This window comes from Citrobacter sp. wls827, from assembly GCF_005280875.1.
GTDB classification, from domain to species: Bacteria; Pseudomonadota; Gammaproteobacteria; order Enterobacterales; family Enterobacteriaceae; genus Citrobacter; species Citrobacter youngae.
Window position 1 is genome coordinate 61,542 of sequence record NZ_SZWR01000024.1, and the last position, 45,221, is coordinate 106,762.

The 45,221-nt window shown below is 50.4% G+C and carries 46 protein-coding genes (1 of these 46 only partly in view); 25 read left to right on the forward strand and 21 right to left on the reverse strand.

Annotated elements, in window-relative coordinates; genetic code table 11:
- The 5 genes from lldP to trmL all read left to right on the forward strand — a co-directional run.
- Positions 1 to 143 carry the final stretch of an L-lactate permease gene (lldP, locus tag FDX03_RS20690; protein ID WP_003837651.1) on the forward strand. 1,513 nt of this gene lie to the left of the window's left edge, so only the last 143 of its 1,656 coding nucleotides appear in the window; its start codon lies beyond the left edge, outside the window; the stop codon is at positions 141 to 143.
- Positions 140 to 916, forward strand: a complete 777-nt coding sequence (gene lldR / locus FDX03_RS20695) for a transcriptional regulator LldR (RefSeq protein ID WP_048213701.1) — start codon at positions 140 to 142, stop codon at positions 914 to 916. The genes lldP and lldR overlap by 4 nt, the downstream gene beginning before the upstream one ends.
- Positions 913 to 2,103 carry an FMN-dependent L-lactate dehydrogenase LldD gene (lldD, locus tag FDX03_RS20700; protein WP_101742501.1) on the forward strand — a complete coding sequence of 397 codons (1,191 nt, stop codon included), beginning with the start codon at positions 913 to 915 and terminating at the stop codon, positions 2,101 to 2,103. The genes lldR and lldD overlap by 4 nt, the downstream gene beginning before the upstream one ends.
- A 196-nt stretch (positions 2,104 to 2,299) precedes the next feature.
- Entirely contained in the window at positions 2,300 to 3,640 is a 1,341-nt protein-coding gene (locus FDX03_RS20705) for an aromatic acid/H+ symport family MFS transporter (protein ID WP_003024165.1), read from the forward strand.
- A 46-nt stretch (positions 3,641 to 3,686) separates the two neighbouring features.
- On the forward strand, positions 3,687 to 4,160 hold the full coding sequence (gene trmL, locus FDX03_RS20710; protein ID WP_116360369.1) for a tRNA (uridine(34)/cytosine(34)/5-carboxymethylaminomethyluridine(34)-2'-O)-methyltransferase TrmL: 474 nt from the start codon (positions 3,687 to 3,689) through the stop codon (positions 4,158 to 4,160).
- 181 nt (positions 4,161 to 4,341) lie between these two features.
- Here trmL and cysE read toward each other — a convergent pair whose 3' ends face one another.
- From cysE to FDX03_RS20735, 5 genes are all read right to left on the reverse strand, one after another.
- Complete coding sequence (gene cysE, locus FDX03_RS20715; RefSeq protein ID WP_003024160.1) at positions 4,342 to 5,163, reverse strand: serine O-acetyltransferase; 822 nt, start codon at positions 5,161 to 5,163, stop codon at positions 4,342 to 4,344.
- Positions 5,164 to 5,241: 78 nt separating this feature from the next.
- Positions 5,242 to 6,261, reverse strand: coding sequence for an NAD(P)H-dependent glycerol-3-phosphate dehydrogenase (gene gpsA, locus FDX03_RS20720; protein WP_003024157.1), 1,020 nt, complete (start codon positions 6,259 to 6,261; stop codon positions 5,242 to 5,244).
- Positions 6,261 to 6,728 carry a protein-export chaperone SecB gene (gene secB, locus FDX03_RS20725; protein WP_003024155.1) on the reverse strand — a complete coding sequence of 156 codons (468 nt, stop codon included), beginning with the start codon at positions 6,726 to 6,728 and terminating at the stop codon, positions 6,261 to 6,263. Before secB ends, gpsA begins: the two co-directional genes overlap by 1 nt.
- Before the next feature lie 47 nt (positions 6,729 to 6,775).
- Complete coding sequence (grxC, locus tag FDX03_RS20730; protein ID WP_003024152.1) at positions 6,776 to 7,027, reverse strand: glutaredoxin 3; 252 nt, start codon at positions 7,025 to 7,027, stop codon at positions 6,776 to 6,778.
- Positions 7,028 to 7,078: 51 nt separating this feature from the next.
- The gene (locus FDX03_RS20735; RefSeq protein ID WP_003024148.1) at positions 7,079 to 7,510 is read right to left on the reverse strand and encodes a rhodanese-like domain-containing protein; all 432 of its coding nucleotides are present in this window, start codon (positions 7,508 to 7,510) and stop codon (positions 7,079 to 7,081) included.
- A gap of 249 nt (positions 7,511 to 7,759) precedes the next feature.
- Here FDX03_RS20735 and gpmM point away from each other — a divergent pair, with 249 nt between their 5' ends.
- Genes gpmM through FDX03_RS20750 form a run of 3 tightly spaced genes read left to right on the forward strand, consistent with a single transcriptional unit; the run spans position 7,760 to position 11,572 of the window.
- Positions 7,760 to 9,304 (forward strand): 2,3-bisphosphoglycerate-independent phosphoglycerate mutase, encoded by a 1,545-nt coding sequence (gpmM, locus tag FDX03_RS20740; protein ID WP_137346515.1) that lies wholly within the window; start codon positions 7,760 to 7,762, stop codon positions 9,302 to 9,304.
- A 33-nt stretch (positions 9,305 to 9,337) separates the two neighbouring features.
- Positions 9,338 to 10,597, forward strand: a complete 1,260-nt coding sequence (envC, locus tag FDX03_RS20745; protein ID WP_231591591.1) for a murein hydrolase activator EnvC — start codon at positions 9,338 to 9,340, stop codon at positions 10,595 to 10,597.
- 3 nt (positions 10,598 to 10,600) lie between these two features.
- Positions 10,601 to 11,572: a divergent polysaccharide deacetylase family protein gene (locus FDX03_RS20750; protein WP_137346516.1), complete on the forward strand. Its 972-nt coding sequence runs from the start codon at positions 10,601 to 10,603 to the stop codon at positions 11,570 to 11,572.
- Here the strand turns inward: FDX03_RS20750 and FDX03_RS20755 are convergent.
- Positions 11,559 to 12,593 carry a glycosyltransferase gene (locus FDX03_RS20755; protein WP_048213707.1) on the reverse strand — a complete coding sequence of 345 codons (1,035 nt, stop codon included), beginning with the start codon at positions 12,591 to 12,593 and terminating at the stop codon, positions 11,559 to 11,561. The genes FDX03_RS20750 and FDX03_RS20755 overlap by 14 nt on opposite strands.
- 251 nt (positions 12,594 to 12,844) lie before the next feature.
- On the opposite strand from FDX03_RS20755, the gene rfaY reads away from it, so the two are divergent.
- Positions 12,845 to 13,531, forward strand: a complete 687-nt coding sequence (rfaY, locus tag FDX03_RS20760) for a lipopolysaccharide core heptose(II) kinase RfaY (RefSeq protein WP_061066826.1) — start codon at positions 12,845 to 12,847, stop codon at positions 13,529 to 13,531.
- 67 nt (positions 13,532 to 13,598) lie between these two features.
- Here the strand turns inward: rfaY and tdh are convergent, their stop codons facing one another.
- The 3 genes from tdh to FDX03_RS20775 form a co-directional block, all read right to left on the reverse strand.
- Positions 13,599 to 14,624, reverse strand: a complete 1,026-nt coding sequence (gene tdh / locus FDX03_RS20765) for an L-threonine 3-dehydrogenase (protein ID WP_005120462.1) — start codon at positions 14,622 to 14,624, stop codon at positions 13,599 to 13,601.
- A 9-nt stretch (positions 14,625 to 14,633) separates the two neighbouring features.
- Positions 14,634 to 15,830 (reverse strand): glycine C-acetyltransferase, encoded by a 1,197-nt coding sequence (gene kbl / locus FDX03_RS20770; protein WP_048213709.1) that lies wholly within the window; start codon positions 15,828 to 15,830, stop codon positions 14,634 to 14,636.
- Between the two features lie 153 nt (positions 15,831 to 15,983).
- Positions 15,984 to 17,135: a glycosyltransferase gene (locus FDX03_RS20775; RefSeq protein ID WP_115601299.1), complete on the reverse strand. Its 1,152-nt coding sequence runs from the start codon at positions 17,133 to 17,135 to the stop codon at positions 15,984 to 15,986.
- A 297-nt stretch (positions 17,136 to 17,432) separates the two neighbouring features.
- On the opposite strand from FDX03_RS20775, the gene rfaD reads away from it, so the two are divergent.
- Genes rfaD through rfaC form a run of 3 tightly spaced genes read left to right on the forward strand, consistent with a single transcriptional unit; the run spans position 17,433 to position 20,387 of the window.
- Entirely contained in the window at positions 17,433 to 18,365 is a 933-nt protein-coding gene (gene rfaD, locus FDX03_RS20780) for an ADP-glyceromanno-heptose 6-epimerase (RefSeq protein ID WP_003827312.1), read from the forward strand.
- A gap of 12 nt (positions 18,366 to 18,377) precedes the next feature.
- Positions 18,378 to 19,424, forward strand: coding sequence for an ADP-heptose--LPS heptosyltransferase RfaF (rfaF, locus tag FDX03_RS20785; RefSeq protein WP_048213711.1), 1,047 nt, complete (start codon positions 18,378 to 18,380; stop codon positions 19,422 to 19,424).
- Positions 19,425 to 19,427: 3 nt separating this feature from the next.
- Positions 19,428 to 20,387, forward strand: a complete 960-nt coding sequence (gene rfaC, locus FDX03_RS20790) for a lipopolysaccharide heptosyltransferase RfaC (protein ID WP_137346517.1) — start codon at positions 19,428 to 19,430, stop codon at positions 20,385 to 20,387.
- A 128-nt stretch (positions 20,388 to 20,515) separates the two neighbouring features.
- On the opposite strand, the gene FDX03_RS20795 is transcribed toward rfaC, so the two are convergent.
- The 5 genes from FDX03_RS20795 to FDX03_RS20815 all read right to left on the reverse strand — a co-directional run bounded on the left by FDX03_RS20795 (position 20,516) and on the right by FDX03_RS20815 (position 25,885).
- The gene (locus FDX03_RS20795; protein ID WP_137346518.1) at positions 20,516 to 21,286 is read right to left on the reverse strand and encodes a glycosyltransferase family 25 protein; all 771 of its coding nucleotides are present in this window, start codon (positions 21,284 to 21,286) and stop codon (positions 20,516 to 20,518) included.
- A 127-nt stretch (positions 21,287 to 21,413) separates the two neighbouring features.
- A complete protein-coding gene (rfaP, locus tag FDX03_RS20800; RefSeq protein ID WP_048213714.1) occupies positions 21,414 to 22,211 on the reverse strand; it encodes a lipopolysaccharide core heptose(I) kinase RfaP in 798 nt (265 codons plus the stop codon).
- Entirely contained in the window at positions 22,204 to 23,328 is a 1,125-nt protein-coding gene (locus tag FDX03_RS20805; RefSeq protein ID WP_137346519.1) for a glycosyltransferase family 4 protein, read from the reverse strand. The genes rfaP and FDX03_RS20805 overlap by 8 nt, the downstream gene beginning before the upstream one ends.
- Positions 23,329 to 23,349: 21 nt before the next feature.
- Positions 23,350 to 24,378, reverse strand: a complete 1,029-nt coding sequence (rfaQ, locus tag FDX03_RS20810; RefSeq protein WP_137346520.1) for a lipopolysaccharide core heptosyltransferase RfaQ — start codon at positions 24,376 to 24,378, stop codon at positions 23,350 to 23,352.
- Positions 24,379 to 24,634: 256 nt separating this feature from the next.
- Entirely contained in the window at positions 24,635 to 25,885 is a 1,251-nt protein-coding gene (locus tag FDX03_RS20815) for an O-antigen ligase family protein (protein ID WP_137346521.1), read from the reverse strand.
- 310 nt (positions 25,886 to 26,195) lie between these two features.
- On the opposite strand from FDX03_RS20815, the gene FDX03_RS20820 reads away from it, so the two are divergent.
- From FDX03_RS20820 to coaD, 3 genes are all read left to right on the forward strand, one after another.
- On the forward strand, positions 26,196 to 27,185 hold the full coding sequence (locus FDX03_RS20820) for a glycosyltransferase (protein ID WP_137346522.1): 990 nt from the start codon (positions 26,196 to 26,198) through the stop codon (positions 27,183 to 27,185).
- Between the two features lie 245 nt (positions 27,186 to 27,430).
- On the forward strand, positions 27,431 to 28,708 hold the full coding sequence (waaA, locus tag FDX03_RS20825) for a lipid IV(A) 3-deoxy-D-manno-octulosonic acid transferase (protein ID WP_048213717.1): 1,278 nt from the start codon (positions 27,431 to 27,433) through the stop codon (positions 28,706 to 28,708).
- Positions 28,709 to 28,716: 8 nt separating this feature from the next.
- Complete coding sequence (gene coaD, locus FDX03_RS20830) at positions 28,717 to 29,196, forward strand: pantetheine-phosphate adenylyltransferase (protein ID WP_048213718.1); 480 nt, start codon at positions 28,717 to 28,719, stop codon at positions 29,194 to 29,196.
- Positions 29,197 to 29,245: 49 nt separating this feature from the next.
- Here coaD and mutM read toward each other — a convergent pair whose 3' ends face one another.
- From mutM to radC, 4 genes are all read right to left on the reverse strand, one after another.
- Entirely contained in the window at positions 29,246 to 30,055 is an 810-nt protein-coding gene (mutM, locus tag FDX03_RS20835) for a bifunctional DNA-formamidopyrimidine glycosylase/DNA-(apurinic or apyrimidinic site) lyase (protein WP_061066832.1), read from the reverse strand.
- Between the two features lie 98 nt (positions 30,056 to 30,153).
- Positions 30,154 to 30,321: a 50S ribosomal protein L33 gene (rpmG, locus tag FDX03_RS20840; protein WP_003024094.1), complete on the reverse strand. Its 168-nt coding sequence runs from the start codon at positions 30,319 to 30,321 to the stop codon at positions 30,154 to 30,156.
- 22 nt (positions 30,322 to 30,343) lie between these two features.
- Positions 30,344 to 30,580, reverse strand: coding sequence for a 50S ribosomal protein L28 (gene rpmB, locus FDX03_RS20845; RefSeq protein ID WP_002436699.1), 237 nt, complete (start codon positions 30,578 to 30,580; stop codon positions 30,344 to 30,346).
- Positions 30,581 to 30,798: 218 nt separating this feature from the next.
- The gene (radC, locus tag FDX03_RS20850; protein WP_061066833.1) at positions 30,799 to 31,464 is read right to left on the reverse strand and encodes a DNA repair protein RadC; all 666 of its coding nucleotides are present in this window, start codon (positions 31,462 to 31,464) and stop codon (positions 30,799 to 30,801) included.
- Positions 31,465 to 31,635: 171 nt separating this feature from the next.
- On the opposite strand from radC, the gene coaBC reads away from it, so the two are divergent.
- The 3 genes from coaBC (at position 31,636) to slmA (ending at position 34,005) form a co-directional block, all read left to right on the forward strand.
- Positions 31,636 to 32,856 carry a bifunctional phosphopantothenoylcysteine decarboxylase/phosphopantothenate--cysteine ligase CoaBC gene (coaBC, locus tag FDX03_RS20855; protein WP_101742527.1) on the forward strand — a complete coding sequence of 407 codons (1,221 nt, stop codon included), beginning with the start codon at positions 31,636 to 31,638 and terminating at the stop codon, positions 32,854 to 32,856.
- Positions 32,834 to 33,292: a dUTP diphosphatase gene (dut, locus tag FDX03_RS20860; protein WP_061066835.1), complete on the forward strand. Its 459-nt coding sequence runs from the start codon at positions 32,834 to 32,836 to the stop codon at positions 33,290 to 33,292. The genes coaBC and dut overlap by 23 nt, the downstream gene beginning before the upstream one ends.
- Positions 33,293 to 33,408: 116 nt before the next feature.
- The gene (gene slmA, locus FDX03_RS20865; protein ID WP_048213722.1) at positions 33,409 to 34,005 is read left to right on the forward strand and encodes a nucleoid occlusion factor SlmA; all 597 of its coding nucleotides are present in this window, start codon (positions 33,409 to 33,411) and stop codon (positions 34,003 to 34,005) included.
- An 82-nt stretch (positions 34,006 to 34,087) separates the two neighbouring features.
- On the opposite strand, the gene pyrE is transcribed toward slmA, so the two are convergent.
- Positions 34,088 to 34,729 carry an orotate phosphoribosyltransferase gene (gene pyrE / locus FDX03_RS20870; protein WP_061066836.1) on the reverse strand — a complete coding sequence of 214 codons (642 nt, stop codon included), beginning with the start codon at positions 34,727 to 34,729 and terminating at the stop codon, positions 34,088 to 34,090.
- A gap of 65 nt (positions 34,730 to 34,794) precedes the next feature.
- The gene (gene rph, locus FDX03_RS20875) at positions 34,795 to 35,511 is read right to left on the reverse strand and encodes a ribonuclease PH (RefSeq protein ID WP_003024054.1); all 717 of its coding nucleotides are present in this window, start codon (positions 35,509 to 35,511) and stop codon (positions 34,795 to 34,797) included.
- 125 nt (positions 35,512 to 35,636) lie between these two features.
- Between rph and FDX03_RS20880 the strand changes: the two genes are divergently transcribed.
- Both FDX03_RS20880 and FDX03_RS20885 read left to right on the forward strand, forming a co-directional pair.
- Positions 35,637 to 36,500: a YicC/YloC family endoribonuclease gene (locus FDX03_RS20880; RefSeq protein WP_003024052.1), complete on the forward strand. Its 864-nt coding sequence runs from the start codon at positions 35,637 to 35,639 to the stop codon at positions 36,498 to 36,500.
- Between the two features lie 259 nt (positions 36,501 to 36,759).
- Positions 36,760 to 37,377 carry a trimeric intracellular cation channel family protein gene (locus FDX03_RS20885; protein ID WP_003024049.1) on the forward strand — a complete coding sequence of 206 codons (618 nt, stop codon included), beginning with the start codon at positions 36,760 to 36,762 and terminating at the stop codon, positions 37,375 to 37,377.
- On the opposite strand, the gene ligB is transcribed toward FDX03_RS20885, so the two are convergent.
- Complete coding sequence (gene ligB / locus FDX03_RS20890) at positions 37,374 to 39,053, reverse strand: NAD-dependent DNA ligase LigB (protein ID WP_137346523.1); 1,680 nt, start codon at positions 39,051 to 39,053, stop codon at positions 37,374 to 37,376. The genes FDX03_RS20885 and ligB overlap by 4 nt on opposite strands.
- 261 nt (positions 39,054 to 39,314) lie before the next feature.
- Here ligB and gmk point away from each other — a divergent pair, with 261 nt between their 5' ends.
- Genes gmk through recG form a run of 5 tightly spaced genes read left to right on the forward strand, consistent with a single transcriptional unit; the run spans position 39,315 to position 45,188 of the window.
- Complete coding sequence (gene gmk / locus FDX03_RS20895; RefSeq protein WP_019078035.1) at positions 39,315 to 39,938, forward strand: guanylate kinase; 624 nt, start codon at positions 39,315 to 39,317, stop codon at positions 39,936 to 39,938.
- Positions 39,939 to 39,992: 54 nt separating this feature from the next.
- Entirely contained in the window at positions 39,993 to 40,268 is a 276-nt protein-coding gene (gene rpoZ / locus FDX03_RS20900; RefSeq protein WP_000135058.1) for a DNA-directed RNA polymerase subunit omega, read from the forward strand.
- Between the two features lie 18 nt (positions 40,269 to 40,286).
- Complete coding sequence (gene spoT, locus FDX03_RS20905; RefSeq protein WP_003024038.1) at positions 40,287 to 42,401, forward strand: bifunctional GTP diphosphokinase/guanosine-3',5'-bis pyrophosphate 3'-pyrophosphohydrolase; 2,115 nt, start codon at positions 40,287 to 40,289, stop codon at positions 42,399 to 42,401.
- A 10-nt stretch (positions 42,402 to 42,411) separates the two neighbouring features.
- Positions 42,412 to 43,101 carry a tRNA (guanosine(18)-2'-O)-methyltransferase TrmH gene (trmH, locus tag FDX03_RS20910; RefSeq protein ID WP_003837594.1) on the forward strand — a complete coding sequence of 230 codons (690 nt, stop codon included), beginning with the start codon at positions 42,412 to 42,414 and terminating at the stop codon, positions 43,099 to 43,101.
- 5 nt (positions 43,102 to 43,106) lie between these two features.
- The gene (gene recG / locus FDX03_RS20915) at positions 43,107 to 45,188 is read left to right on the forward strand and encodes an ATP-dependent DNA helicase RecG (protein ID WP_137346524.1); all 2,082 of its coding nucleotides are present in this window, start codon (positions 43,107 to 43,109) and stop codon (positions 45,186 to 45,188) included.
- Positions 45,189 to 45,221: the final 33 nt, after the last annotated feature.

The following is a 45,221-nucleotide window of genomic DNA, read 5'->3' on the forward strand; positions in this document are numbered from 1 at the left end:
CCATCGCCTGTGCGGCAGTGGGACTGGTTGGCAAAGAGTCTGATCTGTTCCGCTTCACCGTCAAACACAGCCTGATTTTCACCTGCATGGTGGGTGTGATTACCACGCTGCAGGCCTATGTCTTAACCTGGATGATTCCATGATTGTGATGCCCAGACGCCTGTCAGACGAGGTCGCATCTCGTGTGCGGGCGCTGATTGAAGAACAACAGCTGGAAGCGGGCATGAAGTTGCCCGCCGAGCGCCAGCTGGCCGTACAGCTCGGTGTGTCGCGCAATTCGCTGCGCGAGGCGCTGGCAAAGCTGGTAAGTGAAGGCGTGCTGATTAGCCGTCGTGGTGGTGGGACGTTTATCCGCTGGCAGCATGAAGCGTGGTCCGAACAAAACATCGTTCAGCCGCTGAAAAGCCTGATGGCGGACGACCCTGATTACAGCTTCGATATTCTCGAAGCCCGCCACGCCATTGAGGCCAGCACCGCCTGGCACGCCGCCATGCGCGCCACAGCCGCCGACAAAGAGAAAATCAGGCTCTGTTTCGAGGCCACACAAAGTGAAGATCCGGATCTCGCTTCACAAGCAGACGTTCGCTTTCACCTTGCCATCGCTGAAGCCTCGCACAACGTGGTGCTGTTACAGACCATGCGCGGTTTCTTCGACGTATTGCAGTCTTCGGTAAAACAGAGTCGCCAGCGTATGTACCTGGTGCCACCGGTATTTTCACAGCTCACAGAACAACACCTTGCTGTGCTGGACGCGATTGTCGCCGGGGATGCCGATGGCGCGCGTAAGGCGATGATGGCGCACCTCAGTTTTGTCCATACCACCATTAAACGCTTTGATGAAGACCAGGCCCGCCAGGCGCGTATCACTCGTCTGCCCGGTGACCATAATGAAATTAGCAGGGAGAACAACACATGATTATTTCAGCAGCCAGCGATTATCGCGCCGCAGCCCAGCGCATTCTGCCCCCTTTCCTGTTCCACTACATTGACGGTGGCGCGTACGCGGAGCATACCCTGCGCCGTAACGTGGAAGATTTATCAGAGGTGGCACTCCGCCAGCGCGTGCTGAAGAACATGTCAGATCTCAGTCTGGAAACCACCCTGTTTAACGAAAAACTGTCGATGCCGGTGGCCCTCGCGCCTGTCGGTTTATGCGGCATGTATGCACGCCGGGGCGAAGTTCAGGCCGCCGCCGCCGCTGATGCTAAAGGCATTCCGTTTACGCTTTCGACGGTATCCGTCTGCCCAATTGAAGAAGTCGCCCCGACCATCAAGCGTCCAATGTGGTTCCAGCTGTATGTCCTGCGCGATCGCGGCTTTATGCGTAACGCCCTGGAGCGAGCCAAAGCGGCGGGCTGCTCCACGCTGGTCTTTACCGTCGATATGCCCACGCCCGGCGCACGTTACCGTGACGCGCATTCCGGTATGAGCGGCCCAAATGCCGCACTGCGTCGCTACTGGCAGGCAGTCACCCATCCACAATGGGCATGGGACGTTGGCCTGAACGGTCGGCCGCATGATTTAGGCAATATTTCGACGTATCTTGGCAAACCCACCGGCCTTGAGGATTACATCGGTTGGCTGGCGAATAACTTCGATCCGTCCATCTCCTGGAAAGACCTCGAGTGGATCCGCGAATTCTGGGAGGGTCCGATGGTGATCAAAGGGATCCTCGATCCAGAAGATGCCCGCGACGCCGTACGCTTTGGCGCAGATGGCATTGTTGTTTCTAACCACGGTGGGCGCCAGTTAGATGGCGTGCTGTCTTCCGCCCGCGCACTGCCCGCCATTGCCGATGCGGTGAAGGGCGATATCACTATTCTGGCCGACAGCGGGATCCGTAACGGCCTGGACGTGGTACGCATGATTGCGCTGGGTGCCGATAGCGTGCTGCTGGGCCGTGCTTATCTGTACGCGCTGGCAACACACGGACAGGCTGGTGTGGCGAATCTGCTGAACCTGATCGAGAAAGAGATGAAGGTGGCAATGACCCTGACCGGTGCAAAAACCATTAGCGAAATCAGCCGCGATTCGCTGGTACAGGAACTGGGCAAGAGCCTGCCTGCTGCATTGGCTCCCCTGGCCCAGGGTAGCGCAGCGTAACAATCCCCCGTAACCCCCCTTTTTCTCAATGGTCGGCCTGTTTCCAGCCCGACCATTTTTTATTCGAAAAATAACGATTGGTTAACACTTACAACCAATATATTTGACAACTTTTTATCCACCTGCCAAATGTATATACAAGCTAATACAACAACAATTCACACGTATAACTTCGATCATAACGGGCGAGGGTGACATGGCTTATTCCGGCAAAGTGAATATCCAGCAGGCGATAGATGACAGTCCTTTTTCGCGCTTCCACTGGGTCATTATCGTCCTGGGCTTTCTGGTGTTAGCCATTGACGGCTTCGATACCGCGGCAATGGGCTATATTGCCCCCACGCTCTCTGCCGACTGGGGCATCAAGAAACAGGATCTCGGACCGGTGTTAAGCGCCGCGCTATTGGGCCTGTCATTTGGTGCTCTACTGGCGGGACCGATTTCCGATCGTATGGGCCGTAAGCGTGTTCTGGTCTTTTCCTGTCTGTTTTTTGGTCTCGCCAGTCTGGGAACTGCCTATGCCCAGACGCTGAATATGCTCACGTTTTGGCGCTTTCTCACCGGGCTGGGTCTTGGCGCGGCAATGCCCAATGCCATCACCCTGGTCTCAGAATTTGCCCCTAAACGCTGTCGTTCAATGGCGATTAACACCATGTACTGCGGATTTCCGTTAGGCGCTGCGGGCGGCGGCGTAATCTCCTCCTGGCTTATTCCCAATTACGGCTGGCACAGTGTACTGCTTGCCGGAGCGATCGCCCCGCTGGCCCTCACCGTATTGTTGGTGCTGTTCCTGCCGGAGTCGGTGAAGTATCTGGTTCACCGCGGTAAAGGAGTTGCACAGGTTAAACGCATTGCTCAACGCTTTATGTCGGGAAGTCTGGAGCAGGTTACCCAGTTTTATCTGGATGAAGACCGTGTCACGGTCAAAAAAGGCAGCGTGGCACAGCTATTCAGTATGCCCTGGCTGCCGGGCACGCTGATGCTGTGGATGACCTACTTTATGGGATTGGTTATCTATTACGTGCTGTTGAGCTGGATGCCAACGCTGATGCTGGGAATGGGCTATCCGCTGGCTGAATCCGCCTGGCTGACATCACTGTTTACCTTCGGCGGTACCGCAGGGATCCTGCTGGCCGGTTGGTTAATGGACCGTTGGGAAGCGCATAAAGTGGTGTCACTCGGCTTTATTCTGACGATGCTGTTTGCCCTCGCTCTCGGGTTTGAACATAACCATATCATCCTGTTCGGCGCACTAATCTTCCTGATGGGGATTACCATGAACGGTGCGCAGTCCGGGCTGCAGACGCTGGCCGCAACGTTTTATCCAACCCACTGCCGCGCAACGGGCATTGCCTGGATGCAGGGCGTGGGCCGCTTCGGTGGCGTAGCCGGAACGATGATGAGCGCCCAGCTGCTTTCCCTGCAATGGCAGGCAGACAGTATATTAATGTTCCTCAGCCTTCCGGCGCTGGTTGCGGCTGCCGCAACGATTTACAAACTGCAACGCTATAAACCGCACGCGCTGACCGTCGCATAGTACCCGCTCTTTCTGCTATTCTGCCCCCCGTTATCAAGGGGGCAGTATGCTTAACATCGTTTTGTTCGAACCAGAAATCCCGCCAAATACCGGCAATATTATCCGTCTTTGCGCCAACACCGGCTTTCGTCTGCATATTATTGAGCCAATGGGCTTTACCTGGGACGACAAGCGCCTGCGTCGCGCGGGGCTGGATTACCATGAATTTACCGCCGTGCTGCGCCACCCTGATTACGCCGCCTTTGCGGCCGCAGAAAACCCGCAACGTTTGTTTGCCCTGACTACCAAAGGTACGCCAGCGCATAGCGCGGTAAGCTATCAGGATGGGGATTATCTGATGTTTGGCCCGGAAACTCGCGGTCTGCCACCCAGCATCCTCGACGCGCTGCCAGCCGAACAAAAAATTCGTATTCCGATGATGCCGGACAGCCGCAGCATGAATCTGTCTAACGCGGTGTCAGTAGTGGTGTATGAGGCCTGGCGCCAGTTAGGTTATCCTGGCGCGGTATTACGCAGTTGATTTATGTCGGATGGCGGCTGACGCCTTATCCGACCTACGGCAGAATTTGCCGTTTATTTTCGAGCGTTATCGGCGCAGTCAGGTTGGACACGGACCGCGCTTGCCGACCTGTGCATACACGCAGTACGTGAGGATGGCGAGCACAGCCCGGGTTCAAGATGACAAATAAGATAGCTCGAAATCAGATGCCATCGCCGTATTCGAAAGTATGATGAATCCCGTTGAAATGCTGATCCATATCCATAGATGGCTTATCGCTGTCAGGCTTGCCGACGATGCGCGCCGGAACGCCTGCGGCGGTTGTATGCGGGGGTACCGGCTGTAAAACGACGGAACCTGCGCCAATCTTCGCGCCACGCCCGACTTCAATGTTGCCGAGGATTTTCGCGCCAGCGCCAATCATCACGCCTTCACGAATTTTCGGATGACGGTCGCCGCCTGCTTTACCGGTTCCGCCAAGCGTGACGGATTGCAAAATAGAGACGTCGTTTTCAATGACCGCCGTTTCGCCCACCACAATACCGGTGGCGTGATCGAGCATAATACCGCGACCAATTTTTGCCGCCGGGTGGATGTCCACCTGGAAGGTAACAGAGACCTGATTTTGCAGGAAGATCGCCAATGCCTGACGCCCCTGATGCCATAGCCAGTGGCCGATGCGGTAGGCCTGCAGCGCATGGAAGCCTTTCAGGTACAGAAGTGGGGTGGAATATTTATCGACTGCCGGGTCACGCGTACGTACCGCCTGGATATCGCAAGCCGCCGAGGCAATCATTTCAGGATCGGCCGCGTAGGCCTCTTCCACGACTTCGCGAATCGCAATGGCAGGCATGATTGGAGAAGCGAGTTTATTCGCCAGCATATAGCTTAGCGCACTGCCGAGATTTTCATGCTTGAGCAGCGTTGCGTGGTAAAAACTGGCCAGCATTGGCTCACATTCCGCCAGTGCCCGGGCTTCCGCTTTAATGTTTTTCCAGACGATATCCAGTTCTTCACACGGCATTGCGTACTCCAGAAGGTAGCAAAACGACCGACCCGTTCTTCGCGGGTCGGGTCGTTAGATTGAAACGGTTCCTTACGGCTAGTGGCTGCTTCGCTCGTCCTTGCGCGCACGACCTAATAACGTCAATGCTGCCTCGCGCGCATTTTTTCCGCAATACAATACTTGATAAATTTCCTCGGTTATTGGCATCTCGACACCAAAACGGTGCGCCAATTCACGAACTTCTTTCGTATTGCGGTAGCCTTCAACCACCTGACCAATCTTGTCCTGCGCGCCCTGCACGTCCATACCCTGGCCGAGCATCATGCCAAAACGACGGTTACGCGACTGGTTGTCGGTACAGGTCAGCACCAGATCGCCTAAACCCGCCATCCCCATAAAGGTGGCAGGATCGGCACCCAGCGCCGCGCCAAGGCGAGACATTTCGGTAAGCCCACGGGTGATCAATGCCGTTCGTGCGTTTGCACCAAATCCGATGCCGTCAGACATCCCTGCGCCAATCGCAATCACGTTTTTCACCGCGCCGCCAAGCTGCACGCCAATGAAATCCGGGTTGCTGTAGACGCGGAAGCTTTTGCCGCAGTGCAGCAACTGCTGGAGATCGTCAGCAAAGGCGTCGTCCGTCGAGGCCAGAGAAATCGCCGTCGGCATGCCCGCCGCCAGCTCTTTGGCGAACGTCGGACCGGAGATGACTGCCAGCGGGATAGAATCACCCAGCGCTTCGCGCGCGACGTCCTGCAGCAGACGCCCTGTTTCCGCTTCCAGACCTTTTGTCGCCCAGACCAGCCGCGCGTCAGGACGCATCAGCGGTTTGATATTACGCAGCACTTCGCCAAAGACATGGCTCGGCACCACCACCAGAATATTACGACTGGCGGCCAGCGCAGTGGCTAAATCACTTTCCAGGCGCAGCGTTTCGGGAAAAGGCACATCAGGGAGGAACGCGACGTTGCAGCGATCGTGCTCAAGGGTCGCGATATGTTTCGGATCATGGCCCCACAGGACAACCTGGTGGCCGTTTCTTGCCAGGGTGATAGCAAGAGCGGTGCCGTACGAGCCGGCACCAATCACAGTCATTGAAGCATTACTTTGGTTCATCAGGCATCCTGATGTTCTTCAGTACCTTCGCCAGCCTGCTGCTGTAAATAGTTCATGAACAGCGCATCAAAGTTGACCGGCGCAAGGTTCAGTTGCGGGAATGTACCGCGTGAAACCAGGCTGGTGATGCATTCGCGGGCATACGGGAACAGAATGTTCGGGCAGTATGCGCCAAGGCAATGCGCCATCTGAGTCCCTTCAATACCACTGATGGAGAAAATACCGCCCTGCTGAACTTCGCACAGAAACGCAGTTTCTTCACCCAAAGAAGCCGTTACGGTGACACGCAGCACTACTTCATACACATCATCTGCCAGTTGGGTAGATGCGGTATCTAGATCCAGTTTAACCTCTGGCTGCCAATCTTTCTGGAAAACATGCGGTGCATTTGGCGCTTCGAAAGACACATCCTTGGTATAAATACGTTGGATCTGGAAAGCCATTTCAGTGTTATTTTGTTCTGACATGTTGAGAAAACCCTTTAGTGTTGTCCTTTAAATACTATCCGTACGCCTTAACGCAGCAGGGGATCCAGTCCACCACGCGCATCCAACGCATACAAGTCGTCACAACCACCAATGTGCTGTGCATCAATAAAAATCTGCGGAACCGTTGTACGGCCACTGCGCTTGATCATCTCTTCACGCTTCACGGCATCGCCGTCAATCGGAAGTTCCTGGAAACTCACACCCTTACTGTTCAACAGCGCCTTTGCGCGATGGCAAAACGGGCAGGTTGCTTTGGTATAGATCTCAATATTGGCCATGACTTATCTCCAGTGTTCTTTTACCCAGCAGTACGAAAGAAGACGGGTAAATTACTTGCCGCGAACCAGTGGCAGATTCTCGCCACTCCAGCCCGCTACGCCGTCTTTCAGTACAGATACCTGCTCAAAACCGGCTTTAATCAGCGCAGTTGCTGAATCCTGGCACTGCATGCCTGAACCATCAACCACAATCACGGGTTTGTTTTTGTGTTTTTCCAGCTCGCCAAAATTGTTGGCTTTGATTTCGCTCGGCAGCAGGTTAGTGGAGCCTGCGATATGGCCTTTGCGGAAGTCGTCGCGCTGGCGTAAATCCACAACAACGGCGTCTTCTTTATTGATGAGACGTGTAGCTTCGCCGCGAGTAATCACCTTCACTTTTGAGGTCAGGCTCTTAAACGTGGTAAATAATACAGCCGCCAGTAACGCAATCCAGGCGATACTCAAGACAGGGTGGCGACTAACAAATTGCATAATTTCTTGCATGGGGGGTAACAACTCCCGACTCAGTGATTAAAAAAACCAGGAAAGGAGTATACCTGCGCGTTGGCGCAAATACAGCCAGAGCGTGCATTGGATTGCATTTTTGCGGGGCGCTACGGAAAAAAAAATGTAAATCGGTGTTCCCCCTGGCACGCGATCCCCCATTATTTGATCTTCGGGGGCTACTTTATCGATTCAGCTGTAGTAAAATTACGCAATTATTTTTTATCTCTTGAGTGTGAGGTTGTCGCAATGTCGGTTTCTAAAAAACCTATGGTACTGGTGATTCTGGATGGCTACGGCTATCGCGAAGACAGCCAGGATAACGCCATTTTTAGTGCTAAAACCCCGGTAATGGATGCGCTGTGGGCAAAACGTCCGCATACCCTGATTGATGCGTCTGGCCTGGAAGTTGGCCTGCCCGATCGCCAGATGGGCAACTCCGAAGTGGGTCACGTCAACCTGGGCGCGGGCCGTATCGTGTATCAGGATCTGACCCGTCTGGATGTGGAAATTAAAGAACGTACTTTCTTCGCTAACCCGGTGCTGACCGCCGCAGTTGATCAGGCAAAAAATAGCGGCAAAGCGGTACACATCATGGGTCTGCTGTCTGCCGGTGGCGTACACAGCCACGAAGATCACATCATGGCGATGGTAGAAATGGCAGCTGAACGCGGTGCTGAGAAAATCTATCTGCACGCTTTCCTTGATGGTCGTGATACCCCGCCGCGCAGCGCTGAACATTCACTGCAGAAATTCGAAGAGAAATTTGCCGCGCTGGGCAAAGGCCGCGTAGCGTCCATTATCGGTCGTTACTACGCTATGGACCGCGACAACCGTTGGGATCGCGTGGAACAGGCTTACGATCTGATGACGCTGGCGAAGGGCGAGTTCCAGTTCGCTACGGCGGTTGAAGGCCTGCAGGCTGCTTATGCCCGCGATGAAAACGACGAATTCGTCAAAGCGACCGTGATCCGTGCCGAAGGTCAGGCAGATGCCGCTATGGAAGATGGCGATACGCTGATTTTCATGAACTTCCGTGCTGACCGTGCGCGTGAAATTACCCGTGCGTTTGTTAACGCTGACTTCGACGGCTTCGCCCGTAAGAAAGTCGTTAACCTCAACTTTGTGATGCTGACCGAATACGCGGCAGACATCAAAACTGCGGTGGCTTACCCACCTGCGTCTCTGGCCAACACCCTTGGCGAGTGGATGGCGAAGAATGACAAAACGCAGTTGCGTATTTCCGAAACCGAAAAATACGCGCACGTAACCTTCTTCTTTAACGGCGGCGTAGAAGAGCCGTTCAAAGGCGAAGACCGTATTCTGATCAACTCGCCAAAAGTCGCCACCTACGATCTGCAGCCGGAAATGAGCTCCGCAGAGCTGACCGAAAAACTGGTTGCGGCGATTGAGAGCGGTAAATACGACACCATCATTTGTAACTACCCGAACGGCGACATGGTTGGTCACACTGGGGTGATGGAAGCAGCGGTTAAAGCGGTTGAAGCGCTGGATCACTGCGTTGAGCAGGTGACTAAAGCGGTTGAGTCCGTTGGCGGCCAGTTGCTGATCACCGCAGACCACGGTAACGCAGAGCAAATGCGCGATCCGTCCACCGGTCAGGCGCATACCGCGCACACCAACCTGCCGGTTCCACTGATTTATGTCGGTGGTAAAAACGTCAAAGCAGTTGAAGGTGGCAAACTTTCTGATATCGCCCCGACCATGCTGACGCTGATGGGTATGGAAATCCCGCAAGAGATGACTGGTAAGCCGCTGTTCATCGTGGAATAATCCCTCCCCATGAGGGGAAAGGCGATTAATACCATCACTCGGGCCGTGAAACTGCGTAAGTTTTCAGTCAGGCCCTTGTTCTACGCCAGCGCGCTTAGCGCTGGCGTATTGTTGTGCGCCTTTTCCGCCCATGCGGACGAGCGCGATCAGCTCAAATCCATTCAGGCCGATATCGCGGCAAAAGAACGCGCGGTACGCCAACAGCAACAACAACGCGCCACCCTCCTTGCTCAGCTTAAAGCTCAGGAACAGGCTATCGCCGTTGCCGCAAGGCAGCTGCGCGAAACGCAAAACTCCCTGGCACAGCTGAATGCGCAAATCGCTGAGATGAATGCCGCACTCGCGAAGCTGGAAAAGCAGCGGGCAGCGCAAGAACGCAGTCTGGCAGCCCAATTGGATGCTGCGTTTCGCCAGGGTGAACATACTGGTATTCAGCTCATCCTCAGCGGTGAAGAGACTCAGCGCGGGCAACGCCTGCAGGCCTATTTCGGCTATCTGAACCAGGCGCGCCAGGAGACTATCGCACAGCTGAAGCAAACCCGCGAAGAGGTCGACTCGCAGAAAGCCGAGCTGGAAGATAAGCAAAGCGAACAGCAGACGCTGTTGTACGAACAGCGTGCACAGCAGGCGAAACTGGAGCAGGCGCGTAATGAACGCCAGAAAACGCTCGCGGGTCTGGAGTCGTCGATTCAACAAGGTCAGCAGCAGTTAGGCGAGATGCGCGCCAACGAATCCCGCCTGCGCAACAGCATTGCTCGCGCCGAAGCCGCAGCCAAAGCACGCGCGGAACGTGAAGCCCGCGAGGCGCAGGCCGTACGCGATAAGCAACAGGAAGCATCACGCAAAGGCTCGACCTATAAGCCAACCGAAAGCGAGAAATCACTGATGTCTCGTACCGGCGGGTTAGGTTCACCACGCGGTCAGGCGTTCTGGCCCGTTCGTGGTCCAACGCTGCATCGCTATGGCGAACAGCTGCAAGGTGAGCTACGTTGGAAAGGGATGGTTATTGGCGCATCCGAAGGTACCGAAGTCAAAGCCATCGCCGATGGTCGCGTCATTCTGGCGGACTGGCTGCAGGGCTATGGCCTGGTGGTCGTCGTTGAGCACGGTAAAGGCGATATGAGCCTCTACGGTTATAACCAGAGCGCGCTGGTCAGCGTCGGTACGCAGGTTCGCGCCGGGCAGCCTATTGCACTTGTGGGTAGCAGCGGCGGTCAGGGCAGGCCGGCGCTCTATTTCGAAATTCGTCGCCAGGGTCAGGCGGTCAATCCACAGCCGTGGTTGGGAAGATAAGTTTTGCCTCAGTTTCGTCGTACTTTGCTCTCACTCGCCAGCCTGCTGGCATTCGCAACACCTGTTTTCGCCGGCAAACTTGCTATCGTTATTGATGATTTCGGCTACCGTCCGCACACAGAAAATCAGGTGCTGGCAATGCCTTCCACTGTCTCTGTTGCCGTTCTGCCAAACGCGCCACATGCGCGTGAAATGGCGACTAAAGCGCATAACAGTGGACATGAAGTGTTGATCCATCTGCCGATGGCCCCACTGAGCAAGCAACCGCTGGAAAAAGACACGTTACGCCCGGAGATGAGCAGCGAAGAAATTGAACGGATTATTCGCGACGCGGTAAGCAAAGTGCCGTATGCAGTGGGACTGAATAATCACATGGGGAGTGCGATGACGTCCAGCCTGTTCGGCATGCAGAAGGTGATGCAAGCTCTGGAACGCTACGACCTCTACTTCCTCGACAGTATGACCATCGGCAACAGCCAGGCCATGCGCGCGGCGGCAGGAACCGGAGTGAAGGTCATCAAACGCAAAGTCTTCCTCGACGATACACAAAACGAAGCCGATATTCGCCGTCAGTTTAATCGTGCAGTCGATCTTGCTCGCCGTAACGGGTCAGCGATTGCCATCGGGCACCCCCACCCTTCTACGGTACGAGTGTTGCAGCAGATGCTGTATAGCCTGCCAGCCGATATTACGCTGGTTCGTCCGAGCAGCCTGCTTAATGAGCCGCAGGTAGATACTTCCAGACCTAATCTCACTCCACCGAGAAACGGTACGCCAGATGCGCCGCGTAATCCTTTCCGCGGGGTGAAATTATGCAAGCCGAAGAAGCCGTTAGAGCCGGTTTACGCCAGCCGATTCTTTAGCGTGCTAGGAGAAAGCATCACACAAAGCACGCTGGTGCAGTATATGAGACTGCAGTGGCAAGGCTGGGGGAACACATCTTCACCCAGCACCATGAACGCTAACGTAGATTAAGCGCTTTTCGGGCAATACGCGAAGGCGTTGATTTTTTATCGCGCCATTTCCATAGACGGAATGACCATAGCAGTGCCTGGTACAATACTTTGGCACTGCGGACGTTAGTTATCATGCGCTTATACATACCAGAGACAAAAATCTCTGCGATCATACGCTGACGAATATGCACATCCTGTTCTTTACGGACTGCATGGCATACGCGCAATGCTTCATAGGTAACTTGCTGATGAAATTCCGGATAAATAGTAATCCGATCGGCATATTCACGATTCAACCTATCCAATAACCGCGTAATTTTAATATAGTGCCGCTGGTAGTTGAGATTTTTTAAACCTTGTCGTTTAAGACGGCTGATTGATTGATCATGTAAGAAGTATTTATATAAAGATTGCTCGGTATATCGCACTCGTACAGCGTTAAACATAAACTCCGTCGTCCAGACAATATCCTGATGATGTAACCCCGGAATAAATGTTATTTTATTTTTCTCAATAACATCCCGGCGATAAATTCCCATCCAGACCACATGTGTCCAGCGGCGTGAAGCCAACGCCATACGTAACCAGTCAGGGCCGGTCAACACCCCCGTAGACCGAAGACGATCCGTCGGTATTGATTGCCAGGTGTGCCCCGTTTCAAGAATGCACCAGTCGGAATTACACTGAGCTAAATCCAGGTCATCCTGAATTGCCATGGTCATCAGGGTTTCGTACATATTGGGATAAACCAGGTCATCGGCATCGACAAATGCAACATAATCCCCTTTGGCCGCTTCCAGGCCACGGTTACGCGCTACGGATGCCCCTGCGTTAGCCTGATGCAACAACCGTACATGGGGATAGTTATCCGCATAATGTTGTGCAATATCAACAGAGTTATCCGTTGAACCATCATTCACAATGATGATCTCTAGCGCAGTCCATGTCTGTGCGATCAAAGATTCCATGCAATCCCGAAAACTATCACCCACGTTATATAACGGAATAATAACACTCAACATATTTGTGCAGTTTCTCATCAGCTAACTAACCCAGGTTTGTCATTACGCTGATGACTTTTACTACAGTTTCATTAAGGAATTATTAAGGTTAGAACGTATTTATGGGCAGAAACGCTGCAGCGAAAGCGTCCGGTTTGAGAAAGATGCCCTGCTACACCTGCGTTCAGCAGGTTGATGATAGCTCAGATCGTCTACATATTGAGGTACACAACCTGTATACTCTATCCCTATGAATTAACGTACTCTATAGGCTGATATTGAGGGAAAAGATGGCCATCAGTAAGACACACGAAAAAGGTTTTACGGTCTATTGCAAAGAGACCAGAAAAGACCTTAAGTCACTGATGAATAAATACATCAAAAAAGAAATCAGTGGCAAACCGCTGAGCAGTGGTAACGCATTGCGCAGCGTGGAGTTGGTCGAGTACAACTCACAAAAATTTATCATCAAAAACGACCGTGAAGTTGATCCACGATTTGAGAAAAAATTACAGAACTTTACCTCCGGCCCTTTCTATTCCCGACTGATCAGGAAGCTGGACAGGCTCCCGCCGGAAATGCGCATCTGTACTGCCGATCTCTACTATGCTGCTGAGAAAACACGTTTTCGCCAGTGCCATGATGTTTATACTATTCATGAATATATTGAAGGGGTTCCTTTAAGGGAAATTAACCAGCAGAATGCTGACGAGGTAAAGCAATGCGTACTGCGTCTTCACAAGGCCGGACTGGCATCAAATGACATTCACCCAGGGAATTTCATTCGCACACCAACGGGTGAGTTAAGGATTATTGACCTGTCCTGTAAGGGAAATATGAAGGTCTGCCAGGCAAATGACATTCTGGCATTACAACGAAAATATAATATTAACGTTAAAGGCAGAGGGTTAATTTATAAACTCATCCTGCTTAAAGAAAATATAAGATCGTTATCCAGAAAGATCCGCGGAAAATAAAATCTATGGTTTATACGGCCAGATAGCGATATCTGGCCGTAATTAACATTGAATGCACCTTGCGCATTCAATCCCAGCTCAGGATCACTTTCCCTGACTGGCCTGAACGCATCGCGTCAAAACCCTGCTGGAATTCATCGATGGAGAATCGATGGGTGATGATCGGCGACAAATCCAGACCAGACTGGATCAGTGCAGCCATTTTGTACCATGTCTCAAACATCTCACGACCGTAGATACCTTTAATAAACAGTCCTTTAAAGATAACTTTCGTCCAGTCGATGGACATATCAGATGGCGGAATACCCAGCATAGCAATACGGCCACCGTGATTCATGGTGTCCAGCATGGTGCGGAACGCTGGCGGCGCCCCAGACATTTCCAGACCCACATCGAACCCTTCGGTCATCCCCAGCTCGGCCATCACGTCGGTCAGGTTCTCTTTCGAGACGTTGACTGCGCGGGTAATGCCCATTTTACGCGCCAGCTCCAGACGGTACTCATTAACATCTGTAATCACTACGTGGCGAGCACCAACGTGCTTCGCTACCGCTGCAGCCATAATGCCAATCGGACCCGCACCGGAAACCAGCACATCTTCGCCAACCAAATCAAACGACAGCGCCGTGTGTACCGCGTTACCGAATGGATCGAAGATGGAAGCTAAATCATCGGAGATATTGTCCGGGATTTTAAAGGCGTTAAACGCCGGGATCACCAGATATTGTGCAAAACAGCCTGGACGGTTTACGCCGACACCGGTGGTATTGCGGCACAGGTGAGTACGGCCACCGCGACAGTTACGGCAATGTCCGCAGGTAATGTGGCCTTCACCGGAAACGCGATCGCCGATTTTGAAGCCTTTAACTTCCTGGCCGATGCCAACAACTTCACCGACATATTCATGCCCTACAACCATTGGAACCGGGATGGTTTTTTGCGACCATTCATCCCAGTTATAAATGTGAACGTCAGTCCCGCAGATGGCTGTTTTACGGATTTTAATCAGCAAATCGTTATGGCCGACTTCCGGTTCAGGAACGTCGGTCATCCAAATGCCTTCTTCCGCTTTCAGTTTGGATAACGCTTTCATTTCACATCCTCAGGCAATAACGCCCAGTTGTTTACCAATGCGTGTGAACGCGTCGACTGCACGCGTAATCTGCTCAGGGGTATGTGCCGCAGACATCTGGGTACGAATACGCGCCTGGCCTTTTGGAACCACCGGATAGAAGAATCCGGTAACGTAAATCCCCTCTTTTTGCAGTTCGCGGGCAAACGCCTGCGCAACAACCGCATCACCCAGCATTACCGGAATAATCGCGTGATCGGCCCCTGCCAGCGTGAAGCCTGCTGCGGACATTTGCTCACGGAATTGACGCGCATTCGCCCACAGACGATCGCGCAGGTCGCTACCCGCCTCAACCATCTCCAGCACCTTAATGGAAGCAGCAACAATTGCCGGAGCCAGTGAGTTAGAGAACAAATACGGACGGGAACGTTGACGCAGCCACTCAACAACTTCTTTACGTGCCGCAGTGTAACCACCAGATGCGCCGCCGAGTGCTTTGCCCAGCGTGCCGGTGATGATGTCCACACGACCCATCACGTCACAGTATTCATGGGAGCCACGACCATTTTCACCGACAAAACCGACGGCATGGGAATCATCAACCATGACCAGCGCATCATATTGGTCTGCCAGATCGCATACGCCTTTCAGGTTAGCGATAACGCCGTCCATAGAGAACACACCATCGGTGGCGATCAATACGTGGCGGGCGCCTGCTTCACGCGCTTCTTTCAGACGCGCTTCCAGTTCCTGCATATCGTTGTTGGCGTAGCGGAAACGCTTCGCTTTACACAGACGAACGCCATCAATGATAGAAGCGTGGTTCAGAGCATCAGAGATAATGGCATCTTCTGCGCCCAGCAGCGTTTCGAACAGGCCGCCGTTGGCGTCAAAGCAAGAAGAGTAAAGAATGGCATCTTCCATACCGAGGAATGCCGCCAGTTTTTGCTCCAGTTGCTTATGGGTGTCCTGAGTGCCACAAATAAAGCGCACCGAGGCCATACCAAATCCGTGAGAATCCATACCCGCTTTTGCCGCTGCAATCAGTTCCGGGTGGTTAGCCAGCCCTAAGTAGTTGTTCGCACAAAAGTTAATAACATGGCTTCCGTCAGCCACGGTGATATCAGCCTGCTGAGCAGACGTAATAATGCGCTCTTCTTTAAACAACCCCTCCGCGCGTGCGGTTTCCAGATCGTTCGTTAACTGCTTATAAAAATTCCCACGCATTGCAATTCTCCAGACTGGGCAAATTTCAGCACATATTACCCAATGCTATTGGTTTGTACGAGATGACTCATCATGACTTGTCTAAAATGCAGCATAAATCACGTGTACCCACATAACCTTTCAGGAATGACAGACCTGGCATCACAACCTGACTTACGTTGTCGCGTCATCAATGGCCTGAGACGCTGATGACGGTGCCAGAGTAAATCCTGCCATAGCAAAGGCCTTATTAACCTTAATGATATAGTTATCTTCGTAGAATTCCTCAATCGCCTGCTGAATCTGTTCGCCGGCAGGCAACGTTTTTCCATCAACAATACCTTGTAGCAAGGAAACAAATTTTTCCGGTTCATCAGTAGGGTATAAATTACCGTTTATCCCTTCTTTGATAATGTCTGCAGGCCCCGTTTCGCAATCAGAGCTAATGGCATAAACACCGTGAGCACTGGCTTCAACCAGAACCATAACGAAACCTTCAAAATGAGAAGTTAGCAGCAGGCAGGTGATATTTTTTAGCGTATTTTGAATATATTCCCATGGTGATTTCTGCCAACCATGCCAGTGAATATTTCCACTAATCCCCAACGTTTCAGCTAATGCCGTTAAGGTATCAACATCCGGGCCGGTGCCGACAATATCTAAGGACCACTTCCCTTTTAGTTTGGCCAACCCGTTGAAAAGACTGCGTACATTTTTCTGTCCATCTGCCACAACCCTGCCTACATACACAAACCGGGCATGCTTCTCAGGGGTAGGGATACGGATATCGCATCGCGCAACGGGATTGTAAATCGTTGCAATAGTGCTTTTTTCTATTCCCATCTCAATGAGCTGCTGAGTTATCCCTGAGCTAATTGAAAGATGATAGTCAGCTTTATTAATATACTTGATTTTTTTCTTATAATTATTTTTGTAGAAGTTAAAAATAGAGAAGTGAAACCATGAAAATATTTTCACCTGCTTGCTTGTATATTTCCTTGCAACGTGACTGATGTAACATGAAAGCGTATCCAGGGAAACAATTATATCTGGACTTTCCTGAAGAATAATTTTTCGCAAACCATAAGCAAAACTTAGTCTTCTTAATTTAGTTATTTTTATATTAGAAGATAGATGACAATAGCGCTGCCCTGTGAGCCAGTCATTATTGACATTGCTATTATTATTTTTCTTAAAAAAAACAAAAGAGACATCAATATCAGGGTCTTGCGTTCGCAGCAGCTTCACCAAATTAATACATACCGTCTCCATACCTCCGAGGCCACTGGTTTCATAACCTGTAATAATTATCTTCTTAAGTTGCATATATTATTTTCATTCCAACGACTATTGTCAGTCCCAACACAGTGCTTTACCTTGCTTATTCATTCGTTGATGGCTCCGAAAAAGCCGGCACCGCGCGCCTGAACATCCATTTACGACGTGAATCATACACCACCAGACCCTAACTATTTCAATTAAGAATGACTGAAGCAATAATCAGTACACATGTCATACGCCACATGACGCGACGTACTGCTGAAGCCGAAGCCATGTAGTGATATGATTAGAGGTATTCGTGTCTGAGATTGTCTCTGACTCCATAATTCGAAGGTTACATTTATGATCATCGTTACCGGCGGCGCGGGCTTTATCGGCAGCAACATCGTTAAGTCCCTGAATGACAAAGGCATTACCGATATTCTGGTGGTGGACAACCTGAAAGACGGCACCAAGTTTGTGAATCTGGTGGATCTGAATATTGCTGACTATATGGATAAGGAAGACTTCCTGATCCAGATTATGGCCGGGGAAGATTTCGGCGATATCGAAGCGATTTTCCACGAAGGCGCATGCTCTTCCACCACCGAGTGGGATGGCAAGTATATGATGGACAACAACTATCAATACTCCAAAGAGCTGCTGCACTACTGTCTGGAGCGTGAAATTCCTTTCCTGTATGCCTCTTCTGCAGCAACGTACGGCGGTCGTACCTCTGACTTCATCGAATCTCGTGAATATGAGAAGCCGCTGAACGTCTATGGCTACTCAAAATTCCTGTTCGACGAATATGTACGCCAGATCCTGCCAGAAGCAAATTCTCAGATCGTTGGCTTCCGTTATTTCAACGTCTACGGACCGCGCGAAGGTCACAAAGGCAGCATGGCGAGCGTCGCTTTCCATCTCAATACTCAGCTCAATAACGGCGAAACACCCAAGCTGTTCGAAGGAAGTGAAAACTTCAAACGTGATTTCGTCTATGTCGGCGATGTTGCAGCAGTAAACCTGTGGTTCCTGGAAAACGGGGTTTCCGGCATCTTTAACCTCGGTACTGGTCGCGCAGAGTCTTTCCAGGCCGTCGCGGATGCCACGCTGGCATACCACAAAAAAGGCAGCATTGAGTACATTCCGTTCCCGGAAAAACTGAAGGGCCGCTATCAGGCATTTACTCAGGCGGATCTGACTAACCTGCGCGCTGCGGGCTATGACAAGCCGTTTAAGACCGTTGCTGAAGGCGTAACGGAATATATGGCCTGGCTGAACCGCGACGCTTAAGGCAGGCAATCTATGAGGATTCTGGTGGTTGGCCCGTCCTGGGTGGGCGACATGATGATGTCGCAAAGTCTCTATCGCACGCTCAAGGCGCGCTATCCCCAGGCAATAATCGACGTGATGGCACCCGCGTGGTGCCGTCCGCTGTTATCGCGTATGCCTGAAGTCAACGACGCCATCGCCATGCCGCTGGGACACGGCGCGCTGGAGATTGGCGAGCGCCGCAAACTGGGCCACAGTTTGCGTGATAAACGCTACGATCGCGCGTATGTCCTGCCGAACTCGTTTAAATCCGCACTGGTACCCTTCTTCGCGGGTATTCCTCATCGTACCGGTTGGCGTGGCGAAATGCGCTATGGTCTGCTGAACGATGCGCGTGTGCTGGATAAAGATGCATGGCCGCTGATGGTCGAACGCTATGTGGCCCTGGCCTACGATAAAGGCGTGATGCTGTCGGCTAAAGATTTGCCGCAGCCTCTGCTGTGGCCACAATTGCAGGTCAGTGAAGGTGAAAAGTCTCTGACCTGTAGTCAGTTCTCCCTTTCTGCCGAACGCCCCATCATCGGTTTTTGCCCTGGTGCGGAATTTGGTCCGGCGAAACGCTGGCCACACTACCATTATGCTGAACTGGCAAAACAGCTGATCGACGAAGGTCATCAGATTGTGCTGTTTGGCTCGGCAAAAGATCATGAAGCCGGAAATGAAATCCTGGCAACGTTAAGCGTTGAGCAGCAGGCCTGGTGTCGTAATCTGGCGGGCGAAACGCAGCTGGAGCAGGCCGTTATTCTGCTCGCCGCCTGCAAAGCCGTGGTCACCAATGACTCCGGTTTGATGCACGTGGCTGCCGCACTAAATCGTCCGCTGGTCGCTCTGTATGGCCCTAGTAGCCCGGATTTCACTCCACCACTCTCCCACAAAGCTCGCGTGATTCGCCTGATTACGGGCTATCATAAAGTGCGTAAGGGGGATGCTGCACAAGGGTATCACCAGAGCCTGATTGACATCACACCTCAGCGCGTACTGGAAGAACTGAATGACCTGTTGTTACAAGAGGAAGTCTGACGGATGCGGGTTCTGATCGTTAAAACATCGTCAATGGGCGATGTACTGCATACGTTGCCCGCATTAACAGATGCGCAGCAGGCCATTGCGGATATTCAGTTTGATTGGGTAGTGGAAGAAGGGTTTGCTCAAATCCCCTCCTGGCATCCGACCGTTGACCGTGTGATCCCGGTGGCGATTCGCCGCTGGCGTAAAGCCTGGTTTTCCGCCCCCATTAAAGCTGAGCGCAAAGCTTTTCGCGAGGCGGTGCGTTTACAGAACTATGACGTGGTTATCGATGCGCAGGGGCTGGTAAAAAGCGCCGCGCTGGTCACACGTCTGGCGCATGGCATTAAGCATGGTATGGACTGGAGTACCGCGCGCGAACCGCTGGCGAGTCTGTTTTATAACCGTAAGCATCATATCGCCAAACAACAGCATGCTGTTGAACGCACTCGTGAGCTGTTCGCGAAAAGTCTGGGATATACCAAATCCCAGTCGCAGGGGGATTACGCTATTGCGCAGCATTTTCTGAATGAACGCAATGCCGATGCAGGGCAGTATGCCGTCTTCCTGCACGCCACCACTCGTGATGACAAGCACTGGCCGGAAGCGAAGTGGCGGGAGCTCATTGGCTTATTAAATCACGCAGAAATACGTATTAAGCTCCCCTGGGGGGCTCCGCATGAAGAAGCGCGAGCCAGACGACTGGCAGAAGGATTTGATTACGTAGATGTTTTACCGCGAATGAGTCTTGGGGATGTAGCCCGGATATTAGCCGGCGCTAAATTTGTGGTATCCGTTGATACCGGATTAAGCCACTTGACCGCCGCACTGGATCGGCCGAATGTTACACTATATGGCCCTACGGACCCGGGGTTGATTGGGGGATACGGGAAGAATCAGGTCACATGTCGTGCCCCGGAAGGAAAGCTTGTTTTGCTTGAACCCACTCAAGTTTATTCTCACATAGCGCTGCTGTAGTTATTCAGGTATCGCAGATATGTTAAATTCGTTCTTATACAGTCGCTTTGCTATTTAACATATCTGCAGCTGACTAAAACTATGCACTATATCGTATTTCATCCACGATTAAGCATTATTGCGTTCATCTACTTCCACCAACATAACCCAAGAATAATTCGTCGGGCATGCCAGTATGAGGATGAAATTTTACGTCTGAAAAGTGATTTCTGCTTTTTCTTGTGACTCTTTATCTCTTTACGTTCTTTCTCTAACCAGCTCCCGGACAACTCTTCAGGATGATGGACAAAGTTTGCCAGGTATATATCAGAAAAATATCCCTGACGCATCAGATATGCCCATTCATCTATGATGAAAAAGTTATTTTCAAAACGGGAAACAAGTTTTTGAGCAGTTACCGAATTCATCAAATAACCGCAGGCTCGCAAAACATATCCATGACCAAATATGACTTTGCCGAAGGTCTGGCCACCAATTTTTTTGAGTTTAAGCAAATTTAAGACAACTTTATTCTTATACCTTAAACCATCTTGCCCACCAAGTAGGTATAACGCATCTTTATTGAGAACACTTTCATCAATTGTCGATATAAATTCCTTAAAATTCTGATCGATTATTGCGTCATCCTCAAGAATACAAACCCAATCTTGTCCACTCTGCCCAAACTGTTTAAATGCCTTCATATGGCTTAGTGAGCAACCCAGTTCACCATCAGTAGGCGTATGGTTTTCCCTGTGCTGAAAGTCAGCTAACGGTATCTTGCGCTTTTCTTCGGCAGACAAATTTTTCCCATAGATAGCATCAACGAACGAATACTCGATATTTAATTCATTCATTATATCTGATACGCGTTTTCGTCGGGCATCGTCAAAAGGAAGCGAAATGACCAGCACGTACATGAGTTCAAACCCTCTAATATAATTAAGCCAGCACAGTCATTGTGAAATAAAGGTTAACAATTGCTGGCCAGCTGAATAAACTTAATTAACTATTCTATGTAGCTATACAAAGTCTATTATTTCATATTTATAGTTTATTCTTTGATGTATGATTAATAATTTTATCAGTTTTTTTTGCATAGGTTGCAAAGAGATCAGACTCATCACGAATAATTTTATTAATGTCTTTTTCAAAGTATATCTTCAAAAATCTGAAGTAGTCTCTTTGCGTTAACCCGATGTTCAACGAGGAGAAGTACAAACCAATCAGATCTTTATTGCGCCAACGAACAGGAACCGCATTTCTTATCTGAGCTCGGTGCAGATCAATAACCGACAGTTTGAACGTATTATCCTCAAAATTGGCCGGTTGATGCAATAAGAAGTGGCAGAGATAGCAATCACGGTGATTAACGCCTCCCTGATGCATCCTTCTGACCATAATGGCAAGACGCTCAATTAATGCCATTTTAATTTTCCGCGAAGGTGGATTCACCAACCAATCTGCGCAATAGTCTTCCAGGCTAACCGCCGGGCTCAGATCTTCAGTTATAATAAATGAGATACGGTTGAGCGGATTTATACCTTGTTGCCCGAAACCAACACCGTGCATTGTATCAACATCCAGTTCCTGCAAACGGTGTATAGCATTCCATTCTCTATCAGCTCCGAGTACCGGCAAACGTAAAGAGAACAAGTTTTTGATAACTTCCTTCAGTTTAGTTCCCTGGTGCCATTTCAGGAAATAGCTTTTACCTGCAATCTCAAACCTTATCGTTCTACGCGTTTCGAGCTGTCTAAATGTTTCTCCCTGCAGCTTCTGCACTTCAGAAAAAGCATCTTTCCCTTTCCACAAGGATAAAAATGGTTCTTTTAATTCAACCATGGGCACCACCTATAATAATATCAGCTGCTTTCTCAGGTAGACTATAAAGGTCTTGAGTATCAGCAAAGTGTCGTGCATTCTCTTTCCATGCATTTCTCTGCTCTGAGTCAGTTAAAGAAAAATAAACAGCTTCATTTAATAATTTTTGTTCAAACGGTTCATCAATAACAATGCCGCACTCAGCATCTTTAACATAATGAGCATATCCGCAAACTGCCGTTGTTATGACAGGTAAACCTGCTACAATTGCTTCAACCAGCACGATCCCTGCGGCTTCCTGGTATGCCGGATGAATCAATAGATCGGCCGCTGCCATTAACTCTGAGACATCATTACGGCCAGGGAAGAACTTGATATTGTCAGCAACACCATACTCTGTTGCCAGCTTTATATAGCGATCAGGCTTATCCTGACCCACAACAAATAGAATCGTTTGTTTGCGGACAGCTTCCGGTAAGGAAGCAATCGCCTTGATAGTTCTGTCGACACCTTTACGGGTAAAATCAGAACCGATTTGTATAATTAAATACTGGGAATCACTGATATCATTTTCTTTCCTGAAGCTAGCTCTGCAATTTGCTGCCTGAGAGCTGTATTTTCTGTCAGGATAAATCCCCGGCGGAAGGATATGGAAACGCGTTGACTCAGTATGATAGTGCTTCTGAAAATCCGCAATTTGCTTATCTGTTAGCATCAACAGCTGTGTTGATTTTCCCTCAGCAAATGTTGCTTTCTCAAAGGCGGCATAATGTCGGTATCGTGGTGTCAGACGATAGAGCAAACCTTTTTCTTGCGCGACTTTTTCTGCGTAGCAGACATCAGCAGCATAATAAACATCTAATCCAGGCATTTTATTGAACCCAACAACCCGATCTGCTGGATTACTCTCAAGATGTTTACTTACCCACCGATGATACTCAGCATTTTTCCCGTTGTTGGAGCATGACCTCACAGGAACAATGATGATCTCCAGGCTGTCTGGAATATTTCCTTGCCATGATTGTGTGTAAACCCGAACATGATGTCCACGTGATGCGACTGTCGACGCTATACGCAAAAAATCACGCTGTAACCCACCAAAAGGGAAATATTTATACAAACAGAAAGCAATAACCATTTTATATATCCGGATGCTTTATTAGTCGAGTTTAGGTAACCGTGACGCTATGGCTGCAATCACGTCTTCCGCAGGTATAGCAGATAAATATTTCTTACTTCGATCAAGTTTTTCACGCACTGGCATTGGTTGGTAATCACCAGCCCAAAATTGAACCACATCATCAGACCATGGTCGCCAGGCGATATGATCGGTGGCGCCGAAAAGGCAAATGATGGGGGTTTTAACAGCTGCAGCAATATGCATCGGGGCAGAGTCGACACCAATAAAAAGTACAGCATGATCAATTAATGCAGCAAGCTCAGGGAATGTTGTCTTCCCGGCAATTTCAGTTAAAGGTTTGGTTTCACATGCCCTGGCAATCTCATCGACGCAGGCAATATCGCTGGCACCGGGTCCAGAAGTCAGTACAACCTGATACCCCAAATGATGTATCGCATCAATCACCAGGGAGAATCTATCATTCTCCCACGACTTGAATTCTTGTCTCGCTGTAGGCTGTATAACGACATACTTCTGGGTATCAACCTGAGGAAGTTTTTTCCGAACAGATTGCCAGACTTGCTCACCATAAACCATTTTCAGTACCGGGACTGATTCTTTTAAATTTAATGGCATCAACACAGACAAATTGCGTTCAACCCAATGCTCGCCACTTAGAGGAAGGTGATGAGTAAAACTGTCGCGCCAGAATTTTTTATTTCTGTGTGAGAAATCATGTGTCAACTTTATTGGGCAATCCAAACAACGACACAATAAAGCAACTATCCACTGATCGGTAAGATTGACCACTAAATCATAATGATTGCCACGTAGTACCTTGATCAGCGCTAAGAAATTTTTTGCTTTCTCAAAAGCAGAGCTCTTTTTATTTTTTATGCCATACAAAGCATGGATATCGGGGTTTTCAGATAAAATAGGAATGGTATCTTCGTAGAGTAGAACATCAATATCAGCATCAGGATAATTTTTTTTAAGCGTGCTGATGACCGGTGTGGTTAGCAACATATCGCCGTGAAAGCGCATTTTTATTACCAGGATCTTTTTCACACTATACCCTTTCAGGTTATTGTTAATTTTCAAATCACGCTACCGCCCCAGGCTCAACAGCTACCTGTGTACTGCAGATCACACCATCTTATTTTATCACTTATATTATACCACTATTCACTTGACAATTCGATATCTATGGAAATTTTCTATGTGAATTAGAGGAAAATTAATATTTACAATATATGAGACTATTTATCATATTATGAAAATTGAGCCTATATTCTCAACGACATCACATAGGCTCATTTTGATGTTAATTTGTTATTTTTCCTGGCTCATTTTTGCCATACAACATCAGGATGGCTATGCTGTATAATAAAAAGACATTTATGAACATCTTTTCAAATAAACAATATACCAGAATATAGCCAACAAGAGAGCACAGTAATGAAATGCTAAAAATATCTTTTTGGCTTCTGGCTCGGATATATATGTCTTTAAATGTAATGAAAAAAGCCGCAGTAAATAAGAAGAGACCAATAGCCCCAACATTATAAAGAATTATCATAAAAAACGGTTCATCTATATTATAGCCGTTATTTCGCTCAGAATATACCCCGCCATTTTTCGGCGCATTATGGTCCTCTAAATACTGATTGTATGTAGAATTCCCATATCCAATACCAAAGATGGCATTGTTGATATTCTCCATTACTAAAGGGAAACGGTCTAAGATGATTTCATCACGACTGGATGTGACGTTATTCATTTGCAGAGTTTGATCGACTTTCATTTTTACCTGACCCACTGTGTTGTAGGCCCCGATAAGCAAAGCAGCCATTATAAATAGCAAACCACAGGTAGCAGCCATAAATCTCTTGATGGTTTTACTCACCAGAAATGAAATCAGGAAAATCTCTACAACAACTGCCAAGATCCCTGCGCGGCTCCCGGTGTATGATAAAAAGACGAATGCAAGCGCAGAAATGATATATAATACTGTTTTCAGGAAGTGATTCTTGAATAAAATCGCTCCTGTTAATACAAAAGGAAATAGCATAACAACATAGAATGCGAAACCATAGCGAAGCTGTAGATACAGTTCCTGCGGGTTATTTTTTATAATTCTTAAAATCGGCACTACTAAGACAATATAGGATAGAGTAAGTATCGCCCCAATGACAAAGACCTGTCTCAGTGAGGTTATATGCTTACTGAATGCTCCAAAAAATAACATCATCACTAACGGGTAACGCCAGTCTTTTATCAATATGATAAAGGCATCAAGAGATTTATCTTCATAGGTGAAAAATACAATACAAAAAACACACCACAACGTGAAGAGTAACAATAGTTTTCTCTTCTGCATGAGATCGAGCACAATGTTTTTAATATCTATTTTATTGGCTTTAATATAGTAAATAGATAAAACTACAGCGAGCAAAGAGGTCATATTTAGCACCCCTTGATTATCTATCGTAAATAACCCAAAAATCATTAAAACCAATACAACTTTGCTTAAAATCAAGATATTACCATTTTGACTGTATCTTACTTGATTCATAAAATTCAAATCTCACTTCTTCAAATTGCCTTGTTAATCAATAACAAACACTCGCTAGCACGATTTATGGGGCATATCTTATTATATAACATCGTAAAAATCCCCCATTAATTTTAGTCTCTTCCTCTCACTGTGTACCCTCACTCTAATCACAAAAATATTTTCACATAACATAATGATTAATAAAGAAATTTAATCACCAAGTATCTCTTTCCTTCCTTTACAGTTTGTTCTATTCTATGCCGACAGGAGCGCCATTTTGTCTTACATAAACACGCGTGCACTCTGAAAGAATCAAAAGGAAAAAGATGTGAAAGAAAATATAATAAAATATATTAAGAATGCACATATTGAAAACGACGATAAAAAAAACACATGTATCAATATTACCTATGGCGCTGACAGACCCTTTCTTTACGGTACGGGCGTTTCAATTACATCGGTACTTTTAAATAATCGGGACCTGAACTTCCATTTCCATATTTTCACTAATTATCTTGACGAACATCAACTTCATCTTTTTTCTGTCCTGGCAAGCCAATATAATACCCGCATTACGTTTTATGTACTGGATGATAATGAATTAAAAAATCTACCTACTGCATCTAAGGCATGGAATTATTCAATCTATTTCAGACTTATTGCAATAGATTACTTTACCGATAAGCTCAGCAGCATTATATATCTTGACTCTGATATTATATGTAAAGGAAGCCTTGCCTCGTTACTCACGGAAGAATTTAATGGCAATGTATTAATGGCTGTCCATGATAGCTTTGTCGATACATCTGCTGTTGTCGGCATAAATCCAGGCCGGTACTTCAACTCAGGCTTCATGTATTTTAACCTTTCAGAATTAAAAGATACTAATTTGACTCTGCAAGTCATTTCAAAGGTTAATGAAAACCGTTTCTCACATCCCGATCAGGATGCGTTGAACGTCCTCTTCAATGATCACGTAAAAATCCTGGACCATAAATTCAATTCATTCTTTAACATCGATACGTTAGCCAGGAAAGGGGGTGATGCCTTTAAAATCACATCACAAACGGTATTCATTCACTATGTCGGCGTCACTAAACCCTGGCATGACTGGGCACAATATTATGCTGAAGTCGAATACTTCAAAATAGCCAGAGAGAATTCGCCGTGGAAAGATATTCCTTTATTGGCACCCACTACGTATAAACAGCTATCACGAAAAAGCACACATTTAAAACACAATGGGCAACTCTTCGGTGCTTTTATTTTCTATGTAAAGTATTTAGTTAAGAAATACCAAACACAGAAAAAACGCTAATGCATTGATATTATTGTCTTTTAGGAATGGTTATGTTTCTGGCATATTCCATAAAAAGATCGGTTTTTATGACCATAACCATTCCGTTTTTAGCCTTCCACTGCTGAGATTACCAAGCGGGACAACACAACTCAGGCCCCCTTTCTCGTGATCCGTACAGTTTCCTCAAAAAATCAGCAAAAATGATGGTAAAGCCATAGTTAAATACATAGAATCCCCAGCACATCCATAAGCCAGCTACTATTATGCTAGAATTGCTTTACACCGCCCTTTTCTACCTTATTCAGCCTTTGATCTGGATACGGCTTTGGGTGCGCGGACGTAAAGCTCCGGCGTACCGTAAACGCTGGGGTGAACGCTACGGTTTTTATCGCCGCCCACTGAAACCAGGCGGTATCATGCTCCATTCAGTTTCCGTGGGTGAAACGCTGGCAGCAATCCCATTAGTCCGCGCTCTGCGACATCGTTACCCGGATTTGCCGATCACGGTAACCACCATGACGCCAACCGGTTCGGAGCGCGTGCAATCTGCTTTTGGCACAGACGTTCAACATATTTATCTTCCCTATGATTTACCGGATGCGTTGAACCGTTTCCTGAATAAAGTTGACCCCAAACTGGTGTTAATTATGGAAACCGAGCTCTGGCCAAATCTGATCGCTGCACTGCATAAGCGCCATATCCCGCTGGTCATCGCCAACGCGCGCCTTTCCGCTCGTTCAGCCGCTGGCTACGCTAAATTAGGAAAATTTGTTAGCAGGCTATTACGCCGCATTACGCTGATTGCTGCGCAAAACGAAGAGGATGGCGCTCGCTTCATTACATTGGGTGCCAAAAGCAATCAGGTCACCGTCACCGGTAGCCTTAAGTTTGATATTTCTGTCACCCCACAGCTGGCCGCTAAAGCAGTTACGTTGCGACGCCAGTGGGCACCGCATCGCCCGGTATGGATTGCGACCAGCACGCATGACGGGGAAGAAAGCATCATCATCGCTGCTCATCAGGCGCTGTTACACCAGTTCCCGAATCTTTTATTGATTCTGGTTCCCAGACACCCTGAGCGCTTCCCGGATGCCATTAACCTCGTACGCCAGGCTGGTCTAAGCTTTACCACACGTTCTTCAGGCGAAGTGCCGTCCTCAAGTACCCAGGTGGTTATTGGCGACACGATGGGTGAGCTGATGCTACTGTACGGAATTGCCGATCTTGCTTTTGTCGGTGGCTCTCTGGTTGAGCGTGGTGGACACAACCCACTGGAAGCAGCGGCACATGCCATTCCCGTATTGATGGGCCCGCATACCTTTAACTTCAAAGACATTTGCGCCCGACTGGAACAGGCAAGTGGGTTGATCACCGTCACTGACGTCACCACGCTGGTGAAAGAGGTTTCGTCCCTTCTGACCGATGAAGATTATCGTAATTTTTATGGTCGCCATGCTGTTGAAGTACTGTACCAAAATCAGGGCGCGCTACAGCGTCTGCTGCAGCTGCTGGAACCTTACCTGCCACCCAAAACGCATTGAGGGCTGTCATGCAAAAACGGGCGATTTATCCAGGAACCTTCGATCCCATAACTAACGGCCATCTTGATATCGTGACACGTGCGACGAGCATGTTTGATCACGTGATCCTGGCAATTGCCGCAAGCCCCAGTAAAAAACCGATGTTCACGCTGGAAGAACGCGTTCAGCTGGCACAGCAGGCAACGGCGCATCTGGGTAATATAGAAGTCATGGGATTTAGCGATTTAATGGCAAACTTTGCCCGCGATAATCAGGCTAATATTCTGATTCGTGGCCTGCGTGCCGTGGCTGATTTTGAGTATGAAATGCAGTTGGCCCATATGAACCGTCATCTCATGCCGCAACTGGAAAGCGTCTTTTTGATGCCATCTAAAGAGTGGTCGTTTATTTCATCATCGCTGGTTAAAGAAGTCGCCCGCCACCAGGGTGACGTGACCCACTTCCTGCCGAAAAATGTTCACCAGGCGCTAATGGATAAGTTGAAGTAGCGCATTTAGCCGGGTAAGCCGACAAGGTTTATCCGGCCTGCAATGAATATTATTTCTGACAGCGACGGCAGTAGAACGTTGTACGCTGAGCGTGTTTTGTCGCAATGACTGACGCTCCGCATACGCGACAGGGTTCGCCTTCTCTCCCATAGACCTGCAGCTCCTGAGCAAAATAGCCTGGCTTACCGTCACTTTGCAGAAAATCCTTCAGCGTCGTTCCACCCTGCTCGATAGAGCGCAGCAATACAGCCTTAATAACGCGTACCAGCAGCTCACACTCATCTTTCGACAGCGATGATGCCAGGCGGTCAGGATGAATACCAGCCGCAAAGAGAGACTCACTGGCGTAGATATTTCCCACCCCCACCACCAGCTTGTTATCCATCAGCCAGGGTTTTATCGCCGTTTTCTTCTTTGCGCATTTCTGCTGGAGATAAGCAGTGTTGAAATCGTCGCTCAGCGGCTCTGGGCCAAGATGAGCGAGCACATTATGTCCATCCAGTTCTTTTGTCCACAGCCAGGCGCCAAAACGCCGAGGATCGGTATACCGCAGAACTTTGCCATTACTCATCACTAAGTCGACGTGATCATGCTTTTCTGCGGGAAGTTCTTCAGGAAGAATACGCAGACTACCCGACATCCCCAGATGAATGATAATCCAGCCATCCGTCAGCTCCAGCAGCAGGTATTTCGCACGGCGCTGTACGCTCAGGACAGGTTTATCGCTCAGACGATAAATTTCCTCGGATACCGGCCAGCGCAAACGACCATTACGCACAGTGGCGTGTAAAATCTTCGCCCCTACCAGATGCGGCTCAATACCACGGCGACTGGTTTCGACTTCAGGTAATTCAGGCATAGCATCTCCGGCGCTGTATCAGGTCTCATTAATATGGGGACGGCCAGAAAACAAAAAACCCCGCCGAGGCAGGGTTTTTCTTTACATCAAAACGAAAATTATTTGATTTTCGCTTCTTTGTACAGTACGTGCTGGCGTACAACTGGATCGAATTTTTTCAGTTCCAGTTTTTCCGGCTTAGTACGTTTGTTCTTCGTGGTGGTGTAGAAGTGACCTGTACCAGCAGAAGAAACCAGCTTGATTTTCTCGCGAATACCTTTAGCCATGATTTATTTCCTCTTTAAGTACTTAGTACTTTTCGCCACGGGCACGCAGTTCAGACAGAACTGTATCGATGCCTTTCTTATCGATTACACGCATACCTTTAGCAGATACGCGCAGGGTGACAAAACGCTTCTCGCTCTCAACCCAGAAACGGTGAGAGTGCAGGTTCGGCAGGAAACGGCGTTTAGTCGCGTTCAGTGCGTGGGAACGGTTGTTACCGGTCACCGGACGCTTGCCAGTAACTTGGCAGACTCGGGACATGTCTATTCTCCAAAAATCAAATTAGCTCGAGCTTCGTATGGGGTATCGGCGCCTCGTCAGGCTTTACAGCCCGGTCATCGCATCGTTCTAAGTGAACTCTCGATTGCCAGGCCCAAATGCCAAACCCGAGATTCTCAAAGGTGGCGTAGTATACGCTGACCCGGCGTTATGCTCAAGTCCCGAACAGACAAAGATCCCGATGGATCGCGTAAAGTGTGTTAAATCCAACCGCGTTCCGCAAAAGAAACGTACTCTCCGCGCCCAATTATCAGATGATCAAGCACCCGGATATCCATGAACTGACAGCATTTCACAACACGCTCGGTGATGAGTTTATCTGCTTTGCTCGGCTCTGCACACCCCGAAGGGTGATTATGCGCAAGGATCACCGCGGAAGCATTCATTTTTATCGCTGCGCGGACAATTTCTCGCGGATGCACCTCTACATGGCTAAGCGTCCCGGAAAAAAGTTTGCTGTGTTTTATCACTCGATGTTGTGAATCCATGAAGATCACCAAAAAGATCTCGCGCTCTTCTTGCGACAGCTGACTTTGCAGAAACTCACGTGCCATTTCCGGGCTAAGTATCGACCTTTCTTCTATCACCCGCACGTCGTAGTAACGTCTTGCCAACTCAGCAATTCCCTTAAGCTGAGCGTACTTCGCAAGGCCAATGCCCTGGACCAGGCTAAAATCCATGTAGTCAGCCGACAACAGGCCGTAAAGCGAATCAAATTGTTGTAGCATTTCTTTCGCCAGCGTCAGGACATCTTTACCCAGCATCCCGGTGCGTAAAAAAAGAGCCAGCAGCTCAACGTCGGTCAGCGAGCTTGCCCCCTGTGCCAACAGCTTTTCCCGAGGCATTATACGTCCTGTATTTTCCATGCTTTCCCCTCCTTTCGCATCCGCATGGTGGCATAACACCAACGGCAGATCGACGCTCTGTTATCCATTCCTCGTGGCGCTTCGCAAAGTGGATCACGGTCAAAAGCACGATAAATGATGGAGTGTGATAAAATATCCGCCTTCTGGTGTAACCCAACAGGAAAGATCATGATGAGCCTGGCCGGTAAAAAAATCGTACTTGGCGTCAGTGGCGGTATTGCTGCGTACAAAACCCCTGAGCTGGTGCGTCGTTTACGGGAACGCGGCGCAGACGTCCGCGTGGCGATGACCGAAGCGGCAAAAGCCTTTATTACTCCCCTGAGCTTACAGGCAGTTTCGGGCTATCCGGTATCTGACAGCCTGCTCGACCCCGCTGCCGAAGCCGCGATGGGCCATATTGAGCTGGGGAAATGGGCCGATTTGGTTATTCTGGCTCCCGCGACGGCAGACCTGATTGCCCGCGTTGCCGCCGGTATGGCTAACGATCTGGTGTCTACGATTTGTCTGGCAACACCCGCGCCTGTTGCCGTGCTGCCGGCCATGAACCAGCAGATGTATCGCGCTGCCGCGACCCAGCACAATCTGGGCATTCTTGCTTCGCGCGGTTTGCTCATTTGGGGCCCTGACAGCGGTAGCCAGGCATGTGGTGATATCGGTCCTGGACGTATGCTGGATCCGTTAACGATTGTGGATATGGCGGCAGAACATTTTTCACCTGTCAACTCCCTGCAACATCTCAACATCATGATTACGGCGGGCCCGACGCGTGAACCGCTTGATCCCGTGCGGTATATTTCCAACCACAGCTCCGGGAAAATGGGATTTGCTATCGCGGCCGCGGCCGCAAAGCGCGGAGCAAACGTCACGCTGGTGTCGGGTCCGGTTTCGTTACCCACACCGCCATTTGTCCAGCGCGTTGATGTGGTGACCGCACTGGAAATGGAAGCCGCTGTGCAGTCTGCGGTGCAACAACAGCATATTTTTATCGGCTGCGCCGCAGTCGCGGATTACCGCGCTGAAACTGTCGCCCACGAAAAAATCAAAAAACAGGCGACGCAGGGCGATGAATTAACAGTAAAAATGGTCAAGAACCCGGATATTATTGCCGGCGTTGCCGCACTGGATGCTAACCGTCCCTTTGTCGTTGGGTTTGCCGCCGAAACAAATAATGTGGAAGAATATGCCCGGCAAAAACGCCTCCGCAAAAACCTTGATGTGATCTGTGCAAACGATGTTTCGCTTTCTACTCAAGGATTTAACAGCGATAGCAACGCATTACACCTTTTTTGGCAGGATGGAGATAAAGTCTTACCGCTTGAGCGCAAAGAACTCCTGGGCCAATTATTACTCGACGAGATCGTGACCCGTTATGATGAAAAAAATCGACGTTAAAATTCTGGACCCGCGCGTAGGGAAACAATTTCCGCTCCCGACGTACGCCACCTCTGGTTCTGCCGGACTTGACCTGCGTGCCTGTCTTGATGACGCCGTAGAACTGGCGCCTGGCGCAACGACGCTGGTGCCAACTGGGTTAGCCATCCATATCGCCGATCCCTCACTGGCCGCGGTGATGTTGCCACGCTCTGGTCTGGGTCATAAGCACGGTATCGTACTGGGTAACCTGGTCGGTTTGATTGATTCCGACTATCAGGGTCAGCTGATGGTATCCATCTGGAACCGTGGCCAGGATAGCTTCACCATTGAACCAGGTGAACGTATTGCACAGATGGTCTTTGTACCGGTTGTGCAGGCTGAATTTAATCTGGTGGAAGAGTTTGAAGCCACCGATCGTGGCGAAGGCGGCTTCGGCCATTCCGGGCGCAAGTAACCCGTAAAGAAGCATCCCGTAGCGTAATAACGCAATAACATACCGCAAACAGTCGTTTGCGGTCGCTGTGTGGATGCCTGCCTGGCAAGTGCTTATTTTCAGGGGTATTTTGTAACATGGTAGAAAAGCAAACTGCGAAAAGGAATCGTCGCGAAGAAATACTTCAGTCGCTGGCGCTGATGCTGGAATCCAGTGATGGAAGCCAGCGTATCACGACAGCAAAACTGGCAGCCTCTGTGGGCGTTTCCGAAGCGGCATTGTATCGCCATTTTCCCAGCAAGACCCGCATGTTCGATAGCCTGATTGAGTTTATCGAAGATAGTCTGATTACCCGTATCAATCTGATCTTAAAAGATGAAAAGGACACCGGCGCACGTCTGCGTCTGATCGTTCTGCTGATTTTAGGGTTCGGTGAACGTAACCCCGGTCTTACGCGCATTCTGACCGGGCATGCGCTCATGTTTGAACAGGATCGTCTGCAAGGCCGTATTAACCAGCTTTTTGAACGTATTGAGGCACAGTTGCGCCAGGTTCTGCGAGAAAAAAGAATGCGTGAAGGCGAAGGTTACGCCGTAGATGAAACGCTGCTGGCCAGTCAGTTACTGGCTTTCTGTGAAGGTATGTTATCTCGTTTCGTGCGCAGCGAATTTAAATACCGTCCAACGGATGACTTTGACACCCGCTGGCCGTTGGTTGCCGCACAGTTGCAGTAACGACTTCGTTTTATCCGGCCTACGTAAGCCGTAGGCCCGGTAAGTGCGTAGGCCGGATAAGCGCAGCGCCATCCGGCAGTTCTTATACCCCAAACTCTTCGCGATACGCCCGTACTGCGGCCAGGTGTTCTGCCATTTCAGGTTTTTCTTCCAGATAAGCAATCAGATCTTTCAGGGTAATGATAGAAATCACCTTGCAACCATAATCGCGTTCCACTTCCTGAATCGCTGAAATCTCGCCGCGGCCGCGTTCCTGACGATCAAGAGAAATGAGTACCCCTGCCAACGTCGCGCCATTTGCCTGGATTATCTCCATGGATTCACGAATCGCAGTACCGGCAGTGATCACGTCATCCACCAGCATGACACGCCCCTCAAGTGCGCTACCGACCAGATTGCCACCTTCACCGTGGGTCTTCGCCTCTTTACGGTTAAAGCAGTACGGCAAATCTTTATCGTGGTGTTCAGCCAGCGCAACGGCCGTTGTAGTCGCAATCGGAATACCTTTGTACGCTGGGCCAAACAGCAAATCGAACTCAATACCGGAATCCACCAGCGCTTCGGCGTAAAAACGGCCTAACAGAGCCAGGTCGCGCCCGGTATTAAACAGTCCGGCGTTGAAGAAATAGGGGCTTTTACGCCCGGATTTCAGCGTAAACTCGCCAAACTTTAGTACCTGCTTGCTAAGCGCAAACTCAATAAACTGGCGCTGATACGGTTTCATGGATTCGCTCCTCATCTCACTTTATTACAGACAAAAAAAAGGCGACTCATCAGTCGCCTTTAAAATCAATTTTCTAACGCCGCCTTCTGCGTCGCTACAATGGATTCGATTCCCCCTCGGGCCAACGCCAGTAGGGTGAGAAGTTCTTCATGGCTGAATGGCTCGCCTTCCGCCGTGCCTTGTACTTCAATAATACGGCCGTCTTCAGTCATCACCACGTTCATGTCGGTTTCTGCGGCAGAGTCTTCAACGTACTCGAGGTCACAGAGCGCTTCACCGTTAACAATACCCACGGAAACCGCTGCAACCATCCCTTTCATCGGGTTAGTTTTCAGTTTACCGCTCGCGACCAGCTTGTTCAACGCATCAGCTAACGCAACACATGCACCGGTAATTGATGCGGTGCGCGTACCGCCATCTGCCTGGATAACATCGCAGTCCAGAGTAATAGTGAACTCGCCAAGGGTTTTCAGGTCAACTGCGGCACGCAGCGCACGCGCAATAAGACGCTGGATTTCCATGGTACGACCGCCCTGCTTACCTTTTGCCGCTTCACGGGCGTTACGGGTGTGCGTGGCGCGTGGCAGCATGCCATATTCTGCGGTGATCCAACCCTGGCCCTGACCTTTCAGAAAACGCGGTACGCCTTCATCAATCGAGGCGGTACACAGCACTTTGGTATCACCAAATTCGACCAGCACGGAGCCTTCAGCGTGTTTTGTATAATTACGGGTCAGGGTGACGGGACGCACCTGATTGGCACTACGACCTGCTGGACGCATGATAAAATCTCCGGCTTGAAACGAATGTGGCTGCGCATTATACGGACTTCCGACTGTTATTCCTATCCTGACAAGACATGGATGGCTATAATCCTCCCATCTCATCTTTAAAAACAGGAACGTCTATGATCCGCAGCATGACCGCCTACGCCCGGCGTGAAATCAAGGGTGAATGGGGTAGCGCTACCTGGGAAATGCGCTCGGTAAACCAGCGTTATCTGGAAACTTATTTTCGCCTGCCGGAGCAGTTCCGTAGTCTTGAACCCGTTGTTCGCGAGCGTATTCGCACGCGTCTGACGCGCGGTAAGGTCGAATGTACCCTGCGTTTTGAGCCTGATGCCAGCGCTCAGGGCGAGCTGATTCTGAATGAAAAGCTCGCTAAACAGCTCGTTAGCGCTGCTAACTGGGTCAAAATGCAGAGCGATGAAGGTGAAATCAACCCGGTTGATATCCTGCGTTGGCCTGGCGTAATGGCTGCCCAGGAGCAGGATCTGGACGCCATTGCCGCCGAAATCCTCGCCGCACTTGACGGTACGCTGGATGACTTCATCGTCGCACGTGAAACTGAAGGTCAGGCGCTGAAAGCGCTGATCGAGCAGCGTCTGGAAGGCGTCAGCGCTGAAGTGACGAAGGTACGTGCGCATATGCCGGAAATCCTGCAATGGCAGCGTGAGCGTCTGGTAGCCAAACTGGAAGATGCTCAGGTGCAACTGGAAAATAATCGTCTTGAGCAAGAGCTGGTGCTGATGGCGCAGCGTATCGACGTGGCTGAGGAACTGGATCGCCTGGAAGCCCACGTCAAAGAAACCTACAACATCCTGAAGAAAAAAGAGGCCGTTGGCCGTCGTCTGGACTTCATGATGCAGGAATTCAACCGTGAGTCGAACACTCTGGCATCAAAGTCTATCAATGCCGAAGTGACTAATTCCGCGATTGAACTGAAGGTATTGATCGAGCAAATGCGCGAACAGATTCAGAATATCGAGTAAGTCACCATCTCACGTAGCCCGTCAATAAACGGCGGCGCTACGTGCTTTTCCCGACGCTATTAGTTCTCATCTATGCGACCAGAATTATATTTTCTCATCATTTATTGTCACCACTCATATCACAAAGCGCATGCCATAACGTGTTTACAACAATTTCGCATTAGCTGTAGTTATTAAAATCACTTCACCTTAGAAAATCTCAATCGTGACAATGCGCACAAATCGTTAACCTTAGCCCCCAGCAAATCAGGGGGAATACATGCTGTTACACGTTTTATACTTAATTGGTATTACTGCCGAAGCCATGACCGGTGCGCTTGCGGCTGGGCGTCGTCGTATGGATACATTTGGCGTCATTATCATTGCCACCGCGACGGCCATTGGCGGTGGTTCAGTACGCGATATTCTTCTCGGGCATTATCCGCTCGGCTGGGTAAAGCACCCTGAATACGTCATTATCGTGGCGACCGCTGCGGTACTCACCACCATTATTGCTCCTGTCATGCCCTACCTGCGTAAAATCTTCCTCGTCCTGGATGCGCTGGGCCTGGTGGTCTTTTCTATTATTGGCGCTCAGGTGGCGCTGGATATGGGCCATGGTCCGATTATCGCCGTGGTCGCTGCGGTCACTACCGGGGTTTTCGGCGGCGTATTACGCGATATGTTCTGTAAACGCATCCCGCTGGTGTTCCAGAAAGAACTGTATGCCGGCGTATCATTTGCCGCTGCCGTGCTGTACATCGTGCTGCAGCATTATGTCTCCAGCCACGATGTAGTAGTTATCTCCACCCTGCTTTTCGGCTTTACCGCCCGACTACTGGCGCTGCGCCTGAAGTTAGGACTGCCGGTGTTTTACTATCGTCATGAAGGGCATTAAGGCATAAAGCCCGTGATCCGCTGAGCAGCTAACCAGTTGCTCAGCGCGGTGATCTCCCGATTCTTCAGCCACTGCATCACCTGCCGAGCCCGCCGCTCCCCCATAAAAGGAAGCTGCCGCCAGCTTTGTTCACTACGCTCGTGTAACTGCAGCCATGAACCATCCCGACTGGCATTCAGCGTAGCCTGTGTTATCGGTATTCCCATAGCAATCAGCCAGCGCGTGAACGGAAGATCGCGTGACAGGTTGAACTGATGCCATAACTTATCCCCTTTACTTACACCAAATGTGGCCTGTAGTTGTTCCTGAGTTAGCCCAAGCCAGGAAAAGATATGCTCAAAGCGATACGCCTGATGGAGCTCCCGCCATCCCGCCTCGCCGATGCCCTCCAGCCCCAGTACCTCTTTGGCCCCCAGCCAGACCAGCCTTGCGACAAACTGCGCATAACACTCCGGGGTAGCATAAAAACAGGTTAATGAATTGAAGCGACCCTCAGGTGGCGTTGGCTTAGTACGTTGAGTACTGCGCCAGACCACCTCATCTATACGGGGGATCCCCTGCCCGGCAAGGCTTATCAGAATCTGATCGCCAGGTGCAATATCCCATTCATTCCAGCGTCGGACAGAGCCAATATTGACGCGCTGCACCCGCTTATCATCCAGCATGATGGGCTTCAACATAGCAACAACGGCAATTTTCCCGCTTTTGCCAACAGAGAACTGAATACCCGTCACCTCAGACACCCTGGCCACGGGAGGATATTTCCACGCTGCCAGCCAGTCTCCCTGTCCAGGGAGCCAGTATCGCGCCTGCGGCTCTTTTCCCGTTCGCACAACTACGCCATCCGTCACAAAAGGTAATGCTGAACTCCACCAACTGGCGCGTGCTTGCTCGACATCATCTGCACTCTTCACGGCCCTGGTAAAATGTTGCGTAAAACTGAAACCGGCAGCAGTGAGTTGTTCCAGTCTTTCCGACATGGCAGCCGGTCCATCGGGCCACGCCCAGATAAAAATAGCCAGCGAGCGTAACATTTCCGGATTGCTCTGGCGCATCATCATTCCAGCAACTTTTGAACGGGCGTTCATTCCCCCTCTCTGCTGTTGGATATGCCCTTCCTGCTGCAAAAATATCTCACCCTGCAGAGTACTGTTAGCGAGCTGTCCCTTGGTGATATGGGGTACGGAAGGGATCTGAAGAACCTTTTGCGTCCAGTCTTCACCTTTCAGGCCGTTACCACGGCTAATCGCCCGGACCAAATTGCCATTGCGATAAACCAGCGTCACCGCCACGCCATCCACCTTCGGCTGTACCCAGAGATCGCTGCGGGCCTGCATCCATTGCTGTAGCGCTTTCTTATCGGCAAGTTTTCGAACTCCCGTATGGGGAACAGGGTGCGAGACGGTGCCACTTATTGGGGGCGCAGACAGATCTGTTTTGGCTTCATCGCCAAAACAACGTTGCCATTGGATGAGTTGCGCATTGAGCTGGTCATAAACGCCGTCGTCTACGGCACTTTCACCCTGTTTCCAGTAACTGTCATTCCACTGTGTTATCTGCTGCTGTAGTCGTGAAATTTCCTCATTTGCCCGGGCAGGCGACCAGACGGGGCAAACAGCCCATACAGGTAAATTCCAGACCAGCAAAACCAGCCCTATGCATTTCCATGATCCCATGCTACCTCCGCTGAACACTGCATTTCCCGGCAGATATAGCGCGAAGTGAAAGGGAAGCAGAGCGGCAAATATTCACTCTGCGGGCAGCATTCCTGACATTTGCACGTATTGCTGCAAATCGCGGATAAAACAGGAAACTGGTACGCAAAACGCAATAAACATGCGCAAAAAGTGTGACAAAGGCTACGTAGCAAAGCGGCTACGTGTATAATAAGCCCGTATGTAGGCTCTCTTTCGACAATCACATACATTAAGATACTCATGGCTCAAGGCACGCTTTATATTGTTTCTGCCCCCAGTGGCGCGGGTAAATCCAGCCTGATTCAGGCTTTATTAAAGACCCAACCGTTGTATGACACCCAGGTTTCTGTTTCGCACACCACGCGCGCACCGCGCCCGGGGGAAGTGCACGGTGAACACTATTTCTTTGTGAACCATGATGAATTCAGAACCATGATTGGCAGAGACGCGTTCCTGGAACACGCGGAGGTTTTCGGTAATTACTACGGCACCTCACGTGAAACCATTGAGCAAGTATTGGCATCCGGCGTAGACGTCTTTTTAGATATCGACTGGCAAGGTGCGCAGCAAATTCGTCAAAAAATGCCGCATGCGCGCAGTATTTTTATTTTGCCGCCATCTAAGATTGAGTTGGATCGCCGTCTGCGTGGCCGCGGTCAGGATAGCGAAGACGTGATAGCAAAACGTATGGCGCAAGCTGTTGCAGAAATGAGCCATTACGCCGAATATGATTATCTTATTGTGAACGATGATTTCGATACCGCCCTGGGCGATTTGAAAACCATCATTCGCGCCGAACGTCTGCGCATGAGCCGCCAAAAGCAGCGTCATGACGCTTTAATCAGCAAACTGTTGGCAGACTGAACCCACATTCAGTATCATGCCCAGTCATTTCTTCACCTGTGGAGCATTTTAAGTATGGCACGCGTAACTGTTCAGGACGCTGTAGAGAAAATTGGTAACCGTTTTGACCTGGTACTGGTCGCCGCGCGTCGCGCTCGTCAGATGCAGGTAGGCGGAAAGGATCCGCTCGTACCGGAAGAAAACGATAAAACTACCGTTATCGCGCTGCGCGAAATCGAAGAAGGTCTGATCAACAACCAGATCCTCGACGTGCGTGAGCGCCAGGAACAGCAAGAGCAGGAAGCCGCTGAATTACAAGCCGTTACCGCTATTGCTGAAGGTCGTCGTTAATCACAAAGCGGGTCGCCCTTGTATCTGTTTGAAAGCCTGAATCAGTTGATTCAAAACTACCTGCCGGAAGACCAGATTAAGCGTCTTCGGCAGGCGTATCTCGTTGCACGTGACGCTCACGAGGGCCAGACACGTTCAAGCGGTGAACCCTATATCACGCACCCGGTAGCGGTAGCCTGCATTCTGGCCGAGATGAAACTCGACTACGAAACGCTGATGGCCGCGCTGCTGCATGACGTGATTGAAGATACCCCAGCCACCTACCAGGACATGGAACAGCTTTTTGGTAAAAGCGTTGCAGAGCTGGTAGAGGGGGTATCGAAGCTTGATAAGCTTAAGTTTCGCGATAAGAAAGAGGCGCAAGCTGAAAACTTTCGCAAGATGATTATGGCGATGGTGCAGGATATCCGCGTCATTCTCATCAAACTTGCTGACCGTACCCACAATATGCGCACGCTGGGCTCATTACGCCCGGACAAGCGTCGCCGCATCGCCCGTGAAACCCTCGAAATCTATAGTCCGCTGGCACACCGTTTAGGTATTCATCACATTAAAACCGAGCTGGAAGAGCTGGGTTTTGAAGCACTGTACCCGAACCGCTATCGCGTGATTAAAGAAGTGGTTAAAGCCGCTCGCGGCAACCGTAAAGAGATGATCCAAAAAATCCTCTCGGAAATCGAAGGGCGTTTGCAGGAGGCAGGCATTCCGTGTCGCGTAAGTGGGCGTGAGAAGCACCTGTACTCTATCTACTGCAAAATGGTGCTCAAAGAGCAGCGTTTTCACTCCATCATGGATATCTACGCTTTTCGCGTTATCGTTCATGATTCCGATACCTGCTATCGCGTACTCGGCCAGATGCATAGCCTGTACAAACCACGTCCTGGTCGCGTGAAAGACTATATCGCCATTCCAAAAGCGAACGGATATCAGTCTTTGCACACCTCAATGATCGGCCCTCACGGCGTTCCGGTTGAAGTACAGATTCGTACTGAAGACATGGACCAGATGGCAGAGATGGGTGTCGCAGCGCACTGGGCTTACAAAGAACACGGCGGCGAAAGCAGCACCACCGCACAAATCCGCGCTCAGCGCTGGATGCAAAGCCTGCTGGAACTGCAGCAGAGCGCCGGTAGCTCATTTGAATTTATTGAAAGCGTCAAATCTGATCTCTTCCCGGATGAGATTTATGTTTTCACACCGGAAGGGCGCATTGTTGAACTGCCTGCCGGTGCAACGCCTGTCGACTTCGCCTACGCCGTGCATACCGATATCGGTCACGCCTGCGTCGGCGCGCGCGTCGACAGACAGCCTTACCCGCTTTCACAACCGCTCTTTAGCGGTCAGACAGTTGAGATTATTACCGCCCCGGGTGCGCGCCCGAATGCAGCATGGCTCAACTTCGTCGTCAGTTCGAAAGCGCGCGCCAAAATTCGCCAGTTGCTGAAAAACCTCAAGCGCGATGATTCCGTGAGTCTGGGTCGTCGACTGCTCAACCATGCACTGGGCGGTAGCCGTAAACTGGCTGAGATCCCGCCAGAGAGCATCCAGCGTGAGCTTGAGCGCATGAAGCTCGCCACGCTTGACGATCTGCTCGCAGAAATCGGTCTGGGTAACGCCATGAGCGTGGTGGTTGCGAAAAACCTCCAGCAGGGCGAAGCAACGGCAAACGTGCCAGCGCAATCTGGCCATGGCCATCTGCCGATCAAAGGCGCAGACGGCGTGCTGATCACCTTCGCGAAATGCTGCCGTCCAATTCCAGGCGATCCCATCATTGCCCACGTCAGTCCGGGTAAAGGTCTGGTGATCCACCATGAGTCCTGCCGTAATATTCGTGGCTACCAGAAAGAGCCAGAGAAATTTATGGCGGTGGAATGGGATAAAGAAACAGAGCAGGAATTCATCACCGAGATTAAGGTGGATATGTTTAACCACCAGGGTGCTCTGGCGAACCTGACGGCGGCAATTAACACGACCACCTCCAATATTCAAAGTCTGAATACGGAAGAGAAAGATGGTCGCGTCTATAGCGCCTTTATTCGCTTGACCGCTCGCGATCGCGTACACCTGGCAAATATCATGCGCAAAATCCGCGTCATGCCGGACGTGATAAAAGTCACCCGTAACCGTAACTAGAACACGTTTTATGAATGAACAGCGCTATGCACGTATCCGCGAAATGCTCGCACGTCGTCAGCCCGATCTGACCGTCTGCATGGAAGAGGTCCACAAGCCTCATAACGTTTCCGCTATCATTCGTACTGCAGATGCGGTCGGCGTGCATGAAGTCCACGCCGTCTGGCCGGGTAGTCGTATGCGCACCATGGCCTCTTCTGCCGCAGGCAGCAACAGTTGGGTGCAGGTGAAAACTCACCTTACTATTGGCGATGCGGTCACACATTTAAAAAACCGCGGCATGCAGGTTCTGGCAACTCATCTGTCAGATAAAGCCGTGGATTTTCGCGAGATTGATTACACTCGCCCCACCTGCATCCTGATGGGCCAGGAGAAAACCGGCATCACTCAGGAAGCGTTGGATCTGGCGGATCAGGATATCATCATTCCTATGACTGGCATGGTGCAGTCGTTGAACGTTTCGGTCGCCTCCGCGCTGATTCTGTACGAAGCACAACGCCAGCGGCAAAACGCTGGGATGTACCGACGAGAAAACAGCATGCTGCCACAAGACGAGCAACAGCGCTTACTGTTTGAAGGCGGTTATCCTGTGCTGGCGAATGTCGCTAAGCGCAAAGGCCTTCCCTACCCTCACGTAAACACGCAGGGCGAAATCGAAGCCGATGCAACGTGGTGGGCCACTATGCAGTCTGCGAGATAAACGCGATGAAAGGCCGTTTACTGGATGCCATCCCACTCAACTCTCTGACCGGCGTTGGCGCAGCGCAAAGCAGTAAACTGGCGAAAATTGGCCTGCACACCGTACAGGACCTCCTGCTACACCTCCCCCTGCGTTACGAAGACCGTACTCATCTTTACCCTATCGGCGAACTGCTGCCGGGCGTCTATGCCACCGTTGAAGGCGAAGTGCTGAACTGCAATATCACCTTTGGCGGTCGCCGGATGATGACCTGTCAGATCAGCGATGGTTCCGGCATTCTCACCATGCGCTTTTTCAATTTCAGCGCAGCAATGAAAAACAGTCTCGCCACCGGGCGTCGGGTACTGGCCTATGGCGAAGCCAAACGCGGGAAATACGGCGCAGAGATGATCCACCCGGAATACCGCGTGCAGGGCGATCTCAGCACGCCGGAATTGCAGGAAACTCTCACTCCGGTTTACCCGACAACCGAAGGCGTGAAGCAGGCCACGCTGCGCAAGCTGACCGATCAGGCACTGGATCTGCTCGATACCTGCGCCATTGCCGAACTGCTGCCACCAGAGCTGTTACAGGGCATGATGAGCCTGCCCGAAGCACTGCGCACGTTGCACCGCCCCCCACCGTCGCTGCAACTCAGCGATCTGGAAACAGGACAACATCCGGCGCAGCGACGTCTGATTCTCGAAGAACTGCTGGCGCATAATCTCAGCATGCTGGCATTACGCGCCGGGGCGCAGCGTTTTCATGCCCAGCCGCTGAGCGCAAACAATGCGCTGAAAGATAAGCTGTTGGCGGCGCTACCATTTAAACCGACCGGTGCACAGGCCCGCGTTACCGCTGAGATCGAACGTGATATGGCACTGGATGTCCCAATGATGCGCCTGGTACAGGGTGATGTCGGCTCCGGTAAAACGCTGGTTGCGGCGTTAGCCGCCCTGCGCGCTATCGCACATGGTAAGCAGGTTGCGCTGATGGCCCCCACCGAATTATTGGCTGAACAACATGCGAATAACTTCCGCAGCTGGTTCGCGCCGCTGGGCGTTGAAGTAGGCTGGCTGGCAGGTAAACAGAAAGGCAAAGCGCGCCAGGCGCAACAGGAAGCCATTGCCAGCGGTCAGGTGCAGATGATTGTCGGTACTCATGCAATTTTCCAGGAACAGGTTCAGTTCAACGGTCTGGCACTGGTTATCATCGACGAACAGCACCGCTTCGGGGTGCATCAGCGTCTGGCGCTGTGGGAGAAAGGCCAGCAGCAGGGTTTCCACCCGCACCAGCTCATCATGACCGCCACGCCGATTCCGCGCACCCTGGCGATGACCGCCTATGCCGATCTCGACACCTCAGTAATTGATGAACTCCCACCGGGACGCACCCCGGTCACCACGGTGGCGATTCCGGATACCCGCCGCAGCGACATCATTGATCGCGTGCGCAACGCCTGTACCCACGAGGGGCGTCAGGCATACTGGGTCTGTACGCTGATTGAAGAGTCTGATCTGTTAGAAGCTCAGGCGGCAGAAGCGACGTGGGAAGAGCTTAAACTGGCGCTGCCAGAACTCAATATTGGCCTGGTACACGGCCGTATGAAGCCCGCCGAGAAGCAGTCAGTAATGGCAGCCTTTAAGCAGGGTGAACTGCATCTGCTGGTTGCCACCACGGTGATTGAAGTGGGCGTGGACGTGCCAAACGCCAGCCTGATGATTATTGAAAACCCGGAGCGCCTGGGCCTGGCCCAGCTGCATCAGCTACGTGGCCGCGTAGGTCGTGGCGCGGTGGCCTCCCACTGCGTCCTGCTGTACAAATCACCGCTGTCTAAAACCGCGCAGAAACGCTTACAGGTTCTGCGAGACAGCAACGACGGGTTCGTGATTGCGCAAAAAGATTTAGAGATTCGCGGCCCCGGCGAGCTGTTAGGTACTCGCCAGACCGGAACGGCAGAATTCAAGGTCGCAGATTTACTGCGTGATCAGGCAATTATCCCGGAAGTTCAGCGCATTGCTCGCCATATTCACGAACGTTATCCGCAGCAGGCGGTGGCGCTGATTGAGCGCTGGATGCCGGAAACCGAACGCTACTCCAACGCATAGTCGATTCATAGCGGCGGCGGATGTTACCCCGCC

Coding starts and splice junctions, on each gene's coding strand:
- grxC (WP_003024152.1), bottom strand. CDS start 7,027: ATGGCCAATATTGAGATCTATACCAAAGCAACCTGCCCGTTTTGCCAT.
- tdh (WP_005120462.1), bottom strand. CDS start 14,624: ATGAAAGCGTTATCCAAACTGAAAGCGGAAGAAGGCATTTGGATGACC.
- FDX03_RS20775 (WP_115601299.1), bottom strand. CDS start 17,135: ATGCAACTTAAGAAGATAATTATTACAGGTTATGAAACCAGTGGCCTC.
- lldR (WP_048213701.1), top strand. CDS start 140: ATGATTGTGATGCCCAGACGCCTGTCAGACGAGGTCGCATCTCGTGTG.
- coaBC (WP_101742527.1), top strand. CDS start 31,636: ATGAGCCTGGCCGGTAAAAAAATCGTACTTGGCGTCAGTGGCGGTATT.
- cysE (WP_003024160.1), bottom strand. CDS start 5,163: ATGCCGTGTGAAGAACTGGATATCGTCTGGAAAAACATTAAAGCGGAA.
- dut (WP_061066835.1), top strand. CDS start 32,834: ATGATGAAAAAAATCGACGTTAAAATTCTGGACCCGCGCGTAGGGAAA.
- rpmB (WP_002436699.1), bottom strand. CDS start 30,580: ATGTCCCGAGTCTGCCAAGTTACTGGCAAGCGTCCGGTGACCGGTAAC.
- rfaP (WP_048213714.1), bottom strand. CDS start 22,211: ATGGTTGAATTAAAAGAACCATTTTTATCCTTGTGGAAAGGGAAAGAT.
- rfaD (WP_003827312.1), top strand. CDS start 17,433: ATGATCATCGTTACCGGCGGCGCGGGCTTTATCGGCAGCAACATCGTT.
- radC (WP_061066833.1), bottom strand. CDS start 31,464: ATGGAAAATACAGGACGTATAATGCCTCGGGAAAAGCTGTTGGCACAG.
- FDX03_RS20735 (WP_003024148.1), bottom strand. CDS start 7,510: ATGCAAGAAATTATGCAATTTGTTAGTCGCCACCCTGTCTTGAGTATC.
- lldD (WP_101742501.1), top strand. CDS start 913: ATGATTATTTCAGCAGCCAGCGATTATCGCGCCGCAGCCCAGCGCATT.
- trmL (WP_116360369.1), top strand. CDS start 3,687: ATGCTTAACATCGTTTTGTTCGAACCAGAAATCCCGCCAAATACCGGC.
- rph (WP_003024054.1), bottom strand. CDS start 35,511: ATGCGTCCAGCAGGTCGTAGTGCCAATCAGGTGCGTCCCGTCACCCTG.
- recG (WP_137346524.1), top strand. CDS start 43,107: ATGAAAGGCCGTTTACTGGATGCCATCCCACTCAACTCTCTGACCGGC.
- pyrE (WP_061066836.1), bottom strand. CDS start 34,729: ATGAAACCGTATCAGCGCCAGTTTATTGAGTTTGCGCTTAGCAAGCAG.
- gpsA (WP_003024157.1), bottom strand. CDS start 6,261: ATGAACCAAAGTAATGCTTCAATGACTGTGATTGGTGCCGGCTCGTAC.
- rpoZ (WP_000135058.1), top strand. CDS start 39,993: ATGGCACGCGTAACTGTTCAGGACGCTGTAGAGAAAATTGGTAACCGT.
- gpmM (WP_137346515.1), top strand. CDS start 7,760: ATGTCGGTTTCTAAAAAACCTATGGTACTGGTGATTCTGGATGGCTAC.
- kbl (WP_048213709.1), bottom strand. CDS start 15,830: ATGCGTGGGAATTTTTATAAGCAGTTAACGAACGATCTGGAAACCGCA.
- FDX03_RS20795 (WP_137346518.1), bottom strand. CDS start 21,286: ATGTACGTGCTGGTCATTTCGCTTCCTTTTGACGATGCCCGACGAAAA.
- rfaY (WP_061066826.1), top strand. CDS start 12,845: ATGGCCATCAGTAAGACACACGAAAAAGGTTTTACGGTCTATTGCAAA.
- gmk (WP_019078035.1), top strand. CDS start 39,315: ATGGCTCAAGGCACGCTTTATATTGTTTCTGCCCCCAGTGGCGCGGGT.
- mutM (WP_061066832.1), bottom strand. CDS start 30,055: ATGCCTGAATTACCTGAAGTCGAAACCAGTCGCCGTGGTATTGAGCCG.
- FDX03_RS20880 (WP_003024052.1), top strand. CDS start 35,637: ATGATCCGCAGCATGACCGCCTACGCCCGGCGTGAAATCAAGGGTGAA.
- secB (WP_003024155.1), bottom strand. CDS start 6,728: ATGTCAGAACAAAATAACACTGAAATGGCTTTCCAGATCCAACGTATT.
- FDX03_RS20705 (WP_003024165.1), top strand. CDS start 2,300: ATGGCTTATTCCGGCAAAGTGAATATCCAGCAGGCGATAGATGACAGT.
- rfaF (WP_048213711.1), top strand. CDS start 18,378: ATGAGGATTCTGGTGGTTGGCCCGTCCTGGGTGGGCGACATGATGATG.
- waaA (WP_048213717.1), top strand. CDS start 27,431: ATGCTAGAATTGCTTTACACCGCCCTTTTCTACCTTATTCAGCCTTTG.
- FDX03_RS20805 (WP_137346519.1), bottom strand. CDS start 23,328: ATGGTTATTGCTTTCTGTTTGTATAAATATTTCCCTTTTGGTGGGTTA.
- rfaC (WP_137346517.1), top strand. CDS start 19,428: ATGCGGGTTCTGATCGTTAAAACATCGTCAATGGGCGATGTACTGCAT.
- FDX03_RS20815 (WP_137346521.1), bottom strand. CDS start 25,885: ATGAATCAAGTAAGATACAGTCAAAATGGTAATATCTTGATTTTAAGC.
- slmA (WP_048213722.1), top strand. CDS start 33,409: ATGGTAGAAAAGCAAACTGCGAAAAGGAATCGTCGCGAAGAAATACTT.
- FDX03_RS20885 (WP_003024049.1), top strand. CDS start 36,760: ATGCTGTTACACGTTTTATACTTAATTGGTATTACTGCCGAAGCCATG.
- coaD (WP_048213718.1), top strand. CDS start 28,717: ATGCAAAAACGGGCGATTTATCCAGGAACCTTCGATCCCATAACTAAC.
- rpmG (WP_003024094.1), bottom strand. CDS start 30,321: ATGGCTAAAGGTATTCGCGAGAAAATCAAGCTGGTTTCTTCTGCTGGT.
- FDX03_RS20755 (WP_048213707.1), bottom strand. CDS start 12,593: ATGAGAAACTGCACAAATATGTTGAGTGTTATTATTCCGTTATATAAC.
- ligB (WP_137346523.1), bottom strand. CDS start 39,053: ATGGGATCATGGAAATGCATAGGGCTGGTTTTGCTGGTCTGGAATTTA.
- trmH (WP_003837594.1), top strand. CDS start 42,412: ATGAATGAACAGCGCTATGCACGTATCCGCGAAATGCTCGCACGTCGT.